Genomic DNA, 57,147 nt, shown 5'->3' on the forward strand with positions numbered 1-57,147 from the left:
AATCCTAAGACCTTCATCATACACGCGGCATGGCTGCGTCAGGCTTTCGCCCATTGCGCAAGATTCCCTACTGCTGCCTCCCGTAGGAGTCTGGGCCGTGTCTCAGTCCCAGTGTGGCTGATCATCCTCTCAGACCAGCTATGGATCGTAGGCTTGGTAGGCCTTTACCCCACCAACTACCTAATCCAACGCGGGCCGCTCCAATGGCGATAAATCTTTCCCCCGAAGGGCACATACGGTATTAGCTGAAGTTTCCCTCAGTTGTTCCGTACCAAAGGGCACGTTCCCACGCGTTACTCACCCGTCCGCCGCTCACCCGAAGGTGCGCTCGACTTGCATGTATTAGGCCTGCCGCCAGCGTTCGCTCTGAGCCAGGATCAAACTCTCAGGTTGAGTTGACGTTCTGACTTTCTGCGTCCCCGATCTACTAGAGATCGGCTGGCTATAGTCTGCGTAGTTCTTGACGAGTTCCCACAAATCGTGGCCGAACCGAAGTCCGACCATATTCATGGTGTCTTCAAGAGACCGCAGTCACAGTCAGCGTCGAGATAGTGTGGTTAGCACTATCGCCAGGACGCCGCCGCCTGCGTTTCTCTTTCCAATTCAACGATGTCAAAGACCCGACCGGTTCTCACCGGACCCCGCTGTTTTTCGCCGGCGGGTCGGCGGAGGCGGCTATCTAGTGACCGGCCTACCTCGTGTCAATCGGCCTTTTGAGGCTTTTGCGGGCCGTCCCGGTTGCCCAGGATTTTGGCCGCAAAAACCGCCGCGGGCTGCCGAGGGGCTTCCCTCACACGTCCGTAGCGATTCGATTGAGGCTCGGGAAAATACGCATCTGCGGGAGAAAATCAAGTGCCTTTCGGCGGCTCGTTTTTCATCTCGCATTCGCGCCCCGACCCGAGCGGGAGGCGGCTATCTAGTGGCCGTCCCTTCGCTCGTCAACCGCCTCTTTCGAGGAATTTTCGCCGCGCTCCAGAAGCTCCGGATACTGACGAAACCGCACCGTCACGAGGACTTCGAGGGTCACCCCTCTTGGGCCTGTTGGCGATGCCGGCTGATGCTCGTTGATATGGGCGTTCTTCTCGGACTTTCAAGGCCTTGCGGCCCAGTCAGTTGCTTCGAAGTTCGCCCCGCCCCCGAGCGGGAGGCGCTATCTATGAGGCCGTTCGATCCGAGTCAATCGCGCCGCACGAACTTTCTCAAAAACCGGCGTGCGACAGGATGGCTTGACCCCAAAATGAAAGAGGGCGGGGAAGGCCTGCTTCCCCGCCCTCGCCGGCTGGCGGCCGGCTTTCAGCCCGTCTGCGAGGACGGGGGATCTCGTAGGCGTCAACTCGCCGCGATGTAGGCCTTCAGGCCGTCGGCCTCGGCCTCGACCTCGCTGATCTTCGACTTCACGAGGTCGCCGATGGAGACGATGCCCACCAGCCGCTCGGACCTGCACACCGGCAAGTGGCGGATGCGCCGGTCGGTCATGCGGGCGAGCAAGGAGTCCACCGTCTCGCCGGGTTCGGCGTAGAGCACGTCCTTGGTCATGCAGGCCGAGACGGGCCGCTTCAGCGACTCCGGTCCGCCCTCGGCCACGATGCGCACGATGTCGCGCTCGGAGACGATGCCCGCCACGCGGTCGTTGTCGAGCACCACCAGGGCGCCCACCCGCCGCGTGTTGAGGAGGTTCGCCACGGCCTCGACCGTGTCCTGCGGCCCCACCGTGAACACCGTGTCGCCCTTGCTCCTGAGGATCTGCGAGACCAGCACCTTCGCCGTTCCTTCCCTCGTTCCGTCAGGAAACACCGTTCTCCTATCGGCGCGGGGAATCAATGCACGCGCGCGTGAAGCGCCCTCAGCGGCGTCCGGCCAGCCAGGCGAAGGGGCTGATCAGCAAGGCGCCCAGGACGAAGCCCGCGATGTGGGCCTCCCAGGCCACCCCTGCCCCGCCCGTTCCGGGGAGGATCTCGTTGCCGAGCTGGGCCAGCACGACAGCGATCAGCGCGTTCACCAGCACCCAGGCGGCGCCCATGGTGAGCACGAAGCGGGCGAAGACCGGCCCCAGGCGACCTCTGCCGGCCATCACCCGCGCGGCCGCCGCCATCAGGGCCGAGACCGCCCCCGACGCGCCGACGACCGCGATCTCGCTGCCCCAGTGGACCGCCGCGAACGCAAGGTTGGCGAGCACGCCGGTGAGCACATAGAAGCCGAGGAAGGCGAGCGCGCCACGCAGGCCCAGTCCCAGCATCCGCGCCACAGGTGTCCCGAACGCCAGCAGGAAAGCGGCGTTGAACAGGGCGTGCGTCCAGTTGCCGTGCAGGAAGACGGCGGTGAGCGCCGTCTCCCAGCGTCCGTGCAGCAGGTCGGCGGGCACGAAATAGAATGCGGCGACCAGTCCCGGGGGCAACCGCGACTGGAGGGCGTAGCCGCCGACGACCACCGCCACCATCAGGAGCACGTACCAGGCGCCGTTGTTGAACACCGGCTCGCGCGCCGGCCTGGGGGCCTCCCACTGCGGGTCCGGGCCGGCGTTCCACGGCCCCGGCCGGTCGGCGCGCTCTTCGAAGAAGCTGACGGACATCCCTTCCATTTAGGGACTAACGCACCCGGGCGCGAGGCGGGCGCCGCTTTCCCGCCTTGCAGGCGCCACGGGGCTCCTAGAAGGTGCGCTGCGACTGCATGGCCGATTTCCAGGACATCTAGATGATCCGTCTACAGCGCGTGGGGCCCGCCCTCGCCGCAGCGTTCTCCCTTGCGCTCACGAGCCTTGCGCCGACGGGCGCGCCCGCGCAGCCGGCGGCCGCCGCGCCGAAGCTCGCCAAGGGCCAGTGGCCGCAGGCCCTCTCCGACGTGAAGGCCGACCCAGACATCCGCTTCGGCGCCCTGCCCAACGGCATGCGCTACGCCATCCGCAAGCAGTCGATCCCCGCCGGCCAGGGCGCGATCAGGATGTGGTTCGACACCGGCTCCCTGATGGAGACCGACGCCGAGCAGGGCCTCGCCCACTTCCTCGAGCACATGGCGTTCAACGGCTCCTCGGCCGTGAAGGAAGGCGAGATGATCAAGATCCTGGAGCGGCTGGGCCTCTCGTTCGGCGCCGACACCAACGCGTCCACCGGCTTCGACCAGACCATCTACATGCTCGACCTGCCGAAGACGAACGCCGAGACGGTCGACACCTCGCTGATGCTGATGCGGGAAGCGGCCGGCAACCTCGCGATCGATCCCAAGGCCGTCGACCGGGAACGCGGCGTCGTCCTCTCAGAGGAGCGGACCCGCGACACCCCGGCCTACCGCGTGCTCAAGGAGCGGTTCGCCTTCCTGTTCCCCGGCCAGCGGGTGACGACGCGCTACCCCATCGGCCAGGTGGAGGTTCTGAAGACCGCGCCTGCCTCACGCATCGCCGAGTTCTACCGCCGCTGGTACCGGCCAGAGCGGGCGGTGCTGGTGGCCGTCGGCGACTTCGACGTCGACGCCATGGAGGCGAAGATCCGCGCCAAGTTCGGCGACTGGAAGGCGCAGGGACCCGGCGGCGTCGACCCTGACCTGGGCCGCATCAAGCCACGCGGAGCCGAAGCCAAGCTGGTGGTTGAGACCGGCGTGCCGCTGAGCATGCAGCTTGCCTGGGTCCGGCCGCCGGACCTCGACCCCGACACCGTCGCCGAGCGCAAGCGTGAGCTGGTGGAGGCCCTGGGCTTCGCGGTGCTCAACCGGCGCTACTCCACCATCGCGCGCCAGCCGCAGCCACCCTTCATCTATGCTGGGGCCAACTCTGGGGACCAAGTCCGCACGGCGGAGGTCACTTCCGTGGGCGTCAACGCTGAGCCTTCCCGCTGGCGCGAGGCGCTGGCCGCCGCCGAGCGCGAGCAGCGCCGCGCCGTGCAGTACGGCGTGCGCCAGGACGAGCTCGACCGCGAGATCGAGGAGTTCCGCGCCCAGCTAAAGGCCGCCGCCGCCGGCGCGGCCACCCGGCGCCCGCCGGCGCTCGCCAACGAGATCGTGGGCTCGCTCAAGGACGCGCGGGTGGTGACCAGCCCTGCCCAGGAGCTCGCCCTGTTCGAGGAGACGGTGAAGGGCCTGAAGGCCGAGCAGGTCTCGGCCGCCCTGAAGGCCGCCTTCCAGGGCGAAGGCCCGCTGCTCTTCGTCGCCTCGCCTCAGCCGATCGAGGGCGGCGAGAGGACCCTGCTGGCCGCCCTGGCGGAGTCGCAGAAGGTCGCCGTCACGCCGCCCGCGGCCTTGGCCCAGGTGAAGTGGCCCTACGAGAGCTTCGGCGCGCCCGGCAAGGTCGCCGAGCGCCGCGAGCTGACCGACCTGGGCGCCACCCTGGTTCGCTTCGAGAACGGCGTGCGCCTGACGGTGAAGCCCACGAAGTTCCGGGACGACGAGATCCTGGTCCGCGTCAACGTCGGCCACGGCATGCTGGACATCCCCAAGGACGGGCAGAACCTCGCCTGGCTCTCCGGCGCCTTCGTGGAGGGCGGCCTGAAGAGGATCACCAGCGAGGACATGGAGCGCGTCCTGTCCTCGAGGATCTATGACGCCAACTTCGGCTTCAACGAGGACGTCTTCGTGCTCGCCGGCCGCACCCGGCCCGCGGACCTGGCCGTGCAGATGCAGGTGCTGGCCGCCTATTACGCCGAGCCCGGCTGGCGTCCGGAGGCCTTCGACCGGCTGAAGGCGGCGGGCAAGACCATCCACGACCAGCTGGAGGCCACCACCGGCGGCGTGCTCGGGCGCGACCTGAACGCCCTGCTCCACCCCGGCGACCGGCGCTTCACCTTCCCGAGCCGCGAGGAGATCGCCAACGCCAGGCTTGAGCAGCTGAAGGGCCTGGTGGCGCCGCGCCTTGCGGACGGCCCCGTCGAGGTCGTGGTCGTCGGCGACACCACAGTCGAGAACGCCGTCGAGGCGGTCGCCCGCACCTTCGGCGCCCTGCCGGCGCCCAAGGTCGCCCCGCCGCCGCCCGCAAGCCAGCGACAGGTGGGCTTCCCGAAGGGCACGCCGGAGCCGGTGGTCCGCACCCACAAGGGCCGGGCCGACCAGGCGGTGGGCTTCATCGCCTGGAAGACCACCGACTATTGGGCCAACCCACAGCGGGCCCGCGAGACCGCGCTGCTAGGCGAGGTCATGCAGCTGCGCCTCACCGAGGAGCTACGCGAGACCCAAGGCGCTTCCTACAGCCCGAACGCCGGCGCCAACCACAGCCTGGTCTGGACCGACTGGGGCTATCTCTCGGCCAGCGTCGAGGTGCCGCCGGAGAAGCTGCCCGAGTTCTTCGCCGACGTGCAGAAGATCGCTGCGGACCTGCGGACCAGGGAGATCACCGCCGACGAGCTCGCCCGGGCCAAGAAGCCGCGGATCGAGAACCTGCAGCGGTCGCGGGTGACCAACCAGTACTGGGCCGCGCAGCTGTCCGGCGGGCAGGAGGATCCTCGTCGGTTCGAGATCATCAGGACTCAGATCCAGGGCCTGGAGCGGGTGACGCCGGCGGACATCAAGCGGGCGGCCGAGTCCTATCTGAGGGACGAATCTGCCTTCAAGCTGGTGGTCCGTCCCGAAAAGAGGTGAATCTGTCCCGGGCTGGCACAGGAGACGGCTGGCGCCGGATTTCCTGCAAGCGTCATGCGGCCGCCATTGGCCGCAAAGGACGGCGCTTATGTTCCATGCCAATACGGAACGGATGATCGACTACTGGATGAGCCGGGCCCAGCCCGGTGAGGCGCCCTCGCGCGCCGACATCCAGCCGGCCGACTTCCGCCAGCTCATGGCCCAGACCTTCATCCTGGGCCGCGAGATCAAGGGCTACTACCCGTACCGCCTGGCTGGCGGGTTCGTGGCCGACCTGCACCGGCGCGACCTGCGCGGGGCCAACGCCCTGCACCTGTGGGCCGACCGCGACCGCCTGCGCCTGCAGACGGCGCTGGAGGAGCTGCGCAACCGTCCCGAGCCGCTGGTCGCCACCGCCGAGGTGGTGACCGACGCCGGCATCCTGCCGATGGAGGTGCTGTTCGCGCCGCTGACCTCGCACGACGGCGCGCCGGACCGCTACCTCGGCCTCTACCAGCCGCTGTCGATGGTGGCCCGCCTGCAGGGCCGCCCGGCCACCACGCTGTCGCTGCGCAGCCTGCGCCGCCCCGGCGCGGCCAACGAGGAAGGCCCGCGCCTTCGCCTAGCCGCCGTGGACGGGAGGCTCGTCGCCTAACGACCCAAGAACACGCTCGTCATTCCCGGGCTCGACCCCGGGAAGCCATGGACCCGCGGACTCTCCAGTCGCCATCCGCCGTCCGTGGGCGGCCGGGGGTGAAACCCCGGCCGCGGCGCGTGTGAGGCGGCGCCGCGAGCTGATGCAAACGTGAAATAGCTCCGCTTGCTGATTATGCCCCCCTTCCCAGTTACCTGACCAAGCGACGCGCGCTGGCTGACCCAGCGCGCGTCTTCGCGTGGGGACGCGTCGAGAGGTGGATTTCCAGTGGCCGACTATTCGAGCCTGACCGTCACGGGTGGCGGATTTGACCTGGGCGCCGGCCCCGTGGTGGCGGCATCGGTCGCGGACGACGGCGATATCCTGGTGCTTCGCCAGGGCGCAGTCGGCAACAACCACTACCTCTACGCCCAGGCGTACAACGCTCAGGGCCAGGCGCTCCAGTCGCAGGTCGCCATCGACTACAACAGCTATTCCTACATGGGCTCGCCCGTGCCGGTGGACCTCGACCCCTTGGCGGGCGGTGGTTGGGTGCTGGCGTTCCGGGCTAACGCGGGGAACACAGGCGGGCCCGACAGCGAGGCCAACGTCGCGGTATTCGGAACCTCGGGCGAGCTGCTGAAGGTCATGCAGCTGGGCACGGCCTACGGGTGGCCGACCGTGTCGGTGGATCCGCTCGGGAATGGCGGGTTCGTCGCCGCCTGGGGCGTCGCCGGCAAGTACCAGTACGGCCAGAGCTATGTGCATACGTTCGATGCGGCAGGCAATTCGACGTCCGGCTCTGTACAGCTGTCCACCGCCACGAGCGTGTTCACAGCGGGCGTGGGCTCCGGCGGCGCGTACGTGGTCGGCTACGGCAGCCAGCTGCGCTACTTCGACGGCGCGTCATTCAAGACGGCCGTCGACATGCCCACCAACTTCCCGCTGCTCACGGGCGCCGCGCTCTCTGACGGCAAGGTGGTGCTGCTGTCGACGCGGCATGACGGCGTCGAGCACGACCTCTACGCGTTGACCTTCGATCCCGCGACCAACCTGCTCAGCGCGCCGCGGCTCATCCACAGCGACGAGGACGGCTTCAACCACCTGGAGGTGCTTCCCCAGGCCGGCGGCGGTTACGTCCTCAGCTGGCAGGATCCGGTGAACAGCGGCGGCGCGCGCACGGCGCTCGCGGTCGGCCCGTCGGGTGTGGAGAGCGAGCTCTTCACTCTGCAGGGGACCGTCGCCGGCGCCTTTGGCCCCGGTGAGGCCAGCGTCCTGACGGTGAACGTGGGCGGGTCCCAGGCCACGGCCCAGACCTATTCGGTGGGCCCGGGTGAGGCCCCGGCTCAGTCGCTGCGCGCCGACAACACCGCGGGCCAGAAGCTCGCCGGCGGGGCGGGCGACGACGTGTTCTACGCCGGCCAGAACTCGGCCGTGCTCACCGGCAACGGTGGCGGCGACCTGTTCGTCTTCGAAAACCTGCCGTGGAACTCCGGGAGGATCACCGACTTTGCCGTGGGGGCCGATCGGCTGGACTTCTCGCGCCTGTTCACGGCCGCCGGCTACACGGGCTCCGACCCGCAAGCCGACGGCCGCCTCTTCTTCCAGGCCGACGGCGCAGGGGGCACGAAGGTCTATTTCGACGCCGACGGCGCGGGCGCGCAGGGGCCGTTCCTGGTCACGACGCTGGAGGATGTCGCTACGGCCGAGGTGAGCTGGAGCCTGGTCGGCGGGACGTCGGCCGGCGAGCCGCCGCCTGCCCCGCCGCCGAACACCCAGGTCGCGCTGACCACCAACTCCATCATGCTGCAGGAGGGCAATTCGGGCGTCGCGCGCTACGTCTTCAACGTGACCCGAACGGGCGATGCGAGCGGCACGTCCTCGGTCGCCTGGACCGTCGCGTCTGGTGGCGGCGGCTCGCCCGTCGACGCGCAGGACTTCGCAGGCGGCACTATGCCCAGCGGCACGGTCACCTTCGCCCCCGGCGAGACCGGCAAGACCATCACCGTCAACGTCGCCGGCGACACGGTCGTGGAGTGGGAAGAGAGCTTCATCCTGTCACTGTCCAACCCGACAGGGGCGACCCTGGGCTCGGCCAGCGCCACGGGCTTCATCGGCAATGACGACAGCTCCTACCAGCCGCCGCCGCCTCGGTTCGAGATGCAGGCCTCGACCGTGACTAAGGCCGAGGGGAACACCGGTCTGACGCCGTTCACCTTCACTGTGACGCGGACCGGCGACAGCGGCGCGACCGCGAGCGTGGACTGGGTGGTCGGCGGCGCCGGCGCCAGCTCCAATCCCGCCAGCCCGTCCGACTTCGAGAACGGCGCCTATCCCAGCGGGCGGCTCACCTTCGCCCCGGGCGAGACGGCGAAGACCATAACCGTCCAGGTGGCCGGCGACACCGCGCTCGAAGCCGACGAGGTGTTCGTCGTCAACCTCACGAACGCAGTGGGCGCCGCCATAGGGGCGCAGACGGCTTCAGGCGTGATCAACAACGACGACAGCTCCGGCGACGGCGGACGGATCATCAACTCGCCCGGGCCGGGCTCGACGCTGACCGGCGGGGCCGGGAACGACACGCTGAACGCCAGCCAGGGCTCGGACGTGCTGACGGGCGGGGGCGGGGCCGACGCCTTCACCTGGGGCCGCGAGCCTTGGTCGCCGGCGCGCGTGACCGATTTCAAGTTGGGCGAGGACCGGCTGGACCTCTCGGCCCTGTTCCGCGGGGCCGGTTACACGGGCTCGGACCCCATCGCCGACAAATACGTCTGGCTGCTCGACGACGGCGCCGGCGGCACGAAGCTGCTGTTCGACCGGGACGGGATGGCCACCGGCCAGCAATGGCCGAACTACATCGTGCACCTTCAGAACGTGCCGACGGCGGGCCTCACCTGGGCGCAGCTCTCCACCGGGAGCGGCGGCTCGGAACCGCCGCCTCCGCCGCCGCCCACGGGACAACCCGGCGAGGTGCTGACCTCCGACCAGTACGGCGACACCCTGGTCGGCGGCGCGGGGGACGACACCTTGAACGCGGGCCAGGGGCCGGACCGGCTTACCGGCGCCGGCGGCGCCGACCACTTCGTCTATCGTGACCTGCCGTGGAACGCCGGCCGGATCAGCGACTTCGCCCCCGGGGTCGACAAGCTCGACCTTCGGGAGCTCTTCGACGGTGCGGGCTATGCGGGATCCGACCCGATCGCCGATCGCCGGCTGGAGTTCCGCGCCGACGGGGCCGGCAACACCCAGGTCTACTTCGACCGCGACGCACCCGGCGCAGGCGACTGGCCTTTCCTGATCACCACGCTCGAAGGCGTGACGCCCACCCAGATCAAGCCCGGCGACTGGCTGTTCGCCTGAGCAAGAACTCAGGCCGCCTTGCGGTCGTCGCCGGCCACTGGGACCTCCTCGGGTGCCAGGTAGGCGTTCCCGCGGATGGCGTCGGCGATCTTCTCGGCGATCATGATGGTGGGGGCGTTGGTGTTGCCGCCCACCAGCGTCGGCATGATTGAGGCGTCGACGACGCGCAGGCCGTGGAGGCCACGCACCTTCCCCTCCCCGTCGACGACGGCCATCGCGTCGCCGTCCGCGCCCATGCGGCAGGTGCCGACCGGGTGATAGATCGTCTCGGCGGTGCGGCGGATCCAGGCGTCGAGCTCGGCGTCGGTCTTCACCGCCTCGCCGGGCGAATACTCGGCCCCGCGATAGGGATCGAGCGCCGCCTGGGCCGCCACCTCGCGCATCATCTTCACGCCTTCGCGGATCGCGCGGCGGTCCTCCTCGGCGGAGAGGTAGTTGGCGAAGATGGCGGGATCGTCGAGCGGATCGGCGCTCTTCAGGCCCACGCGGCCTCGGCTCTCCGGCCGCAGCTGACAGACGTGGAAGGTGAAGCCGTCCTTGGCCACCGACACCTTGCCGTGGTCCTGCATGATGGCGAGCACGGTGTGGATCTGCAGGTCCGGCCGGTCGAGGTCGGGTCGCGAGCGCAGGAAGGCGCCGCTCTCGAGGAAGTTCTGCCGCCCGATCCCCTTGCGCCCGAACATGTAGGACAGGCCGACGCCCAGCGTCCGCACCAGCCCCTTGCGCAGGGAATAGACGGTGATCGGCTGCGGGCACTCCCAGGACAGGGTCACGTCCAGGTGGTCCTGCAGGTTCGCGCCCACGCCGGGCAGCGCATGAACCACCTCGACTCCGTGGCGCGTCAGCTCCTCGGGATCGCCGACGCCCGAGAGCTGCAGGATATGGGGCGACTGCACCGCGCCTGCGCACAGCAGCACCTCCACGTCGGCGTGGATGACGCGCTTGCCCTTTTTCTCGATCACCTCGACGCCTGTCGCGCGGCCGTTCTCGATCACGATGCGCGAGGTCCGCACGCCGGTGACCGTCGTCAGGTTCGGCCGCGACAGCGCGGGATGCAGGTAGCCCTTGGCGGCGCTCCAGCGCTCGCCGTCATGGATGGTGAGCTGGTAGGGGCCGAAGCCCTCCTGCTGGAAGCCGTTGAAGTCGGCGGTGAGCGGATAGCCCGCCTGGGCGCCGGCCTCGATGCTGGCCTTGTAGATCGGGTTCGGCGAGGCGGCCCTCGAGATCTTCATCGGGCCTTCGTGGCCGTGCCAGGGATCGGCGCCGCCCTCGAAGCATTCGGAGCGCTTGAAGTAGGGAAGCACGTCGGCGTAGCCCCAGCCGGTCAGCCCCATCTGCCGCCACTGGTCGTAGTCGCGCGCGTGGCCGCGGATGTAGACCATGCCGTTGATGGCCGAGGAGCCGCCCCAGCCCTTGCCGCGGGGCCACCACAGGCGGCGGTTCTCGAGGTGCGGCTCCGGCTCCGTCCAGAAGCCCCAGTTGAACGGCCCCTGCTTGCCGATCAGCTGGCCGACCCCGGCCGGCATGCGCACCAGCAGGGAGGCGTTCCTGCCGCCGGCCTCGATCAGCAGCACCCGCGCGGCCGGGTTCTCCGAAAGCCGGTTCGCCAGCACGCAGCCCGCCGAGCCGGCGCCCACGATGATGTAGTCGTAGCGCTCCATGCGGCGAAGGTGACGCCCCGTTCAACTTCTGGCAAGCGCGCCTACAGTCCGATGTAGGCCACCAACATCAGGAACAGCAGCGACACGATGCTGCAGAAGAACAGCAGCAGCCAGAGCCGCCACAGTGTCGAGAAGGTGCGAAGGCCGTAGGCGCCCTGCAGCTGGTAGTACATATGCGTTGGGACCAGGAACGGGAACAGCCCGCCTGCCAGGACGCCCAGCGGCTCGGCCACACTGCCCAGCACGGCCGTCGCCAGGATGTAGAGCGACACGAACGTCAGGGAGTAGAGGACGAACACCCCGTGGTCGTAGAGGGTGAAGCCCCGCTTCCAGACGAACAGCAGCGCCACGAAGGGGATCGACAGCGGCACCAGCAGGAAGCTGAACTTGTAGAAGCTGTTCTTGAGCTTATACCAGGCGAGCTCCGGGTTCTCGATGGCGTGGGCGAGCTTCTCGTCGAGCGCATGCCAGCCCGTGATGATCTGCATCTTGCGGCCGGTCTGCTTCTCCAGCGCCTTCTTCCAGTCCTGCTCGACGCCCGAAGCCTGGAGGGCCGTCAAGGTCTCCGCCTGGCGCTGCTTGCGCGCGAGGTCGTCGCGGGCCTCCGCCAGGTCGGCCTCGACGCTCGCGCGTTTGTCGGGCGGGGCGACCCCGAGCGCGGCCTCGAGCTTCTCGACCGCTGCGGCCTCCTCCTGCGCGCCGGCCGTCGCCTTGCCGATGGCGTCCTGCAGCGTGGCTTTGTCCTCCGCGCTCTTCGGAAGCAGGGAGAGCACCATGAAGGTGAGGAAGGCGGTGAACAGGAACATCGCCAGGGGCGAGACGTAGCGCGTGCGCTTACCGTGCACCCATTCGCGCGTCAGCCGGCCCGGCCGGAAGAGCAGCAGCGGCAGGGCGCGGAACACGCGCCCGTCGAAATGCATCACCCCGTGCAGCAGCTCCTCGCCAAGGTGGAGCAGGCTGCGGTGGGTGTGCGCCGGCTGGCCGCAGTCATGGCAGAACCGGCCCACCAGCGCAGCGCCGCAGTCCGGGCAGTGGCTGTGCGCCTCCCCCGCCTTGCCCGTGCGCTTCTCGATGGCGGCGCTCGCCAGCCCCGCCGTGGCCGCCGCGCCCGCCGTGTCCAGATCCATGGAAGCCCCCCGACCTCAGCGCCGGGACTGTGATCAAGTCAGGCTATCGGGACAAGCCTCGGCGGCGATCTGTCACCGGCCCTTCCACTGCGGCGCGCGCTTCTCGGCGAAGGCTCGCGGCCCCTCGATGAAGTCCTCGCTCTTGTAAAGGGCTGCGACCGCCGGATAGCGGTTCTGGCCTCGGATGGCGGCTTCCAGGCTGGGTTCGTCGAGCCCCTTCAGCACGGCTTCCTTGGAAGCGCGCACCGACATCGGCGACAGCTCGCAGATCCGCTGGGCCCACTCCCGCGCGGTGCGCATCAGGTCCTGCGGGGCGGTGACCTCGTTGACGAAGCCCAGCTCCAGGCCCTCGGCGGCGGAGACGCGGCGACCGGTGAGGATCATGCCCATGGCCCGCTTCGTCCCTATCGCCCGCGGCAGCCGGTGCAGGCCGCCGGCCAGCGCGGCCAGGCCCACCCGCGGCTCCGGCAGGGCGAAGGTCGCGGCTTCCGAGGCTATGATGATGTCGCAGGCCAGCGCGATCTCGAAGCCGCCGCCCATGGCCACTCCGTTGACCGCCGCGATCAGCGGCTTCGTCAGGTCGAAGCGGGAGGTGAGGCCGGCAAACCCCGAAGGCGGCGACTTCATTTCGCCGCCGCCGGCCTGGTGCTTCAGGTCATTGCCCGCGGAGAAGGCGCGCTCGCCGGCGCCGGTGACGATGCCCACCCACTGGTCCGGATCGGCCGCGAAGGCGTCGAAGGCCTCGTGCAGCTCGAAGTGCGCCGGCGAGTGCAGGGCGTTCATCACCTGCGGCCGGTTCAGCGTGAAGACGGTGACCGGCCCCTCGCGCTCCACCTGGATGAACTGGTAGGTCATCGGGCCCTCCGCTTTTTCCTGGGGAGCAGGCTCGTCAGGCGCCGCAGCGTTCGTCAAGGAGGCCGTACATGAGCGAAGGTTTCGACGAGGACGGCGGCGGCTACGACGTCGACGACTGGCAGAGGCTGGCGCCATTCACCGGCACGGTCGCGGTGCTCGACGACGTGCAGCGCGGCGCGGCCGTCTTCGCGCTCACGGACAGCGGCAATCCGCGGCCGCTGGAGATGGAGCTGCCGCAGCCGGTGATCTGGTGGGAGGAGGACGGCGAACAGGCCGCCGTCGCCGTCCAGGCCGAGGCGCACGACACGGCGGACGGCGAGACCATGGAGGTGCTGGGCCTGATCCTGCCGGACGGCACGGGCGTGGTGGCGTTGCTGGACGACGTGGACCTGGTCGACGACGCCGATCCGGTGTGGCGCAGGCTGGTCGCCGAGGCGGTGGGCGACGAGACGGGGGAGTAGGGGCGCTAATTTCCCCCCTTCTGGGGAGGGAATAAGGTCATGCTGGTCCCAGCTCCCGCCGGTACCGCTGCCAGTTCTCCACGTAGTGCGCAGCGCCCATCGCAACCATCGAGGCCTGTTCGGGCGTGAGCTCGCGGACAACCTTGCCCGGGGCGCCCATGACCAGGGAGTTATCGGGAATCTCCTTCCCTTCGGTGATCAGGCAGTTGGCGCCGATCAGGCAGTTCTTCCCGATCTTCGCGCCGTTCAGCACGATCGAGCCGATGCCCACCAGCGAGCCGTCGCCGATGGTGCAGCCATGAAGCATCACGAGATGACCCACGGTGACGTTGGCGCCGAGGATCAGAGGCGAGCCGGAATCGGTGTGCAGGACGGAGCCGTCCTGGACGTTGGAGTTCTCGCCCACGACGATTGGGTCGTTGTCCCCGCGAAGTGTCGCACCCCACCACACCGACGCGTTCTTCTTGAGAATCACTCTGCCAATAACGGCGGCGTTCGGCGCTATCCAGTATTCGTCGTCGTTCGGTAGCTCAGGTGTCACATCACCTAAACAATAGACGGCCATCCCCTCACCTCGATGCTTGCGGCAAACGGTCCGCTTAATCTCTCGGAAACCACGCTAGCATCATTCTAGTCAGGCGATTCGAAGGGGCGGTAGCCTCTTCGATCCCGCCGCGGGCCGAGCATCGGTCCCGTGTCTCGCGCTGGACGGAGTTGATGGCGCCGAGTTGGTCTTTCCTTCGGGCGGTTGCGCCCGGACCAGAGTTCGAAAGCGGGCCCGACGGTCCCGCGCGCCGCCGCTCCCCAACACCCAAGTCCACCCAAGGGCGCTCCCACGCGGGACGCCCTTTTTTCATGCCCCACTAGGAGGCCTGTGAATGAGCAAGCGAGCCCTGAAGCGACAGCTGCGCGAAGGCGCGTTCGACGCCGGACAGTTCGAGGGGGACGATAAGGTCCGCCGGCTGCCGGTGGATCGGGGCTGGTCGCCGCTCGCGCACAGTAATCACAACCACGCGCCGGGCGAGGACCGCGAGCAGGGCTACCTGAAGACCATCAAGGCCAAGTCCGAGGGCCAGGCGCGGCTGATCAAGGCCATCGACGAGAAGAACCTGGTCATGGCGCTGGGCCCGGCGGGCACCGGCAAGACCTACTTGGCCATCGCCAAGGCGGTGGAGGCCCTGGAGGCCGGCCGCGTCGGGCGCATCGTGCTCTCCCGCCCGGCCGTGGAGGCCGGCGAGTCCATCGGGTTCCTGCCGGGCGACGCGGAGGACAAGCTCGCACCCTACCTGCGCCCGCTCTACGACGCGCTGTCGGACCGGCTCTCCATGAAGCGCGTGCGCGCGCTGATGGCGGAGGGCGCCATCGAGATCGCGCCGGTGGGCTTCATGCGCGGCCGCACGCTGAACAACGCCTTCGTGGTGATCGACGAGGCCCAGAACTGCACCTACGTGCAGTTGAAGATGCTGCTCACCCGCCTGGGCTGGCACTCGACCATGGTGGTTACGGGCGATCCCAACCAGTCCGACCTGCTGCCGGAGATCTCGGGTCTGGCCAACGTCGCCGCCCGCCTGGAGGAGGTCGGCAACGTGTCGGTCGTGCGCCTCGAGGACCGCGACATCGTCCGCCACCCGCTGGTGGCCGAGATGCTGGGCGTGCTCTAGCGCCCAGCTCGTCTGAAAGACGGGGCCGCGGACTGGAAGGTCCGCGGCCCTTTTTCATTGCGCGGCGGTCGTCAGTCGCAGGGCGCGGCTTCGCCCGTGGTGAGGTCGATGCGGAAGCACTGGCGCTCGCCGGTCTCGCAGTCCTCCACGAACAGGGCGACCTCGTCGTCGGAGTCGGGCGCGGGGTGGCAATCCTCGATGTAGTGCAGGGCGGCGTCCTCGAAGCTCACGCCTTCGACCATGTGGCCGCGGCTGGGCGCCTCCTCGACCCCATGGACGGAGAACCGGCGCTGCAGGGTGGCCTCTGCGACTTGAACGGTCATTGGCGAGCCTCCTCTCCTTCGCCGTGTAACGCGCGAGACCCAGGAAGGATTCCTGGGTTTTTCAGGCGCGGTTCACCTTGGACGCGCGATCTTGTGCGCGAGGGACTGCTCCGGGGCTTCACGCGCCGATGGCCAGTTCCGATTCCGAGGCCTCCCGCACGCCCGACTGCTCCCCTGAAGACGAGGCGCGCCGCGCCGCCGACCGGCTGAAGGGGGAGATCGCCGCATTGCGCGCCAAGGTGCAATCCGCCCGCGCGCGCCTGTCCGCGCAGGCCGAGCAGCCGCGCAGCTTCGAGGATTGATGGGGCGCAACAACTGGGGAGAAAGATCGAAAGTTCCGGTACTTTAGGTTTGTTCTCGCAAATTTTCGGACGACCGACGCAGCTAAAGCGAAGCTGGTCGGCTTCTACAGCCGAGCTCAACCTTAGAGCTGCTCCGTAACGCCCGGATAGCGTTGCTGTACATTTCTGCAAAGCACTGTCGCACAATAAATTTTCCACCCCGCCCTTGCCATTTGAACTTGTCGTCGGGTTGCGAGTTTCTGGCGGGCTAACTCCGGAGCTGGTGGATGACCTATATCAACGCGCGTGGCCAACCCATGCCCGAAACCGAGACCGAACAGGGTCGGGTGTCGGGTACGTCGGCGGGCAACGAGACGATCAACGCGCCGAACGCACCGGGCTCGTCCCTGTCGGGCGAGGGCGGCGGCGACCTGCTCATCGGCAACAGCTACGGCAACCGCTTCTGGATCACCGACACGCGCGACCGCGTGCAGGAGCAGGCCAACGGCGGCATCGACACCATGATCGGCTGGACGAGCCTGAGGGCCGCGCCGAACATCGAGAACCTGCAGGTCAACGGCGCCTTCAACTACGCGTACGGCAACGAGCTGGGGAACCTGATCGTCGTCGACGACCAGAGCCACTGGATCTACGGCGCCGGCGGCGACGACGTGATGGTGGGCGCCAAGACGGCCAAGACCACCTTCGTCGTGAAGGCCGGCGAAGGCTCCGACGTCATCTACAACTGGCAGGGCAACGACCAGCTGCAGCTGTGGGGCTACGGCTTCAACAGCGCCGCCGACATCCGGGGCGCCATGACCCAGGTGGGCGGCGACGTGGTCCTGAAGCTCTCGACCACGGAGACCCTGACGTTCCGCGGGACGACGCTGGGCAGCTTCGTCGACCGCCAGTTCCTGCTGCCGCTCGACACCACAAAGCTGGGCGCCATCACCTTCGAGGACAATTTCAACGCCCTGTCGGTGTGGGACCCGAACACCGGCACGGGCCTGTGGAAGACCAACTACGGCGGCAACCTGAAGGATGAGTGGGCCTACACGCTCACCTCCAACGGCGAGCGGCAGGTCTATGTCCAGCCGGACTACTACGGGCAGGGCGAGCAGGCGGTGGGCTACCAGCCGCTGACCATCTCCAACGGCGTGCTGTCGATCACCGCCAAGCGCATCCCCGACGCCGAGCGCGAGGGCTCCTGGGGCCGCGAGTACTACTCCGGGATGGTCAATACGCTCGGAACCTTCGAGCAGCAGTACGGCTACTTCGAGATGAAGGCCCAGCTGCCGACGGCGCACGGCACCTGGCCGGCCTTCTGGCTGATGCCCACGCCCTATGTGGCGCAGGTGGAAGCCGACATCATGGAGGGCCTGGCGGCCACCCCCTACGTAGACTACCGGCGCGCCTGGGGCGGCGGCGACAACATCTACGACAACGCGCTGAAGATCGACCCGACCGGCTTCCACACCTACGGCATGCTCTGGACGCCGCAGACGGTGACCTTCTACTACGACGGCATAGCCGTCCTGCAGGCGCCGACGCCGGCCAACTGGACCGAGCCCATGGGCCTGATCGTCAACATGGCGGTCGGCGGCTGGGGCGGTGAGCCGAACTCCCTGCAGTTCCCGGACTCGATGAAGGTGGACTACGTCCGCGTCTACAACCTGGCGGACAATTCGGCGGTGATCCAGCGCGGCCAGCCCGAGCTGCCGGTCGCGACCCTGAAGCCCGACGGCGGCCAGACCAGCGGCACGCCGCAGCAGTCCCTGTTCTTCGACCAGGATGGCCAGGCGCTGTCGTCGGCCAAGATCGCCGTCTATGGCGCAAAGCCCGCGACCCTGCCGCCCGAGAAGACCTTCGTGATCTACGAGCAGGGCGGCGCAGTGTTCGGCGCAGTGTCGAACGGCGGCGTGCTGGGCCCGGCGACCCCGCTGATGGCCGGCAGCTCCAGCGTCTTCACCGGCTCCGGGACCTGGCTCACCGACGGCCGCGTCGTGGTCGGCTACATGAACCCGGCGATCACCGGCCAGTCGGCCTGGGCGATGATCTTCGACCCGTCGAAGGGGACCTTCACCAAGCACCAGCTCGGCAACTCCACCGGCGACATCGACTTCGTGGCCATGCCGCGCGGCAACTTCGCCGCCAGCTGGGACGCCACGGACGGCACGACGCATGCGCGCGTCTATGACGGCTGGGCCTACGGCGGGAAAGGCTGGTACGGCCCGGAGCGGCAACTCACCGGCGACCTCACGGGCTTGGCGCAGAACGGCGACCTGATCGCCCAGTCGGGCTCGGGCCAGCAGCTCTATTCCGTGAACAACCCGCCGCCGGGCGTCAGCGCCATCGTCTCGATCGGGCCGATGGCGGGGGTGGCCAAGCCGGAGGGCAACTCCGGCTCCACCGCCTTCACCTTCACCATCACCCGCGACTTCGACCTGTCGCAGAAGACCACGGTCGCCTGGTCGGTGCGCGGCCAGGGCGCTGCCCCCGCGGACGCGCTCGACTTCGTGGGCGGCGCGTTCCCCTCGGGCGTGGCCACCTTCGAGCCCAACCAGGCTAGCGCCACGATCACGGTGCTGGTGCAGGGCGACACCTACGTCGAAGGGACCGAGGAGTTCCTGGTCACCCTGCTGAACCCGGTCGGCGCCAAGCTCGGCCAGGCCACGGCCACCGGATTCATCCAGGCCGATGGCGACAACGGCGGCGCCCCGCCGCCGCCGCCCACCGGCGGGACCACCACGCTCGGATTCTCCACCGGCACGGTGACGCTGAACGAAGGCAACTCGGGCTCCACCGCCTTCACCTTTACGGTGACCCGCAGCGGCCCGACGACGGGCTCGTCGACGGTGAACTGGGCCGTCAGCGGCTCCGGCACGAACGCCGCCGCGGCGGGCGACTTCACCGGCGGGACCTTGCCGTTCGGCTCGCTCACCTTCGCGGCCGGCGAGACCTCCAAGACGATCACCGTGAACGTCGCAGGCGACACCACCGTCGAGCAGACCGAAGGCTTCACGGTCACGCTCTCGGGCGCGAGCGGCGCCGTTCTGGGCACGGCGACCGCGGCCGGCGTGATCACCAACGACGACCAGACCACCACCCCGCCGCCTTCCGGCTCGGGTCAGGTGTACAATTCGCCGGGCCCCGGCTCGACGGTCGTGGCCGGCTCCGGCGACGACACCATCAACGCCAGCCAGGGCTCTGACGTGCTGACCGGCGGCGCCGGGGCGGACAAGTTCGCCTGGGCCAAGGAGCCCTGGTCGCCGGCGCGCGTGACCGACTTCGCGGTCGGCACGGACAAGCTGGACCTGTCGGCGCTCTTCCAGGCGGCGGGCTACACCGGCACGGATCCGGTGGCCGACAAGTACATCTGGCTGATCAGCGACGACGCCGGCGGGACCAAGGTCCTGTTCGACCGCGACGGCGCGGCCACGGGCCAGCAGTGGCCGAGCTACATCATCCAGCTGCAGGGCGTCTCGCCCTCCACCAGCTGGGCGCAGCTCGCCGGCTCCGGCGGCACGACTCCGCCGCCGCCGCCACCCACCAGCCCGCAGGTTTCGCTCACCACCACGACGCTGAGCCTTGCGGAAGGCAACTCCGGCCTCACCGCGTTCAGCTACACGGTGACCCGCACCGGTTCGACCACCGGGACCTCGACGGTGAACTGGGCGGTCACCGGATCCGGGACGAACCCCGCCGCGGCGGCGGATTTCGCGGGCAATGCCCTGCCCGCCGGCACACTCACCTTCGCGGCCGGCGAGACCTCGAAGACGATCGTCGTCAACGTGGCGGGCGACACCAGCGTCGAGCAGAACGAGGGCTTCACGCTCATGCTCTCCGGCGCCTCTGGCGCGACCCTGGGCACGGCGAGCGCGACCGGCGTCATCACGAACGACGACAGCACCACCACCCCGCCGCCTTCCGGCTCGGGTCAGGTGTACAATTCGCCGGGCCCCGGCTCGACGGTGGTCGCCGGCTCCGGCGACGATACGATCAACGCCAGCCAGGGCTCCGACGTGCTCACCGGCGGTGCGGGGGCGGACAAGTTCGCCTGGGCCAAGGAGCCCTGGTCGCCGGCCCGTGTCACCGACTTCGCCGTCGGCACGGACAAGCTGGACCTGTCGGCCCTCTTCCAGGCGGCGGGCTACACCGGCACGGATCCGGTGGCCGACAAGTACATCTGGCTGATCAGCGACGACGCCGGCGGGACCAAGGTCCTGTTCGACCGCGACGGCGCCGCCACGGGACAGCAGTGGCCGAGCTACATCATCCAGCTGCAGGGTGTCTCGCCCTCCACCAGCTGGGCCCAGCTCGCCGGCTCCGGCGGCACGACACCGCCGCCGCCGCCGCCGCCATCGAGCCCCGTGCTCTCGTTCAGCGCTACCTCGGTGACCCTCGCCGAAGGCAATACCGGTCTCACGGCCTTCACCTACACGGTGACCCGCACCGGCTCCACGAGCGGGACGGCCAGCGTGGACTGGTCGGTGAGCGCCTCAGGCGCCAACCCGGCCTCCGGCGCCGACTTCCAGAACGGGACCCTGCCGCTCGGAAAGCTCAACTTCGCCGACGGCGAGGGGTCGAAGACCTTCACCGTCTACGTCACCGGGGACACCGCGGTGGAGGCGAACGAGACCTTCACCGTCCGGCTGACGGGCCCCACGGGCGCGACCCTGGGCACGGCGACGGCCACCGGCACGATCACCAACGACGACTCCGCGACCACCCCGCCGCCGGGCGGGACGCCGGGGCAGACGATCACCTCGCCCGGACCGGGCTCCACCCTGGTCGGCACGGCCAACAACGACACCCTGATCTCCAGCCAAGGCTCGGACGTGCTGACCGGCGGCGGTGGCGCCGACTATTTCGTATTCGGCAAGGAGAACTGGTCGCCGGCCAAGATCACCGACTTCGTGCACGGGACCGACAAGATCGACCTGCGCGCCCTATTCGACGCGGTGGGCTACACCGGCACGGACCCCTTCGCCGCCGGCTACATGCGGCTGATCGACGACGGGGCCGGCGGCACCAAGGTCCTGTTCGACCGCGACGCCGGCGGACCGAACCCGGAGTGGCCGAACTACGTCTTCCAGATCGAGCACGTGGCGCCGTCCGGCCTCACGCTCTCGGACTGGATCATCCAGTAGCGACCGGCCGCCGCGCGAGCCGTCCCGCCACGGTGCGGGCGATCTCGCGCGGCGCCTCCTCGGGCATCGGGAAGACCGAGCTCGCGTTGATCTCGCAGAGCACCCACGCGTCCTCGCTCTCGCCGTGGAAGAAGTCCGCGTCCCAGATCGCCGGCAACTGGTCGGCGTCGATCTGCAGCGCCCGGCACAGCGCCGGGACCCATTCGGCTTCCATGCGGCGGCGTAGTCCCTGGAAGCGGAGGTCGTCGGGTCCCGAATAGAGCCTGCGACCGGATAACGCCTCCGCGGGACCCAATGCCTTCACCCGCTGGCGGCCGAAGCCCGCGCAGCGGTTGCCGGACATGTAGCAGCGGACCATCCCCTCCCCGATGCGCGGCTGGAACGCTTGGTCCACCAGCCCGCCGGCCTCGCCGAAGTCCCGCGCGCAGGCCTTGAGAAGCGCCGCCATCGAGAGCGCCCGCGGCGTGGGATCGCCGTCGGCGGCCTGCACCTGCACCCTCCCGTCCGGCCCGGCCTCCACCTTCCACACGCCGTGGCCGCCGTTGCCGCGGTTCGGCTTGAGCACCCGTGGACCCGCCGCGACGCGGGCGGGGAAGTCGCGCGCGAAGGACTCCGGATCCTCGTGGAAATGGACGTCCGAGCCCCAGCCGATGTCCCGCGTGCGCCACAGCACCGCCTTCACGCCCAGCCTGTCGATCACGTCGGGATGGGCGCTCACCTGCACGCCCTTCGCGGCTGCCTCGCGCAGCAGCGCATCGAGCCCGTAGCGGCGGCGTCCGTCCTGCAGCGGGTTTACGAACACCAGAGCCGCCGCACAGCCGAGCAGCTGGGCGCGCACCGCGGCCTCCGCCTCCTCGGCGTAGATGCAGGGCTCCGGCGTGAGGCCGGCTTCAGCCAAGGCGTGGGCTATAGCGGCGAAGCGGCTGTCCACCAGCCGCACCTGGCCGCGCTCGCGCCCTTCGCCGCGCCAGACCAGCGCGACCTTCGTCGATGAAAGAGGGTCCATGACCACGCTCCTCGCCCTCTACGGGCTCTCAAGGAGCGGATGCTTGGACTTGCGTCTGACCGGGCGATCCGCGTCGGGCCCGGTTCGCAGAGACTAGGCTTACTCCGCCGCCAGCGCCAGCGGCCGGCCGGCGGTCAAAGCCACCTTCGCCGCCAGCTCGGCCTTGGCCTGCTCGTATTCCGCCGCTAGCCGGGCCACGAGCTCGCCGGCCGTGGGCACGTCCTTCACCGCCCCGATGCCCTGGCCGCAGCCCCAGATGTCGCGCCAGGCCTTGGCCTTGGAGTTGCCGCCCGAGCCGAAGTTCATCGCCGAGGCGTCCGACTGCGGCAGGTTGTCCGGGTCCAGGCCCGCCTTCTCGATCGAGGGGCGCAGGTAGTTGCCGTGCACGCCGGTGAAGAGGTTCGTGTAGACGATGTCCTCGCCGCTGCTCGCCACGATCATCTGCTTGTAGGCCGCGTCGGCGTTGGCCTCCTGGGTGGCGATGAAGGCCGAGCCGACATAGGCCAGGTCCGCGCCCATGGCCTGGGCGCCCAGCACCGCGTGGCCGTTGGCGATCGAGCCGGAGAGCGCCACCGGGCCGTCGAACCACTCGCGGATGGAATGGATCAGGGCGAAGGGCGAGAGCGTGCCGGCGTGGCCGCCGGCGCCGGCCGCCACCGGGATGAGGCCGTCGGCGCCCTTCTCCACCGCCTTGCGGGCAAAGCGGTCATTGATGACGTCGTGCAGCACCACGCCGCCGTAGGAGTGGACCGCGGCGTTCACGTCCTCCCGCGCGCCCAGGGAGGTGATGACGATGGGCGCCTTCCACCTGGTGGAGGCCTCCAGGTCGTGCTCGAGGCGGTCGTTGGTCTTGTGGACGATGTGGTTCACCGCGAAGGGGGCCGAGGGGGTCTCGGGGTGGTCGCGGTCCCAGGCGGCGAGCTCCTCGGTGATGCGGTGCAGCCACTCGTCGAGCAGGGAGGCGGGCCGGGCGTTCAGGGCCGGGAAGCTGCCGACAATGCCGGCCTTGCACTGGGCGATGACCAGGTCGGGGCCGGAGACGATGAACAGCGGGCTGCCGATGACCGGGAGGCGGAGGCGGTCGCGGAGGACGGGGGGCAGCGCCATCTAGAGGCTCCTGAAGGGACTATTGTTTACAACGTATACTACTGTAGGCGCCGCGCAAGCGTTGCAGTGGAACTCGCGCTGGAGTTGACTGGCTCCACAAGCTCAAGCTTGGGGGGAGCCGATGGCCTCAGTGCGCGTGTTCTTCGCCACCAACCGCAACCACCAGCCCAACAACAAGGTGCAGGTCTTCGGGCCGCGCTTCAATCCGGACGGGGTGGCGGCGCTGCGCTTCGGCTACGCCGACTTCAAGGCGGGGCAGGACGGCCCCGAGCTCGACAAGGTCACGGTCTACGCCGAGCGGCAGACCTCCACCACGATCAAGGGCGGCAGCGAGCGCTTCCTCGACGACCTGCGCGCGCTGATGGCCGGCGAGCGCAGCGACACGCTGGTGTTCATCCACGGCTACAACGTCACCTTCACCGGCGCCCTGCACGCCGGCGCCCTGCTGGCCCGCGACGTCAAGGTGCAGGGCCGGCCGGTCAATGTGGTGGTGTTCAGCTGGCCCTCCGACGGCGCCGCCGTGCCGCTGATGAGCTACTACTCCGACCGCGAGGACGCGCGCGCCTCGGGCCCGGCGCTGGCCCGCGCCTTCCTGAAGCTGCGCGACTACCTCGTCCAGTTGCCGGAGGCGGACTACTGCAACCGCTGCCTCCACCTGATGACCCACAGCATGGGGGCCTACGTCCTGCGCAACGGCCTGCAGGCGCTGATCGCCAAGGACCAGAATGCGCTCACCCGCGTCTTCGACCAGATCATGCTGGCCGCCCCCGACGAGGACGACGACGCCTTCGAGCACGACGCCAAGCTGAAGCACCTGCCCAGGCTGGGGCGCCAGGTGACGGTCTACTACAACCCCAACGACAAGGGCCTGATCATCTCGGACAAGACCAAGGCCAACCCGGACCGGCTGGGCTCGGACGGCCCCCGGCTGGTGGACCTGATCCCGAAGAAGATCGTGCTGGTGGACTGCCGCAACGTCGCCGGCCACGCCGACCCGTTCGTGGAGCACAGCTACTACATCCGCAGCCGCGCCATGGCCCAGGACCTGGCCCAGGTGCTGCGGGGGGATCCCCCGGAGACGATCCCCAACCGCGACTTCGTACTGACCCAGCGCACCTGGCGGATCGTCCGGGAGCTGGACGCCTAGGCCCCCTTACTCCCCCGACCGCGATGGGGGAGGTGATCAGACCCGCGGCGTGCGGGGCGGCGGGCGGACCTGGGGCCGGCGGACGGGGGTGGGCGGGCGCTTGGTCTCGGCCTCCTTCGTCCACTTCTCCAGCAGCCGGCCGGCGGTCTCGCGGCCGCCGAGGCCGAAGGCGATGGCGGCGGCCACGGCCGCGGCGCCCAGGATCAGGCCGAAGGCCAGGATGACGATCTCGTCGGCGATGCCCATGAACCGCAGGCCCATGGCGGTGGCCAGCGCAATGGTCGCCCACCGCACGATCTCGGAGGCGAAGCCCTCGGCGTTGTTGGTCGAGCGGTCGATCAGGGTGGCCAGGAAGTTGGCGATCAGCACGCCGATGACGATGATCACGCCGCCGAACAGGACGTGGCCGGCCAGCTCCAGCACCTCGGTGAGCATCACCGCCACCGCGGCGAAGGCCAGCAGGCGCGCGGCCTCCACCGCCGAGAACAGCATAATGCCGATCAGCGCCAGCCGGGCCACCACCTTCGAGGGGGTGACGCGCGGCGCGCTCGCGGGCGCCTCGCTGGCCGGGTCTGCGTCGTCGAGCACCGAGGGCCCGCCGATGCCGAAGGCCTGCAGGCTGCGGTCGAAGCCCAGCGAGGGCAGCAGCTGCTCGATCAGGCTCGCCACCCAGCGGCCGATCGCATAGGCGACCGCCAGGATGATCGCCGCCGCCAGCAGCCTGGGCAGCGACGACAGCACCGTCTCCAGCACGGCCGTGGCCGGCGCCGTCACCGGGTCCATGCCGAGCTGGTCCAGCGCCACGATGGTCACCGGGATCAGGATCAGCACGAACACCAGGGTGCCCACCGTGCGGGCGAGGCCCGAGGCGCCGGTCATCTTCGAGACGCCGGCCTTGTCCAGCCAGGCGTCCACCCGGGCGACGTTCAGGGCGGCCTCGACCACGCGGCGCACCACCGTGGCGATCACCAGGCCCACGAAGAAGATCACCGCCGCGCCGACGATCCTGGGCACGTAGGCGGCCACCGACACCAGGAAGGCGTTCAGCGGCTCCACCACCTCCTGCAGCTCCAGCACCGTCATGGCGCCCACGATGCCCGCCAGGATCACCAGCCAGTAGCCGAGCTGGCCCAGCTGGTAGCCGGCGGTCTCCTTGGGCGGGGCGCCTTCGTTGTGCTGTTTGATCCCCGGCAGCCGGTCGATCAGTTTCGCCAGCCCCCACCGCGCGGCCTGGGCCAGCAGATAGGCCAGGACCAGGATGGCGATCGCCGCCACGATCCTGGGGCCCCAGTGCATGGCGAGCGTCTGGGCCTGGTAGTAGTCGATGGTCGGCATGGGGTCCCTCGGCGTGGGTGGCTCGGAAGCTTAACTTTTGGGCCGGGGTGGAGGTTCAGTCGAGGGGGGCCGTTCGCGTCGGGTTCGGTGCGGCAGCTTTTGACTCGAAGCGAACATTCGAAAGGTCCGCTCCAGGGCGCGATTGAAGTCCGCTTCCGACCCATTGCAGATCTTCGTAGCGGCCGAGAACGGCCGCTGAGGCTTATCGACGGCGACGCGGAACTCCCGTCTGCCGGAGGCCACATTCAGCTGCTCGTGGGCAGGCGCCGCCCCCTGAAGCGACCGTAAGGAGTGACAACGCGCTCGGCCGCAATGAGTTCCAAGTCGAGTAAGTATTGCTTGTATTGAACCAAGTATCCCTTTGCTCTTCCGCTTTATTTCGCCCGCCAAAATATCTAAAACAAGCTGAACAATTAAGTCGACAAGCTTGTCAATGGGGGCTACAAGATAGTCATTCGCCAGATGAACCCTAGCGGCTGGCGACTGAAAGCGCTCCCTAATCGAAGGACTGCTTGCTCCCCCGGCCACGGGTTCGGCGCTCCACGTGCGTATCCGAGGCGTTCATGCTCAAAACCACTCTGCTGACCGTCCTCTTCCTGACGGCAGGCCACAGCGCGTTAGCCCAGCAGCCGCTGGGCGCCGGCGCGCAGGTCCGGCAGATCCCGCCTGCGCCGACCGCCCCCAAGGCCATCCCCGAAATCCGTATCGAGGGCCGCGAGGCCCCCGCCGCCGCGACGCCGGCCGGCGAGAAGATCCTCGTGAACGCCCTGAACATCACCGGCGAGACCCGGTTCTCGGAGGCCGAGCTGGTGGCCGCGGCCGGATTCCGCCCCGGCAGCCAGCTTGACCTTGCCGACCTGCGCGCGATGGCGTCGCGGATTTCCGCCTTCTACAACCAGCGCGGCTACTTCGTGGCCCAGGCCTATGTGCCCGCCCAGGACATCAAGGACGGCGCCGTCACCATCGCCGTGGTCGAAGGCCAGTACGGCGAGATCCAGCTGCGCAACCAGTCGCGCCTGTCGGACGGCCTGGCGAGGAGCGTGCTCGCCGGCCTGAAGCCTGGCGACATCGTCACCGCGGCGCCCCTGCAACGGCGCCTCCTGCTGCTCTCCGACATTCCAGGCGTGGCGGTGACGTCCACCCTCAGGCCCGGTGGGGCGGTGGGCACCTCCGACCTGGTGGTCGACGTGACCCCGGGCCGCTTCGTGACCGGCAGCCTCGAGGCCGACAACGGCGGCAACCACTACACCGGCGAGTGGCGGGGCGGCGGTACTGTGGCGCTGAACAACCTGACCGGCCACGGCGACGTCGCGAGCCTGCGCGGCCTGACCTCGGGCTCGGGCCTGAACTACATCCGCGCCGCGTATCAGGCGCAGGTCCAGAACCTCACGCTCGGCGCGGCCTACGAATACCTGCGCTACGAGCTCGGCGAGGAGTTCGAGCCGCTGGACGCCAGCGGCACGGCGAAAATCGCCAGCGTCTTCGCCAGCTATCCGGTGATCCGCTCGTACGACAACAACCTCTATGCGCTCGGGACCGCCGAGGCGAAGACCTTCCGCGACGAGATCGGCGCCACCTCGGGGGTCTCGGACAAGACGGCCCGCGTGTTCACCGCCGGCGTCGCCGGGGACCACCACGACCGCCTCTGGGGCGGGGGCTGGACCGTCTATTCGGCGGGCTGGAGCCTCGGCGATCTCGACATCGAGACCCCGGCGGTCCGCGCCATCGACGCGGCGACCGCCCGCACCAACGGCGGCTACCACAAGCTGGCCTTCGAGATCAGCCGCCTGCAGAACCTTCCCGGTCCCGTCTCGCTCTATGGATCGCTGCGGGGCCAGGTGGCCTCGAAGAACCTCGATCCGTCGGAGAAGATGGAGCTGGGCGGCCTCTACGGTGTGCGCGCCTATCCCGAAGGCGAGGCCTACGCCGACCAGGGCTTCATCGCCACCATCGAGGGCCGCATGGCGGCGCCAGGCTGGGCCGGACGCTTCCCGGGCCAGCTGCAGCTCGTCGGCTTCGTCGACGCCGGCTCGGTGACCATCAACAAGGACCCGTGGGCCCCGGGCGACAATACCCGCAGCCTCAGCGCCGCCGGCGTCGGCCTCACCTGGGCCGACCAGCACAACCTGCTCGTCAAGATCTCCTACGCCCATCGCCTCGGCGATGAGCCCGCCTTCTCCGCGCACGACCGCTCCGGCCGCGTGTGGGTGCAGGTCTCGAAACTCTTCTGATCAAACGCCGCCCCGACGCGGGCGCCCAGAGCCACCAAGGAACACCGCCATGGATCGCACGATCCGACTGACCCGCACCGCCACCCTCGGCCGCAAGGCCTGGCTCGCCGGGTCCACGGCCCTGGCGCTCGCCGTCGCGACCGGCGCCTACGCGCTCCCCACCGGCGGCGAGGTCGCAGCCGGGCAGGCCGGGGTCTCCACCGCCGGCGGCACGATGACCGTCAACCAGGCGACCCAGAACGTCGCCATCAACTGGCAGACCTTCGGCATCGGCCAGTCCGAGACCGTTCGTTTCGTCCAGCCCAACAGCCAGTCCGTGGCCCTGAACCGGGTCCTGGGCTCCGACCCTTCCAACATCCTGGGCGCGCTCAGCGCCAACGGCCGGGTGTTCCTGATCAATCCGAACGGCGTGCTGTTCGGCGCCGGCTCGCAGGTGAACGTCGGCGGCCTGGTGGCCTCGACCCTGAACATCACCGACGCGGACGTCATGGCCGGGCGCTACGTCTTCTCGGGCGCCGGCGGGACGGTCCTGAACCAGGGCGCGATCACCGCCGCGGACGGCGGCTTCGTCGCGCTGCTCGGCGGCGAGGTCTCCAACAACGGCGTCATCCAGGCGCGCCTGGGCTCGGTGGCGCTGGCCGCCGGCGCGGCCATGACCCTCGACTTCAAGGGCGACGGCCTGCTCAACGTCAGCATCGACCGTGGCGCCGCCGCCGCCCTGGTGCAGAACGGCGGCCTGATCCAAGCTGACGGTGGCAGCGTGCTGCTCACCGCCAAGGGCGCCGGCGGCCTGGTCCGCACCGCCGTCAACAACACCGGCGTCATCGAGGCCCGTACGCTGGAAAGCCGCGGCGGCCGCATCGTCCTGCTGGGCGACATGGCCACCGGCGACACCAATGTCGGCGGGGTGCTGGACGCGTCTGCGCCCGACGGCGGCGACGGCGGCTTCATCGAGACTTCGGCCGCCAGGGTCCACATCGCCGACGACGCCCGCGTGACCACGCTCGCCGCCGACGGCAAGACGGGCCTGTGGCTGCTCGACCCGTTCGACTACCTGATCGCCGCCGCCGGCGACGAGACCCCCGCCTCGGTCATCGCCAGCCTGCTGCTCTCCAACCGCCAGATCCAGGCCGACCACGACATCACCGTCGCCGACGCGATCACCTGGGGCACGCCCCGGACCCTCGAGCTCACCGCCGGCAACAACATCAACATCAATGCGGCCATCACGGCCACGGCCGCCGGCGCGCGCCTGGTGCTGAACGCCGGCAACAACGTGAACACCGGGGCCGCGATCACCGCGAGCGCGGCCGGGTCGCAGGTGCTGATGACCGCCGGCAACAATGTGAACATCGGCGCGGCGGTCACCGCCAGCGCCGCGAACACCCTGCTGCAGTTCCGCGCCAACAATAACGTGACGATCGGCGGGGCGCTCACCGCGACGGGCGGCGGCGCCCTCATCGATCTCAGCGCCGGGCTCAACGTCATCCAGTCCGCCGCGATCACCTCCAGCGGCGGCGGCGCGCTGCTGTTCACCGCGGACAACGACGGCACCGGCGGCGTCGGCGGCGGCACCGTCATCCTCAACGCCCCGGCCGCACTGACCAGCGACTCCCTGACCATCTTCTATTCGCCGGAGAACGGCTACGCGGCGCCGAACAACTACGCCGCCGTGACCCCTGGCGTCCCCGTCGTCGACGCCAACATGTGGGTGTTCGCAACGGCCGCCGACAAGATCTACGACGGCACCACGGCGGCGACCCTGGGCTTCGTGGGCGATCCCACCGTCGGCGGCTCGATCGATGTCGCCCTGGCGGGCGGCGCCCAGTTCTTCGACAGGAACGTCGGCCCGACCAAGGCGGTGAACATCGGCGGCGCGGCGCTCTCCGGCGCGGCGGCCAACCAGTTCGCCCTGTTCAGCGGCGGCGGCGGCGTCACCGCGGCGATCACCGCCGCACCGCTGACGGTCACCGCCGGCAGCACCGGCAAGACCTTCGGCCAGGTGCTGACCCTGCCCACCACCGCCTTCACCGCCACCGGCCTGGTGGCCGGCGAGACCATCGGCGGGGTGACCCTGGTGAGCGCGGGCCTGACGGCCGGCGCCACCGTCGCCGGCGGCCCCTACGCCATCACGCCCTCCAACGCGGTCGGCGGCAGCTTCAGCGCCGGCAACTACTCGATCACCTACATCAACGGCCTGCTCACCGTGGCCCCGCAGAGCCTGATCATCACCGCCAATGACCTCAGCAAGGTCTACGGCGAGCTGCTCACCTTGCCGTCGACCGGATTCACCGCGACGGGCCTCCTGAACGGCGACACGGTCGGGGGCGTGACCCTGGTGAGCGCGGGCGCCGCGCCCGGCGCCAGCGTCGGAGCGTCTCCCTATGCGATCACGCCGTCCAGCGCAGTCGGCGGCACCTTCGTCGCGTCCAACTACACCCTGGTCTACGTCAACGGCCTGCTCACCGTTGCGCCGGCCGTCGTCACGGTGACCGGGAACAGCGTGACCAAGGCCTACGGACAGAGCGTGGTCTTCAGCGGCCAGGAGTTCAGCGTCAGCGGGCTCAGGAACGGCGAAACCATCGGCGCCGTCGTCCTGGCCAGCAGTGGCGCCGCGCCGGGCGCCAACGTCGCGGCCGCTCCCTACGCAATCGCCACGTCGGGCGCTTCGGGCGGCACCTTCGCGGCTGCCAACTACACCCTCGTCTACGTGAACGGCGCGCTGACGGTCACTCCGGCGGTGCTGGTCGTGACACCGAACAGCGTCACCAAGCCCTATGGCCAGGCGGTGACCTTCACCGGACAGGAGTTCACCACCGCCGGCCTGCAGAACGGCCAGACCATCGGCGCGGTCACCCTCAGCAGCGCCGGCGCCGCGGCCACGGCCGCGGTCGCTGGGACGCCCTACGCGATCACGGCCGCCAACGCCGTCGGCGGGACCTACACGCCGGCGAACTACGTGATCACCTACGCCGCAGGCGCGATCACGGTGACGCCGGCGCCGCTGGTCATCACCGCCAACGACGTGAGCAAGCCGTTCCTGAGCCCGCTGACCTTCAACGGGACGGAATTCACCTCCGCCGGGCTGCGGAACGGCGAGACCATAGCCTCTGTCCTGCTCACCAGCGCCGGCGCCGCAGGCACGGCCCTCCCCACGAGCACGCCATACCCCATCACGCCCAGCAACGCGTCGGGGGGCACGTTCAGCGTCAGCAACTACGCGATCACCTACGTGGCCGGCGGGCTTTCGGTGAACGCACCCCAGGCCGCCGTGGATATCGGCGGCGCCACGGTCGCGCAGCTCGGCGGTAGGGACTTCGCCCCGGTCGGTCTCAGCAATGGGCCCAGCGTGACGTCGGCCACCGAGGTCAGCGAAGCCGAACGCCGCCGCAGGGCCGGGGACGAGAACGGGCTCGGCTTCGCCGCCCCGGTCGCAGGGCCGCAGGGCGTCCAGCTGGCGGTGATGGGCGACGGCGTGCGGATGCCCGCCTTCCAGGTCGCGGAGATCCAGCAGGCGCATTCCCTCGCCGAGCAGCAGGTCCAGCCGGCCGCGACTGAAACCGCGCCCGCCCAGACGCAGCCGGTCCGCGCGCCCAAGCAGGGGCGCAACTGATGCGGTCGAGCTTAGGCGCCGCATTCTCCTGCGCCTTGGTGGCTGCGGCGCTTTGGGCCGGTGCGGCGGGCGCTGCGCCCAAGCAGGCGCGGTTCCTCGGGGAGCCGGCTTCCGACGCGGCCAGGCAGGTCGCCGACTGGGTGGTGGGCGCCGGCGACAACGCCCGACTGCCCTTCGTCATCGTCGACAAGGTGCAGGCCCGGGTCTTCGTTTTCGACCCGTCGGGGCAGCTGCGGGGCGCGGCCCCGGCGCTGTTGGGGCTCGCCGTCGGTGACGAATCCGTCCCGGGGATCGGAGCGCGCAAGCTCTCCACCATCCGCCCGGAAGAGCGCACGACCCCGGCCGGCCGGTTCGTGGCCGCCCTGGGTCCCGAGCTCGGCCACAAGGACGTGGTCTGGATAGACTATGACGCGGCGGTCTCCCTCCACCCCGTGGTCACGGGCAACGCCAAGGAGCGCCGCCTGCAGCGCCTGGCGACCGCCTCACCGGCTGACAACCGGATTTCCTTTGGCTGCATCAACGTGCCGGCCGCGTTTTACGCCTCCGTTGTCACACCGACGTTCAAGGGCACAGAAGCCGTCGTCTACATCCTCCCCGAAACCCGGCCCCTGGGCGCGTTCTTCCCCGGGCTCCGGGCGCGGAACGAGGCGGCGTTTTCGGGGCCGTCGCAAACCCACCGGTAGGGCGCGGCGACCACCTGGAACCGGCCCTTCGTCGGTACGTCGGCTGACGACATGTCGCGCTGGCGCCCGACCTCCGTCGCTGGCGTCAGGGGCTGGGACGCGGGGTACTGGATCGCTTGCGCTCGTCTAGGGAACCTCGGCCTTAGGGGCGGATTGCTATGGGATGCGCCCACGGTCACGATCTGCTCGAACCGGGTATGGCTGGGCGGCCGCGGCGGCCGCGCTGCTGGTCGGGCTGGGCGCGGCGGCGCCGGCGATGGCGGACCCCTGCGAGGCGATACCCCGGCGCGGGCCGATGCCCGCCGCGCTGAAGCCCGGCGCGCGGTTCTCCGGGCCTGTGGTGTACGTGGGCGACGGGGACAGCCTGTGCGTGGCCATCGGCAAGGGCAAGGGTCCCGCGTCGTGGGTGGAGGTCCGGCTGCTGGACTACTCCGCCCCGGAGATCACCGACCTGGCCCGCAAGCCCTGGCCGGCCGGGATCGCGGCGCGCGCGGCGCTCGAACGCATGGCGAAGGGCAAGACGGTCCAGTGCGTGGCAGCCCAGCGGTCCTACGATCGCATTGGGGCGCTGTGCAAGCTCGACGGGGTCAGCCTGGGCGACCGCATGCGCGCGGCCGGGGTGGCCGAGGGTGGCTGGGGGCGGGTCGACTAGCGGTCCGCCAAGAATAGGCCGCACATTCCTCTTTGAGCGTGCTAATGTAGATGCGGTCTTCAGCAGCCTATTCACTGCTCAGCTCCAGATAGATACGCGCAGCGGATCTTTGGGGCCGACCGCGAAAGCTCAGTCATGAGCAAGATCTACGCAAAGACATTGGACCAGGAGGCTCGCGGTTACGGCCGCGACGGGCCGCAAGGCGACGAGGCCGAGGAGCGGTTGACGGAATACCTGTGCCCGACCGCGCACGGGGACGCCGCGGCCGAGGCGGCCGGCGCGGGGCCGGGCGGGCCGGCGCTCGCCCTTCGCGAGATCGAGGCCGCGGCGCCGCAGCCGGAATGGCTGCGCCAGCCCGGCCTGGTGGTCAGTTCGCCGGAGTGGGACAGGCTGATGGCGGCCCACGACATCCACGGCGACGACAGCGCCTGGGGAGATGACCTGTGAGCAAGGTGTTCCAAGGCCCCAGGCGCTCGACCTTCCGGGTGCTGGAGGACGCCGGCGGCTGGCGTGTGTCGCTGAACGACCAGCCCTATGGCGACTTCGCCACCCGGGGCGACGCGGTCCGGGCCGCGTGCCTGGGCGCGCGCAGCGCCGAGGGTCTGGGCGACAAGGCCCAGGTGCTGGCGGCGCCGGGCGACGAGCGCGTGCCGCACCACGAGCCGCACTTCGCCGAATGAGACGGCGCAGGCGGGGGCCCGCGCGGACACGGCAGGGATCGGCCCAGACCCATCATTTCCAGGAGGCGACCATGGCCAAGGGCCAGAAGAGAACCAACCGCGAGATCCGCAAGCCGAAGCAGGAGAAGGTGAAGCCGTCCGCCGCGACGCAGACCTTCCTGGGCGCCGCCACCGCGGCCGCCATCGGACCGCGACGCTGATGTTCGGCCTGTGGGCGCCGGAGCGGCCGACCGAGGCTGCGGTCAGGTCGGAGATCTGGTCGCTGGGCGCGCGGCACCAGGGCCGGCCGCTCGAAGGGGCGCTGGCGGAACTGGAGGCCGACGAGATCACCAGCGGGCGTGCGGCGCTGCTGCGGGCCTGTGTGGCGAAGCTTCGGCCTGCGAAGGTTCGGCGGTGAGCCGGCGGGCGGAGGGCGATCCCCTGGCGGACGCCATCGCGGGGTTCGTGGCGGACCACCCGCGGGCGTGCGTGGCGGCCGTCTGCGCCGGGGCGGTGCTGGCGCTTTGCCAGGTGTGGTCGGCGGGCTATGTGCTCGGCAGCGACATGGCCGCGGCCCGGAATAGTAAAACCGGTTCGATGAGCTCGCCCTTGGAAATATCCTCTGCCGCTCGCCATGTATATTTCTGAACAAGCGCAACTATTCGTAGGGTAGCGCTTTATACATTCGAAGAAGCGTGGCGGGCTCCCCGGGATTTCCCGACAAGCGCCAAGCGCCGGTTTCTTCGAGATCGGACAAACCTCCAAATGCGAGCCCTCCTGAATATTTCCTGCGCCGCCGCCTTCGGCCTGCTGGCCACCGGCTGCGTGACCCACTCGACGGCGCAGAGCGACGCCGCCACCGCCCTGGGCGGATCGTCCAGCGCGGCTGCCTCGGTCGCCACGTCCGGCGCCGGGATGGCGTCGGCCAGCGAGGGCGACCACTGGACCGCGGCGAACCTCTTCGAGCAGGCGGTGGTGGGCAACAACAGCCCCCGCAACCGCTTCAACCTGGCCACCGAGTACCAGAACACCGGCCGCCTCGATCAGGCCGCGGCGCTCTACGGCACGGTGATCGCCGACGGGCAGTACACGCAGGCCGCCACCAACACTTCGCGCGAGGACCGCAACGCCCGTAGCGTCGGGGTCAACCTGGCCGACGAGTCGCAACGCCGCCTGACCGAGATGCAGTCCAAGGCGCTGGCCGGCGCGGCTCCCTCGGCGGCCGACTTCGCGCACGGCGCCTCGGCCTCGGCCTCGGTGGGCGGCCCCACCAGCGGCCAGGTCACCGACGCCCGCGCGCTGAGGCTCGACCGGGCGGCCGACGACGCCGCCGGCGAATAGTCGCCTGCAGGTTAGCGGATCAGGCGCAGGCCCGGAGCTCAGGCTCCGGGCCTGTGTCGTTTTGCGCCGCGGCAGGGATCGGCACGGCGGCCGGAGCTTCACCTTAAGCTACAGAGATAATTATATTTTCCGGTTTGCCGGTCCAAACCTCGCGGCGCGCGTTTCAGCGCGATGCGAACCGCCGAAGACTGTCGCCGCAAGGCCGCCGAGATGAACGAGCTCGCGACGAAATCGCCGACGACGCGAAACGAATTCCTCGACCTGGCCGAAGGGTGGACGCGCATGGCGCAGGAGTCCGCACAGGCGGAAGGCGCCAGCGCGGATGAGCCGGTCCAGCCGCCGCCGGGCGGCTGATCGCCGCCGCCGCAGCGCGGTCGCTTCAGGCCACCTGCTGGTAGCCGTCGCCAGACCAGCCGGCGGGCCCGCGCGGTCCCTTGCCGGGCGCCTCGACCGCGCCCGTGATCACGCAGACGACGCCGGTGGGCGCGAAGTCGATGGCCGCCTCGCCGCCGAGCTCGGCCGCAAGGCTGCGCTCGATGAGCCGCGAGCCAAAGCCGCGCCGAAGCGGCGGGGCGACGAGCGGACCGTCCTTCTCCTCCCATCGCAGCCGGACGACGCGGGCCTCATGGGTCCAGACGATGCTGAGGCGGCCCAGCGGCGCGGAGAGGGCGCCATACTTGGCGGCGTTCGTCGCCAGCTCCTGCAGGGCCATGGCGATCGCCAGCGCCATCCTCGGCGGCAGGCGCAGGCTGGGCCCATGCGTGACGATCCGCGCCACGTCCGAGCCGAGATAGGGCGAGACGGCCAGGGCGACGATCTCGCTGAGCTCCGCCCCCTCCCAGCTCTCCCGCGTCAGAACGTCGTGGGCGCGGGACAGGGCGAGCAGCCGCTCCTCGAGCGCGGCGCGCCCCTGCTCGGCGGACGGGGCCGAACGCAGCGTCTGGGCGGCGATGGACTGGACCGTGGCCAGGGTGTTCTTGACCCGGTGGTTCAGCTCGTTGACGAGCAGGCTCTGTTTTTCATCGGAGGCGCGCTGGGCAGTGCGGTCGCGCAGGATCCTCAGGAACCCGATCAGCCGCCCGTCGTCCTTGCGCAGCGGCATCATCAGGGTGTGCGACCAGAAGGACGCGCCGTCCTTGCGCAGATGCCAGCGCTCCTCTTCCGCGCGGCCGCTCTCCAGGCAGAGCGCGCGTTCGCGCTCGTCCGCGCCGGCCGCGATGTCCTCGACGGTCCAGATGGCGGGGAAGGCCCGCCCAATCAGCTCGCTGGCCGGCCAGCCGAGGATCTGCTGGGCCCCCGCATTCCAGATCGTGACCTTCTCGTCCAGGTCGGTCGCCATGATGGCGTAGTCGCTCGCGCCCTCCAGGATGAGGCGGTAGCGCTCGTCGCTCTCGCGGTGCGCCGCCTCGACGGCCAGGACCGACCTGGCGTCGGCGACCTCGCGCGCCTGGGCGTAGGTCGCCGTCAGGTCGGTGAGCACGCCGCACAGGAGCCGTCCGTCGCGGGGATCCATCTTGGTGAGCGACAGCTGCGCCACGAAGGTCCCGGCGTCGCCTCGTCGGGCCAGCACGACCTCCGCCTTGCCGCCTTTCTGGAGCAGGCGCTGGAAGTCCTGGGCGGACTCCGGCGCCACGAAGGCGCCGAAGCCTTTGCCGATCAGTCGGCCGGTGGTGGTCCGCAGCATGTCCGCCAGGGCGCGGTTGCCGTAGAGCACCGCGCCGTCGCGGTCGATCATCAGCGCGCCGTCGGTCATCTGCTCGATGAGCAGCCGGTAGGAGCGGTCCGCAGTTTCGAGGGTGTAGACCTGCCGGTTGTGGTCGCCGCCCACGACGAGCGCGTCGACCTCGCCATTGCGGATGGCGTCGAGCGTCTCGAGCGCCTCGGCCAGCTGCAGCCGAAGCTCCGAAAGCTCGTCGCTGCGGGGCGCCGCGGCGGGGCTGAGGGCGAGGCTAGTCTGCGATGTCATTGCCTGACCGCTCCCTGACCGGCAGGTCCAGGCCGCGCAGCACCCGCTCGGTGTCGGAGAGGTCGCCGATGATGCGCCGCACCGGCGCGGGCTCCAGCTTGATGAGCGTCGGCGCAGCCAGGATCTGGTGCTCGGCGGCCGCCTCGGGGTGCTCGTAGACGTCAACGACTTCGAGATCGTAGCTGTCCGGCAGCTCGCTCTCGAGCACCCGGCGCAGGTTGTCGATGGCGCGGGTGGAGCGCAGCGTGGAGCCGGTGACGTAGAGCCTCAGGACGTGCTTGGGCTCGGTGGGATCGCGCTCCTCGCGGCCGGTCACGTGGCGGGCCTGCTGTAGTCCAGGCCGATCAGGAACCTCTCCGGGTCGGATAGCGTGCCGATCATGCGCTTCAGCGGCGGCGGCAGGCTGCGCACGAGGGTGGGAATGGCCATGATCTGGTCCTGCGCGGCCAGTTCGGGGTTGAGGACGAGGTCGAGCACCTCGATGCGGTGGCGGCCCGGCAGGTGGGTGTCGCAGAGCGTGGTCAGGTTCTCGATGGCCGCCATGGACTTCGGCGTCTGGCCCGCGACGTAGAGGCGGAAGTGGTAGACGCCGTCTGCCCCGACGGCGGCGTTGCCCAAGGATTCCGCCGTGGCGGCCGCGACCTTCATCGCCTTCCGCGCCGGGCTCATGTTCTGGCCCCTCGACGTGTGGCGGCGGCGAAACGGCCTGCGGCGAGGATCTCCTCGCGACGCTGGTCGACGGTGTCGAGGGCGAGGAGCTCGGCCTCCTCGCGGGCGAGCGCCTCGCGCGTCTCGGCGATCTGGCGCTCCGCGGACTTGCGCTTCTCGCCGAACTCGCGCTGGCGGCGGTTGACCTCGTCGCGGCGTTCCTGGGCGGCGGCCTCCTCCTGCGCCTCCTGGACGATCCGGGCGCTGCCGGTCAGGACGCCGTGCTGGCCGATGTAGGGCTCGATCAGCGTGACGCCGTCCGGACCCAGCTGGTACTCGCGGATCTGGTTGGAGTGACTCATGCCGCGCGCTTTGAGCACGAACAGCCCACGGTTGCGCTCGCCATTGGCCTCCAGGTCATGGAGACCGATCCAGACGTCCATCAGCGAGGAGAGACTCTGCTCGTTCTTGTCGTTCTGCTCGCCGTTCACAAGGTTGTTGAACACCACGGTGATGCCCTTGACCTTCAGATAGTCGACCAGCCTGAGCAGGGTGGCGTGGATCTCGCTCTCCGAGCCGCGGAAGGCCGAGATCGGGTCGACCACCACCACGGACGGGGCGAACTCGTCGATCTGGCGGATCATCAACACCAGATGCATCTCCAGCCCGAACAGGCTGGGCCGGGCGGACTCGAACCGCAGCAGCCCGTTCTTGACGTGCGCCCCCAGATCCAGGCCCACCGACTGCATGTTCCGCACGATCTGCTCGGGCGACTCCTCGAACGAGAAGTAGATCGCCCGCTGCCCGGCCACGCAGGCGGCGTTGACGAACCGCGACCCGAAGGTGGTCTTGCCGGTGCCCGAGGGCCCGGAGAGCAGGATGCTGGACCCCTTGTAGTAGCCGCCGATGCCGAGCATGGCGTCGATGCCGGGGATCCCGCTGGAGACGACCTCGTCCGAGATCGAGTGCGACAGGCCCGCCGAGGTCACCGGCAGGACGCTGATGCCGCCGGCGTCGATCAGGAACGGGTACTCGTTGGTGCCGTGGGCGGAGCCGCGGTACTTCAGGACCCGCAGCCGCCGGGTGGTGATCTGCTCGTCCACGCGGTTGTCGAGGGCGATGACGCAGTCGGAGACGTACTCCTCCAGCCCGTGGCGGGTGAGCTGGCCTTCGCTGCCGCGCTCGGCGGTGATCACGGCGGAGACGCCGCGGTCCTTCAGCCATTGGAACAGCCGCCGCAGCTCTGCGCGCAGCACGGGGCCGTCGCCTAGCCCCGAGAACAGCGACTCCAGGGTGTCGAGCACGACGCGCTTGGCGCCGATCTTGTCGATGGCGTAGCCCAGCCGGACGAACAGGCCCTCGAGGTCGTACTCGCCGCTCTGCTCGATCTCGCTGCGCTCGACGCGCACGTAGTCGATGATCAGCTTGTCTTCGGCGATGAGCCTCGGCAGGTCGTAGCCCAGGGAGCTCACATTCGCGATCAGGTCGCCGGCGCGCTCCTCGAAGCTCATCAGGACGCCCGGCTCGTCGTAGACCGTGGCGCCCTTCACCAGGAAGGTCAGGCCGAAGAGGGTCTTGCCGCACCCGGCAGCCCCGGCGATCAGGGTCGGACGGCCCGTCGGCAGGCCGCCGAACGTGATCTCGTCCAGCCCGGCGATCCCGCTCGGCGCCTTGCTCAGCGATTCAGCCGTGGTCTTCGTGTGGATTGTCATCGCACCAGCCCTGGCGGGAACCGCACAAAGAAAGCCTACAGGATTGCGAGCGCGACGTCCCAATATATAAACATATGTCAATCAGTATTCCGGACCGCGGCTAGTGGCCATCTCCACCGGAATTTCTGACTTTTTCTAAGGCTCGACAGCCCGTGTGCACACCCTCGGGTAGAAACCGGCGGTCTTCGCAGACCCGAATTCCGAAGATGGCGCCTTGGGTCAGCGCGCCGGCGGCGACTTGTTCGCGCTCGTGCTGCGCCTCGCCTTGCCGCGGCTGGCCTTGCGCGTAGCGGCGGCGCCGGTGGGGGCCTCGGCGACGGGCGGCTGGGCGGCGGAGGCGGACTGGTGGCGGCCGACGTAGCGGGCGTCGCACCAGACCGAGACTTCGCGCGCTTCGGGATGGGCGGCCGCGACGCTCTGGGCGTGCGCCAAGGCCGCGGCGTCGTCTTCGCACATGGCCTCGACGACCACGAGGGCGGTTCCCTGCGGGTAGAAGGCATAGGCCGGCATGTGACGCCCCTCGGCTCCTGCGCTGTTCCAACCGACAGCCGGGCGAGCATAGTTCGCCGAAGCTGACTTGGCCGTAAAGCGAATGGCGGTGGGGCAGCTTGACGCCCCCGCGCTTCCCGGCCCATCAACCGGGCCATGGCCGACGTCAGCGCCCTGAGTTCCGAGTTCCCGCCCGCGGAGGCGGAGGCGTGGCGCGCGCTGGTCGCCAAGACCCTGGGGGAGAAGCCCTACGAGAGCCTGCGCCGGCAGACCGCCGAGGGGCTGGGGATCGAGCCGCTCTATGCGGCGGGCGGGGCGCCGGCGGCCTTTCCCGTGCGGCCGTTCGCGGCGGACCGGCCATGGGAGGTCGCAGGGCTGACGGCGCATCCGGAGCCGTCGCGGGCCAATGCGGAGATCCTGGCCGACCTTTCCGGCGGGGCGGCGGGCGCGGTGGTGCGGATCGATCCGCGCGGCGAGCGTGGCGTCGCGGTGGGCTCGGCGGACGGGCTGGCCCGCGTGCTGGACGGCGTGATCCTGGAGCTGGCGCCGGTGGCGCTGGACGCGGGGTTCTTCGGGCCGAAGGCGGCCGACTGGCTGGGGAGCGTGGCGAAGGCCTCGCCGGCGGCCAAGCTGCGCTTCCACATGGACCCCTTGTCGGCGTTTGCGGAAGCCGGCGGGAGCCCCGGGCCGATCGAGAGCCACCTGGTCAGCGCCGCCACGGTGGGCGCGCGGCTGGCCGACACCTATCCGGAGGCGCAGCTGTTCCTGGCGTCTGGGCGCGCAGCCCACGAGGCGGGCGGCGGCGAGGCGCTGGAGGTGGCCGTGGCGGCGGCTGCGGCGGTGGCGTACGCCAAGGCGTTGGTGCGGGCCGGCATGGGGATCAAGGATTCGCTTTCGCGGATCACGCTGGGGCTGGCGGCTGACGCCGACTACTTCCTGACCATCGCCAAGCTGAGGGCCGCTCGCGTGGTCTGGGCGCGGATCGCCGACGCCTGCGGGGCCGATGAGCAGGCGCGGGTCGAAGCGCGCTCGTCGGGGCGGATGCTGGCGGCCAAGGACGCCTGGACCAACATGATCCGGCTGACCGCGGCGGGCTTCGGCGCGGCGGTGGGCGGGGCGGACACGGTGGTGCTGGGCAATTTCACCGACGCGCTGGGCCTGCCCACAGCGTTCGCGCGCCGGCAGAGCCGCAACACCCAGCTGGTGCTGATGGAGGAGGCGCACGTCGGCCGCGTCACCGACCCGGCGGCCGGCGCGGGCTACGTCGAGGCGCTGACCGACCAGATCGCACGCGCGGCGTGGGCGAAGTTCCAGGCCATCGAGGGCGAGGGCGGGCTGGCGGCGGCGCTGGCCTCGGGCGCGGTGGCGCGCGACGCAGCGGCGGCGAACGCGGGCCGCGGCGAGCTGAAGATCGTGGGCGTGACCGCCTTCCCGCCCGCTTCCGAGACACCGGTGGAGGTGGAGCGGGTGGAGCCTCGGGCGGCGGAGGCGCCGTCCGTCCAGCTGCCGGGGCCGGACTCGCGTTGCGAGCCTCTCAAGCCCCTGCGGCTGAGCGAAGCCTACGAGGCCCAGGCATGACCGCCGTCCCCGACTTTACTCAGGTCCCGTTCGAGCGGCAGCACACGCCGGGCCCGGCGCCGGCCGGGATGCCGTGGGAGACGCCGGAGGGGATCGCGGTGAAGCCGGCCTATTCTGAGGCCGACACAGCCACGCTGGACACGCTGGCGGCCTATCCGGGGCTAGCGCCGTTCCAGCGGGGCCCCTACCCCACCATGTACCTGACCAACCCGTGGACGATCCGGCAGTACGCGGGGTTCTCGACGGCGGAGGACAGCAACGCCTTCTACCGGCGCAACCTGGCGGCGGGGCAGATGGGGCTCTCCATCGCCTTCGACCTGGCGACGCATCGCGGCTACGACTCAGACCACCCGCGTGTGAAGGGCGACGTCGGCATGGCGGGGGTCGCGATCGATTCCATCCTCGACATGCGCCAGCTGTTCGACGGCATCCCGCTCGACAAGATGAGCGTGTCGATGACGATGAACGGCGCCGTGCTGCCGATCATGGCGCTCTACATCGTGGCCGGCGAAGAGCAGGGCGTGGCGCACAAGGCGCTCAGCGGCACGATCCAGAACGACATCCTGAAGGAGTTCCTGGTCCGGAACACCTACATCTATCCGCCCGGCCCCTCGATGCGGATCGTGTCGGACATCTTCGGCTACACGAGCCGCGAGATGCCGCGGTTCAACTCGATCTCGATTAGCGGCTACCACATGCAGGAGGCGGGCGCGACGCTCGACCTGGAGCTCGCCTACACCCTGGCCGACGGGATCGAATATGTGCGGGCCGGGGTGGCGGCGGGACTGCCGGTGGACAGCTTCGCGCCGCGGCTGTCGTTCTTCTGGAACGCCGGGATGAACGCCTTCATGGAGATCGCCAAGCAGCGGGCGGCGCGCCTGTTGTGGGCGAAGCTGATGAAGGCCGAGTTCGACCCGAAGGACGCGCGCTCTCTGTCCCTCCGGGCCCACACCCAGACGAGCGGCTGGAGCCTGGCGGCGTCGGACGTCTTCAACAATGTGGCGCGGACGGCGATCGAGGCCATGGCGGCGGTGGGCGGCCAGACCCAGAGCCTGCACACCAACTCGCTCGACGAGGCGCTGGCCCTGCCGACCGACTTCTCGGCGCGGATCAGCCGCAACACCCAGCTGTTCCTGCAGCTGGAGAGCGGCCAGACGCGGGTGATCGACCCGTGGGGCGGCAGCTACTACGTAGAGCGGCTGACGGCGGACCTGGCCGCGCGGGCCCTGGAGCACATCGCCGAGGTTGAGGCGTTGGGCGGCATGGCCAAGGCCATCGAGGACGGCCTGCCGAAGCGGCGCATCGAGGAGGCCTCGGCGCGGACACAGGCGCGGATCGACGCGGGCCTGCAGAGCGTGGTGGGCGTCAACCGCTACCGCCCGGAAGGCGCCGACGAGATCCCGGTGCTGAAGGTCGACAACACGGCCGTGCGCGAGCAGCAGCTCGCCAAGCTGAAGCGGCTGAAGGCCGAGCGCGATCCCGCCGCGGTCGAGGCGGCGCTGACGGCGCTGTCCAACGGCGCGGCGGGCGGGGCGAACCTGCTGGAGCTGTCGGTGGAGGCCGCGCGGGCCAAGGCCACGGTGGGCGAGATCTCCGACGCCCTGGAGCGGGTGTTCAACCGCCACAAGGCCGCCGCCGACGCCGTGAAGGGCGTCTATCTGCGGGAGTCCGGCGAGACGCCGGCCGCGGCGCGGGCCAAGGAGATGGCGTCGGCCTTCGCCGCGGCCGACGGGCGCAAGCCCAAGATCCTGGTGGCCAAGATGGGCCAGGACGGCCACGACCGCGGCCAGAAGGTGATCGCCTCCGGGTTCGCGGACCTGGGCTTCGACGTGGCCATCGGCGACCTCTTCCAGACGCCGGCGGAGACGGCGGCGCAGGCCGTCGCCGACGGGGTGCATGCGGTGGGCGCGAGCTCGCTGGCGGCCGGCCACCTGACGCTGGTGCCGGAGCTGAAGGACGAGCTGAAGAAGCTCGGCCGCCCGGACATCCTGGTGGTGGTCGGCGGCGTGATCCCGCCGGAGGACTTCAAGGCGCTGGAGGAGATGGGGGTCGCCGCCGTCTTCACGCCGGGCACGGTGATCCCCGAAGCGGCCGTGACGGTGCTGGAGCGCCTGAACGAGCTGCTCGGCTACGCTCAGGAGCAGGCGGCGCAGTAGGCTCAGCCGGCGGCGTAGCCCTGGGCGGCCGCCAGCGGCAGCTCCTCGGTGATCACCTTGAAGCCGGTGAGCTCGGCGGCGCCGAAGGTGGTCATCATCGGCACGTCGGCGGCGTCGCGGCCGATCGCCATCAGGATGCGCCCGATGCGCGGCTTGTTGTGGCGGGCATCGAGGGTGCGCCAGGCGCCGCCCAGCCACACCTGGAACCAGGCCGAGAAATCCATCTCGTCGCGCGAGCCCGGCACGCCGATGTCGCCCAGGTAGCCGGTGCAGTAGCGGGCCGGGATGTTCATGCAGCGGCACAGGGTGACCGCCAGGTGGGCGTAGTCGCGGCAGACGCCGAGCCGCTCCTCGTGGGCCTCAGAGGCGGTGCGGGTGGCCCGCGCATGCTGGTAGCCGAACGCCACCCGCTCGTGGGCGTAGGCGACGATCGCCTTGGCCCGCGCCCAGCCGGCCGGCACGTCCCCGAACAGCTTCCAGGCGGTGTCGCTGAGCTGCTGGGTGTCGCAGTAGCGCGAGCCCAGCAGGTAGACGAGCGTCTCGTCCGGCAGGTCCTGCACCAACGCCTGCTCGGCGTCCGGGAACTCGGGGTCCGGCTCGCCCGAGTCCTCGATCACGAAGTCGGCGCTGAAGGTCACCTGGCCGGCCGGCGCGAGCACCCGGCTGACGGTGTTGCCGTAGAGGTCGCGGTACTGGCGGATTTCGAGGCGCGGATCGGTGTGGATCGCGTCGGGGCTCTCCAGGTCCGGCTCGCGCTCCGGCCGCACGTTCAGCATGAGCAGCATCGGCGTCTGGCCCCGGCACTGGTAGGTGATCTCGTAGCCGGCTCTGATGCGCATCGCGCCCCCTGGGGACTATCTTCCCTGGGCAACTCTCAAATGAGAAGCCGGTTGCAGGATGGACTCCTCTTCCGGCCGGATGTCCACCTCCACGTCCATGCCGATGAAATCGGAGGCGTCGCCTGACCAGGTCCCGTGCAGCGGCAGCGCCTGGCGCGGGTCGGCGACGGCGGCTACGCGGATCAGGTCCACTCCGCCGATCAGGCCGTTGGTGGGGTCGAAGTCGGTCCAGCCGGCGCCGGGCAGATAGACCCGCACCCAGGCGTGGGTGTGGCCGCCGCCCTTACGTCCGGACTTCGACGAGCTCGAGTAGACGTAGCCGGAGACGAACCGCGCCGCGAGGCCGAGGCTGCGCGCGGCGTCCATCATCAGCACGGCGAAGTCGCGGCAGCTGCCGGTGCGGCTTTCGAGGGTGACGGCCGGCGCCTGAGGGCCGCCCTCCAGCCGCAGGCGGTAGGCGAAGCCCTCCCGGATGGCGTGGGTCATGTCGGCCAGCAGGCCGGAGACGCGCGTGGAGCCGTCGGCGCGGACGAACCGCCGGGCCCAGGCGTCGACCTCGCCGGGCGCATGCTGGCGCGCGATGGAGCGGGCGAGCTCCGGCGCCTCGACGGGATCGTACTCGAAGGGGATCGCGCCCAGCCGGACGCGGGCGTCGGCCAGGTCCAGCAGGTTCTCGGGCCGATGGTCGACCACCGCGCGGCTGTCGAACACCAGGCGCTCGGCGGTCCCGCCGAAGCGGGCCACGCCCACCGTCGCGCCGCTGACGTCGCTCACCTGGCGCAGCAGCGACGGCTCGGGAGAGACCTCCACCTCGCAGGAGATCAGCCGCTGATCGTGGCCCTCCAGCGGGCGCAGCATCATGCGGTGTTCGCCGAAGCCGACCGGCTTGGCGTAGCGGTAGGTCGTCAGATGTCGGATCGAGACAACCGGCATGGCAGCAATGAGCGGCCGATTCCGATAAACGGTCCATGAACACGCCAAGGCGTCGCAGGACCCTCGATGATTGTGCAGAATCCAGGCGCCGGGTCCCCCTTCCTGCTGCTGGGAGATCACGCCGGCCGGGCGATCCCGCCCGAACTGGGCGACCTGGGCGTGCCGGCCGCCGAGATGGACCGCCACATCGCCTGGGACATCGGCGTGGCGGGGCTCGGCGCGCGGCTGGCCGAGGCGCTGGACGCCACCTTCATCTCGCAGACGGTTTCCCGCCTGGTCATCGACTGCAACCGCGACCCGGCCCGCGCCGATGCGATCTGCGAGGTGAGCGACGGCACGGCCGTCCCGGGGAACGCCGGGCTGTCCCCCGCCGAGCGCCTGCGCCGCATCGAGACGGTGTTCGCGCCCTACCATGCGGCGATCGCCGCCGAGCTCGACGCCCGCGCCGGCCGGCCGACGGTGGTGGTGGCCCTGCATTCGTTCACGCCGGCCATGGGGGGGCAGGCGCGGCCCTGGCGGTTCGGCGTGCTGCACATGGGCAATTCGGCGTTTTCCGACGCCATGCTCGCCCGGCTGCGGGCCGAGCCGGACGCGGGGCCGGTCGGCGACAACGAGCCCTACCGGATGGATACGGTGGACTTCACCGTCCCGCACCACGCCATGCGCCGGGGGCTCGACTACCTGGAGCTGGAGGTGCGGCAGGACCTGATCGCCGAGGCGGCTGGGCAGGGCGAGGTCGCCGAACGCCTGGCCCGCCTGCTGCCGCTCGCGCTCGCCGACGTCACAGGTCAGGCCGGCTCGAAGCGTTCCTGAGCGACGACGCGGGAGCCGCGGTCCTCGATCACCAGGCGCACGGCCTTTCCGGCCCGCGACAGGACGCGGGCGAGCGCGCGGGCGCTGCGTTCGGCGCGGCCGCCGGAGAGGAACATCAAGGGCTCCAGGCCGTCCGAGGATTCGATCTTCCAACCACCCTCCGCGGGGCGGACGCTCAGTTCCACCTGGTCCATTTTCTCGATGCTTTTCCGTAGCTTGGCCGGAGCCCCCTGCCCCGGCGAGGTGTCCAACGGGCGAGACGGGCCCGCGGTTCGACCGCTTCACAATTGCATATGGGGACGATGCTTTCGTGACAAAGCCGCCAGCAGGCCGGCATCGCGCCTGTAGGGATCGCGGCGGAACTCGACGCCGGCCGGCGTGAGCCCGACGGTGAGATAGGTGATGTAGACGGGCACGGGCTCGGGGAGGTCCACGCGCTCGTCGGGCGCGCCGCTTGGCGGGGCCGCGGCGTCGGCCAGCAGCCAGCGGGCCAGGCGCTCGGCGTCCTGCAGCCGGATGCAGCCGGAGCTCAGCATCCGGGTCTCGCCGGCGAAGGCCCATTTCTCCGGGGTGTCGTGCAGGTAGATGCCCAGGCGGTTGGGCAGCATCAGCTTCACCCGGCCCATGGTGTTGCCCGGGCCCGGACGCTGGCGCAGGCGGAGCTTCTGCCGGCCCTGGCGGACCGCCAGCCAGTCCACCGTCTCGAGCGGGACCAGGGAGGCGTCCTGGCTCCAGCCGGACATCGCCTCCATCTCCAGCTCGTCGAGCGCGGAGACGCCGCCCGCCAGCACCTTGGGCGCATAGGTGTAGCGCGCCAGGTCCGGAGGGATGTTCCAGTAGGGATTGTAGACGACGAAGCGGATGACGCCGGCCATCTGCGGGGTCTCGGCGGTCTCCTTGCCGATCACCACGGGCATGACGTCCACGACCTCGCCGTCCTGGTAGGCCCACAGGGTCTGGGCCGCGGCGTCCACCCACACGAAGCGGCGGCCGAGTTCCTTCGGCAGCGCGCGGGCGCGGTCGAGGTTGGCGAGGATCAGGGCTTCCCGCGCCTTGTCGCCACCCTGCGTCCGCCAGGCGGCGAGCGCATCCCTCACCTGGGCGTAGATCGGATTGGACGGCCGCACCGTCTCGAGGTGGGCGGCGAGCGAAGGGGCGTTGGCGGCTGCTTCGAGCGCCTCACGGCTCCTGGAGAGCCGGCCCGGCAAGGCCGGATCGATGTAGTCGAGCTGCGCGGCCTGCGGCGGCGTCTGGACATCGACGGCATAGGCGGCGAAGGCGGACGAGAGCGCCAGCTCCAGCTCCGCCAGCGCCGCAGGACCACGTACGTGTCTGAGCGCCTGCTGCAGCTGATCTGCGTCATAACGGGCCGGGTCCAACCCCTCCTCCGCGGCCGCAGCCAGCAGCGCGGCCGCCCTGTGCGCCTCGGGGCGCACGGCCTGCCCCGTCGTCCACAGCGGACGGTAGTTGCGGCTGGCGTAGAACGCCGTGACCTCGTCGGACGGCGCGCGGCGCGCCGCCGCCGCCCGCAGCGCGTCGGCCACGGGCGCTTCCCGGATCTCGGCCGCCCTGGAGGAGGCCATCCGGGCAGCCGGCGGAGCGAAGGTTGCAAACGCCGCGAAGCAGCTGGCCAGGAACACCGCCCCGACCAGCTGCTCTATGCGTCTCTCCCGCGGGGTGCGGGAGCGTTCGGGTTTGTGGCTCAGCCGCGTTCGCCCGCCATGGCCACGTCCGTGCCGGCCGCGCCGGCGTCAGCCGCGCCGCCCGTGGCCCCGCCCTGGGCCGCGTCGGAGCCGAAGGCGCCCGCACCCGTCGCGCCGCCCGTGGCGCCCGCGCCCGTCGAGCCGCCGCCCGTGGTGTTCATGTTGGAGCCGCCAGCCGCGCCGCCGGCGCTCATCGACGAGCCGCCCGCGCCCGCGCCGATCGCGCCGGTCTGGCCACCCGAAGCGCCGCCGCTCGTCTGGGCGACGGCGACGGTGCCGAGCAGCAGAGCCGAAGCCGCGCCGAGTGCAATGATCTTCCTGTTCATATTGGGTCTCCCTGACCACCTGTTTCAACGGGACCCCAATCCATGGGAAATAGAGCCGTTCCTCTTTCCTGCATTCAGCAAAGCGGTTGCTTGCCTTTGGTGAATCCGGCTCCACGGCTTGACCATGAAGCAAAGAAAAAGGGCCCCGGATCGCTCCGGGGCCCTCTTCCAATCTGTAGCTCAGCCTAAGTGAGCGGCGTGTTCTCGTTCGGGCCGTTCTGGGCCTCGGACCCGCGGCGGCGCTGCGGCAGCATGGACTGGGCGGCCTTCATCTCCGCCACGTCCAGGGCGCCGTCCTTGTTGGCGTCGATGCGCTCGTAGAAGGGCGCGATCATCTTGGCCATCTGGCCGCGCAACTCCGCCTTCTGCAGCTTGCCGTCGAGGTTGTCGTCCATCATGCCGAACATGCGGTAGTTGGCGAAGCGGGCGTCGTTGTCGATCTGCTTGGCGGCCGTCTCGTCCAGCCAGCGGAAGCTGACCGACGTGAACAGCATCTCCTCGTGGCTCTGCTCGCCCCAGGTGACCTTGATCTTCGGGTCGGGGTTCGACGGGTTCCGCTTGGAGTTGTCGTAGACGTAGTTGGCGATCAGCTTCGAGCCTGCTGGGATCTTGATCGGCTCGGCGAAGGTGTAGGCGCGCTGCCAGTTGAAGTCGTAGCGCGGCAGGCTGAGCAGCAGCTTCTTCTTGCCGTCGGGCGTCTGCAGCCACAGGTCGTTCGAGTAGGCCCGGTAGTGGGCGTGCGGGAAGGCCGAGTAGAGCAGCGCGTCCTTCTCGAAGTAGACGTAGGCCGTCTCCTTGTGGCGCGCGGTGTTCGGCTGCAGCTCGATGCTGGAGTCGATCACCACGACGCTCCGCATGATGTACTTCGGCGCATCCTTGCGGAAGTAGACCCCGATCTGCGAGTTGTCGGTCGTCTCCTTGCCGTAGGGCGTGTAGTGCATCTGGTAGCCCACCGCCCCGCCGGCCGGCAGGAAGGTGCCGACGTCGCCGCCGAACACGTTGGACTCAGCGCCCACCGCATAGCCGCCCACCGACCCGCGCCAGCGGGTCTCGGACGAGGTTTGGCCGGAGCCCGGCACGTCCTTCATCCAGCCGGTCAGCACGTGGTGCACGGCCTTGCGGTCGCCCGGCTTCACAGTCGTGGCGCGGATCCACTTGCCTTCGGTCAGCGGGTTGACCGTGTAGGGCCTCTGATAATCGACGATACCCGAGGCCGGCACCTTGTAGGACGGGATGTTCAGGACGAGGTCCGGCTTGCCCAGCGGCCATTCCGGAGCCACGTGCTTGGCCACGGCCAGCGGGTCGGCGCCCTCGCCGCGCGGCGCCCCGGCCTCGATCCAGTGGACCAGCGTCTTGATCTCGGCCGCGGTCATGTTCTTGTTGTCGGAGAACTTACCGACGTGCGGGTCGGCGTTGTACGGCGGCATCCGGTCGGTGCGGATGGTCTCGCGGATCATGGGCGCGAAGCCCTTGACCATGTCGTAGCTCGACATGGCGAACGGACCGATCCCGCCCTGGCTGTGGCAGGCAACGCAGTTCCGCTCGAGGATCGGGGCCACGTCGCGGGCGTAGGAGATCTTGGCGAACTCCGCGCGCTTCGCACGCTCCGGGAAGGCGATGGCCGAGCCGTTGGAGGCCGTGACCCTGTAGGTCTTGCCCGCCAAGACGGCGTCGAGCGCCGGGCCGGCTTCCGCCGCCGCGCCGCGGTAGGCCACGCCCCAGGTCTTCGGATTGACGATGATCACCTCGGCGGCGCGGGTGACGCCGAGCGCCTCGCCCACCAGCTGGTAGCGGTCCAGGAGCACCGGGATCTTCACGCCCGCGGCGCCGGCGTCCGCCGCGACCGTGTCGAAGTTGTCCTTCAGGCTGGAGTTCAGCATCCGGAACTCGACATCCGGGTGCTTGGCGGCCAGCGCGTTCAGCGCGGGCGCCAGGCGGCGCAGCTCCGCGTCGCCGCTGGCGTGGGTGACCAGCACCACCGCCTTGGCGTCGGCCAGGCGGTAGAGCTCGTGGGCCTCCATGTTCTGGTCGACCAGCATGAAGTTGTCGACGGTGGCCGAGGTGGTCGCGGCGACGTCGCCGGCGGTCGCCACATTGACCGAAATCGTGTCGCTCGCGCAGCTGCCCAGCAGCGCCGCGCCGGCCATCAAGGCCATCAGTCGAGCCGTCCTCATCGCGTTTCCTCTATCCCCATCGGCGCAGGGATCGTCGCGAGTGGCGGTCCCTCTTCGGCGCTTATCGACTTACTAGGTTACACCAATATTGCGCCGCGCGCGCGTACCGAGTGCTCAAGGGCGGTGGGCAGCGCCTTCTTGCGGCCCGGGTCCCCCGCCGTCGGTTGGACGCTGCGCGCCAACCGCCACCTCCCCCCTGCGGCGAGAGGATCTTTGTGGGAGCTCGGCCGAAGCGAGCGCCTAGCGCCGCGTCACCGTCCGGGCCAGCTCGGCGGCCAGGCCAACGTAGTCCCTGGGCGCCATGGCCTTCAGGCGAGCCCGGTCGTCCTCGGGGATGTCTAGCTCGGCCAGCATCTGGGCGAAGGAGGCTTCCGAGAACTCGCGGTTCTGGGTGGCGGCCTTCAGCCGTTCGTAGGCGTCGTGGTGGCCGGCCTTGCGCAGCACGGTCTGCACCGCCTCGCCCAGCACGGCCCACTCGCCGTCGAGGTCCTCGGCCAGGCGGGCGGGGTTGGCCTCCACCTTGCGCGTGCCGGCCAGCGCCGAGCGCACCGCCAGCAGGGCATAGCCCACGCCGACGCCGACGTTCCGCAAGGCGGAGGAGTCGGTCAGGTCGCGCTGCATGCGCGAGATGGGCAGCTTGCCGGCCAGGTGGTTCAGCACGGCGTTGGCGAGGCCCGCGTTGGCCTCGGAGTTCTCGAAGTCGATCGGGTTGACCTTGTGCGGCATGGTCGAGGAGCCGACCTCGCCCGGCAGCAGCTTCTGCGAGAAGTAGCCGTGGGAGATGTAGCTCCACATGTCCTGGTCGTAGGAGATCAGCAGGGTGTTGAACCGCGCCAGCGCGTGGAACACCTCGGCCATGTAGTCGTGGCTCTCGATCTGGGTGGTGAGCACGTTCTGGGTGAGGCCGAAGCCCTCGATGAACCGCTTGGCGAAGGCCGGCCAGTCGAGGTCGGCGTAGGCCGCCAGGTGGGCGTTGTAGTTGCCCACCGCGCCGGAGAACTTGGCCAGGTATTCCGCGCCGGCCACCTGGCGCAGCTGCCGCTCCAGGCGGTGGACGAAGATGGCCAGCTCCTTGCCCAGGGTGGTTGGCGATGCCGGCTGGCCGTGCGTGTGGGCCAGCATCGGCAGGTCCTCGGTGGCCGTGGCGCGGGCGCGGATCTCCTCGACCAGTTCCTGGGCCGCCGGCAGCCAGACGTCCGCCAGGCCGTCGCGCAGCATCAGCGCATGGCTGATGTTGTTGATGTCCTCGCTGGTGCAGCCGAAGTGGACGAAGGGGACGAGGTCGGCCCGGCCCAGCTTCTCCACCTGGTCGCGCAGCTCGTATTCCACCGCCTTCACGTCATGACGGGTGACCGCCTCGCGGGCCTTCACCGAGCGGGCGTCCTCGACCGAGAGGTCCTCGACCCAGCGGCGGAGCGCCTGGGCCTCGCCGTCGGCCAGCGGCCGGCACTCGCCGATGGCGGGCTCGGCGCCCAGGGCCACCAGCCACTCCACCTCCACCTTCAGCCGATAGCGGATCAGCGCGAATTCGGAGAAGTAGCGGCGGAGCGCCTGGGTCTGGACCGCATAGCGGCCGTCGAGGGGCGAGACCGCGGTGAGCGGGTCGGGCGAAAGGCTGGCCTGCGCCTCGCTCTCGGTCTTGCCCATCTTCATGCCTTCAACCCTCCCCCAACGGCTTGGTGCGGACGGTGGGAGTCGAACCCACACTCCCTTGCGGGATGCAGATTTTAAGTCTGCTGCGTCTACCAGTTCCGCCACGTCCACGCGACCGCGGCCTCTCTAGCGCAATTCGCGGCGCAAGCGGACCCTTCCTGCCGAATCGCAACATACCGGCAATTCGAAGGAGACGAATTGGGGCTTAGGTATCGGCCTTGAGTTGACGTAGGGACGCCGCGCCACATAGGTCTGCGCTGCGGTGACAAGAAGACGCCAAGCCGCGGGGAGGATTTCCGCTTGCTCAACGATTTTTTCGACTGGCTCCAGAATAGCTGGGGCGCGCAGACGCCGGGGGACGGGACGTCCTACAGCCAGCTGCTGCTAAGCTCGCTCAACTTCTGGGGCCTGCTGGAAGGCACCCACCTGCTGATGCTGATGCTGTTCTTCGGCACCATCCTGCTGGTGGACCTGCGGATGCTCGGCATCGGCTTCCGCGAGTACCGGATCTCCGTGCTCTCGAACCGCGTCCTCCCGCTTACGGTCGTGGCCTTCCTCTTCATGGTCGTGACCGGGCTCCTGCTGTTCTTCGCCAAGCCGGAGATCTACTGGCACAACCTCTGGTTCCGGCTGAAGCTGGTGCTGCTGGTCGTCGCGGTGATCAACATCGTGGTCTTCCACTACATGGTGCAGAAGAACCAGGCCGCCTGGGACGAGCTGCCAAGGCCGCCGCCCAAGGTCAGGATGTCGGCCCTGATCTCGCTGACCTCCTGGATCCTGATCATCGCGTTCGGGCGGTTCATCGCCTACAACTGGTTCGAGTGCGGAAAGCCGCAGCCGGACTGGGTCAACTCCGTCCAGGAATGCGCCGCGTCCAGCAAGGGAGCCCAGAACCTGGCGGGGCTCTCCACCGGCGGTGGGGAGCACTGAGCCATGGCGATCATCCCTGACAACTTCAAACAGATCATCCCCTCCATCGAGGGCTGGATTGAAAGCCTGGCCACCCAACCGTTCCCGGTGGCGCTGCAGAGCTGGTTCGCCGTCATCGAGGTGTTCCACATCCTCGGGCTGTTCTGCCTCGCCGCGGCGGCGATCCTCGTCGGCCTGCGGCTGCTCGGCGTCGGCTTCGTCGAGGCGACACCGTCGTCCATCTACCGGAACACGCGGCTCTGGCTGCACCTGGGCGTCGTGCTGGCGATCGTCAGCGGCATCCTGATGGGGCTGTCGAACGCCTCCAAGCTCTATGACAACTCCGCCTTCCTCTGGAAGATGATCGCCCTCGTGGCGGGGGTGATCTTCACCTATGCGGTGCTGGTCCCCACGGCCAAGCGCGAGGGTGAAGTGAGCGGCGGAGCAAGGATCGGCCTGATCCTGGGGCTGCTCGTCTGGGTCCTGGCGCTGGTGGTCATGATCTCGAAGAAGGGCGGCAACGTCGCGATCTTCCACGTCATGTTCGCCTGCGCCCTGATCTCGATCTTCGCGCTCTATGGCGCTCTGCGCTGGATCATGCTGATCGGGCTCGTCGTCCTGGTGGTCGGGCTGCAGATCGCCACCCACGGCGTCGTCGGAGATCCGTTCACCGAGACCTGGATGACGGTCAACAAGGCCTGGATGTGGATCGCCGGCGTGTTCGTCTTCGGCCTCGCCGCCCTGAACATCTTCGGCCGCAGCGCCAGGCCGGGGACCACGACGCTCAGCCGGCTGGTGGGCTACGCCGCCATCCTGATCTGGGTGACGGTGGGTGCGGGCGGCCGCTGGATCGGCCTCACCTGACCTACGACTACGTCATCGCAGGGGCCGGTTCGGCGGGCTGCGTGCTCGCCAACCGGCTCTCGGCCGATCCCAAGGTCCGCGTGCTGGTCCTGGAGGCCGGCGGCAAGGACGACTGGATCTGGTTCCACATCCCCGTCGGCTACCTGTTCGCCATCGGCAACCCGCGCGCGGACTGGATGTTCACCACCGCCGAGGAGCCGGGGCTGGGCGGCCGGGCGCTCGCCTATCCGCGCGGCAAGGTGATCGGCGGCTCGTCGGCCATCAACGCGATGATCTACATGCGCGGCCAGGCGGCGGACTACGACGGCTGGCGCCAGCTGGGACTGGCCGGCTGGGGCTGGGACGACGTCCTGCCCCATTTCCTGAAGCACGAGGACCACATCGACGGGACGAGCCCCTTCCACGCGTCCGGCGGCGAATGGCGCGTGGAGCACCCGCGCGTGCGCTGGGAGATCCTCGACGCGGTGCGTGACGCCGCCGAGGCGGTCGGCGTGCCCAAGGTCTCCGACTTCAACACCGGCGACAACGAGGGCTCCTCCTACTTCCAGGTGAACCAGAAGGCCGGCCGCCGCTGGAGCGCCGCGCGCGGCTTCCTCAAGCCCGTCCTGCACCGCAAGAACCTGACGCTGGTCACCGGGGCGGAGATCGAGCGGGTGCTGTTCGAGGGCCGCAGAGCCGTCGGCCTCGCCTATCGCAAGGACGGCCAGCGACTGGAGGCGCGCTGCACCGGCGAGGTGCTGCTCTCCACGGGCGCGGTGGTCTCGCCCAAGCTCCTGGAGCTCTCCGGCGTCGGCGACGGCGAGCGGCTGCGCGGGCTGGGGATCGAGGTGGTGCATCACGCGCCGGGCGTCGGCGAGAACCTGCAGGACCACCTGCAGCTGCGGCCGATCTACAAGGTCTCGGGCGTGAAAACGCTCAACACCGAGTACCGCAACCTCTTCAAGCGCGCCTGGATGGGCATGGAGTACGCCCTGCGGGGCCGGGGACCGCTGACCATGGCGCCGAGCCAGGTGGGGGCGTTCGCGAAGTCCTCGCCGCGCTACGCCACCGCCAACCTGGAGTTCCACTTCCAGCCGCTAAGCCTGGACAAATGGGGCGACGGCCTGCACCCGTTCGGCGCCTTCACGGCCAGCGTCTGCAACGTGCGGCCGACCAGCCGGGGCTCGGTGCACGCCACGAGCCCCGATCCGGGCGCAGCGCCCAGGATCTCGCCCAACTACCTGTCGACGGAAGAGGACCTGCAGGTGGCCTCCGACGCCATCCGGCTGGCCCGGCGCATCGTCGCCGCCCCGCCGTTGGCGAAGTACCGGCCGCAGGAACACCGCCCCGGCCCGCAGCTCACGTCCGAAGCCGACCTGCGCCGCGCCGCCGGCGAGATCGGCACCACCATCTTCCACCCCGCGGGGACGGCGGCCATGGGTCCAGAGGGCGATCCCATGGCCGTGCTCGACGAGCGGCTGCGGGTGCGGGGCGTCCACGGCCTGCGCGTGGTCGACGCCTCGGCCATGCCGCGGATCGTCTCGGGCAACACCAACTCGCCCACCATCATGATCGCCGAGAAGGCCGCCGCCATGGTGCTGGAGGACCGGCGTCAGGCCGCAGGCTAGCCGCGCCAGAATCGCCCTAGCCTCTTCGCATGAAGCGGCTGGTCTTCGATCTCGACGGGACCATCACCCACGACGACGCCTCGGCGCCCTATGCCGAGCGCCGGCCGAACTTGGCCGTCGTGGAGAAGCTGCGCGCCTACAAGGCTGAAGGCTTCGAGATCGTCATCTGCTCGGCGCGGAACATGCGCACCTACGCGGGCGACATCGGCAAGATCAACGCCAACACCCTGCCGGTCATCCTCGACTGGCTGGCCCGGCACGACATCCCCTACGACGAGGTGCACGTGGGCAAGCCCTGGTGCGGGACCGAGGGCTTCTACGTCGACGACAAGGCGATCCGGCCGTCGGAATTCCTGAAGCTGGGCCACGAGGAGATCCACGCCCTGCTCGCCCGCGAGGCCGTGTGACCGTCCGGCTGATCATGTCGGGGGCCGTGGTGGGCCAGGAGCTCGCCGCCGAGTTCGGCCCCCTGCCGCCGGCCTTCCTGCCGGTGGGCGTCCAGCGTCTTTACGAGCTGCAGCTGAAGAGCCTGGAGGGCGCAGGCCCCGTCCACCTGGTGCTGCCGGAGACCTTCGCGGTCCCGGAGCACGACGCAACCCGGCTGGCCGAGCTCGGCGTCGAGGTCGTCCCGATCCCAGAGGGCCTGAAGCTCGGCGAGGCGGTGGTCTATGCCCTGAACGCCATCGGCGCCGGCGACGTCCCCGTTCACCTGCTGCACGGCGACACCCTGATCCCGGGCCCGCCGAAGGACCGCCACGACGTGATTGTCGGCGCCCCGCGCGCCAGCGAATACGCGTGGGCGGAGATGGAGACGGACGCGGCCGGCCGGGTCGTCTCGCTGGTCACCACCCCGGCGGGCGAGGACGGGCACGAGGACTGGCCGCTGGCCGCCGGCTACTTCGCCTTCGGCTCCGGGCTCGACCTGCTGCGCTCCCTGACCCGTCTGCGCGGGGACTTCATCGGCGGGGTGAACCACTACCTGCAGGGCCGCCCGGTACGGCTGGTCGAAGCCGCCGACTGGCTGGACTTCGGACACCTGACCACCTTCTTCCGGTCGCGCCTGGCGGTGACCACGGCGCGGGCCTTCAACACCGTGCGCATCGACGGGCTGACGGCGCGCAAGTCGTCGCATGACACCGCCAAGATGCGGGCCGAGGCCCACTGGCTGCAGGCGGCGCCCCCGCCTGTGCAGATCTACACCGCGCGCCTGCTCGGCTTCGGCCTGGAGCAGGGCCGGGCCTTCTACGAGACGGAGTACGAGTTCCTGCCGGTGCTGTCGGAGCTGGTCGTGCACGGCGACCTGCCGCGCAAGCCATGGCTGCGGATCATGGGATCGCTGGAAGACCTCCTCGCCGCCCTCGCCCGGGTCCGCGGCGAGGGCTCCGGGGACGCGGCGCTGCGGCGGCTGGCGGCCGAGAAGACGCTGGAGCGGCTGGACGCCTTCGAACGCGCGACGGGACAATCTGTGAGCGCCCCGATGCGCTACGCCGGCCGCCCCTGCCCTTCGCTGGTGGACATCGCCGAAGCCCTGGCGCCTGCCATGGACCTGGCCAGCGGACGGTTCGAATGCGCCATGCACGGGGACCTGTGCTTCTCCAACGTCCTGTGGGACAGCCGGGTGCGGCGCATCAAGGTCATCGACCCCCGCGGCGCCGTGCGCGAGTCCCCGTCGCTGTTCGGCGACCTGCGCTACGACCTCGCCAAGCTCGCCCACTCAGTGGTCGGCCGCTACGACCAGATCATCGCCGGCCGCTATCGCCTGGATCGCCACGGCGGCGACTACGCCCTGCAGTTCGAGCCGGTCGCCTGCCAAGCCTGGCTCGAGGGCGCGCTGGCGGACATGACGGTCGACGGCGTCGGCGGCCTCTCCGAGCCGGTGCGCGCGGTGATGGCCAGCCTGTTCCTGTCGATGCTGCCCCTGCACGCGGACCGCCCCGACCGGCAGCAGGCCTTCA

At 69.8% G+C, this 57,147-nt stretch carries 48 protein-coding genes, 1 tRNA gene and 1 rRNA gene (1 of these 50 only partly in view); 26 read left to right on the forward strand and 24 right to left on the reverse strand.

What is annotated here, in order from left to right:
- The 3 genes from VIL76_RS03260 to VIL76_RS03270 form a co-directional block, all read right to left on the reverse strand.
- Positions 1 to 393 (reverse strand): 16S ribosomal RNA (locus VIL76_RS03260); the annotation flags it as partial.
- 936 nt (positions 394 to 1,329) lie between these two features.
- Positions 1,330 to 1,758: a CBS domain-containing protein gene (locus VIL76_RS03265; RefSeq protein WP_332043558.1), complete on the reverse strand. Its 429-nt coding sequence runs from the start codon at positions 1,756 to 1,758 to the stop codon at positions 1,330 to 1,332.
- A gap of 85 nt (positions 1,759 to 1,843) precedes the next feature.
- Positions 1,844 to 2,569: a rhomboid family intramembrane serine protease gene (locus VIL76_RS03270; RefSeq protein WP_332043559.1), complete on the reverse strand. Its 726-nt coding sequence runs from the start codon at positions 2,567 to 2,569 to the stop codon at positions 1,844 to 1,846.
- 122 nt (positions 2,570 to 2,691) lie between these two features.
- On the opposite strand from VIL76_RS03270, the gene VIL76_RS03275 reads away from it, so the two are divergent.
- The 3 genes from VIL76_RS03275 to VIL76_RS03285 all read left to right on the forward strand — a co-directional run bounded on the left by VIL76_RS03275 (position 2,692) and on the right by VIL76_RS03285 (position 9,529).
- Positions 2,692 to 5,556, forward strand: a complete 2,865-nt coding sequence (locus VIL76_RS03275; protein ID WP_332043560.1) for a M16 family metallopeptidase — start codon at positions 2,692 to 2,694, stop codon at positions 5,554 to 5,556.
- Between the two features lie 88 nt (positions 5,557 to 5,644).
- Positions 5,645 to 6,190 carry a PAS domain-containing protein gene (locus tag VIL76_RS03280; protein WP_332043561.1) on the forward strand — a complete coding sequence of 182 codons (546 nt, stop codon included), beginning with the start codon at positions 5,645 to 5,647 and terminating at the stop codon, positions 6,188 to 6,190.
- Between the two features lie 267 nt (positions 6,191 to 6,457).
- Positions 6,458 to 9,529 (forward strand): Calx-beta domain-containing protein, encoded by a 3,072-nt coding sequence (locus VIL76_RS03285; protein WP_332043562.1) that lies wholly within the window; start codon positions 6,458 to 6,460, stop codon positions 9,527 to 9,529.
- A gap of 8 nt (positions 9,530 to 9,537) precedes the next feature.
- Here the strand turns inward: VIL76_RS03285 and VIL76_RS03290 are convergent, their stop codons facing one another.
- From VIL76_RS03290 to VIL76_RS03300, 3 genes are all read right to left on the reverse strand, one after another.
- Positions 9,538 to 11,190 (reverse strand): choline dehydrogenase, encoded by a 1,653-nt coding sequence (locus tag VIL76_RS03290; RefSeq protein WP_332043563.1) that lies wholly within the window; start codon positions 11,188 to 11,190, stop codon positions 9,538 to 9,540.
- A gap of 41 nt (positions 11,191 to 11,231) precedes the next feature.
- Entirely contained in the window at positions 11,232 to 12,317 is a 1,086-nt protein-coding gene (locus tag VIL76_RS03295; protein WP_332043564.1) for a DUF3667 domain-containing protein, read from the reverse strand.
- A 72-nt stretch (positions 12,318 to 12,389) separates the two neighbouring features.
- Positions 12,390 to 13,172, reverse strand: a complete 783-nt coding sequence (locus tag VIL76_RS03300; RefSeq protein ID WP_332043565.1) for an enoyl-CoA hydratase-related protein — start codon at positions 13,170 to 13,172, stop codon at positions 12,390 to 12,392.
- A gap of 68 nt (positions 13,173 to 13,240) precedes the next feature.
- Between VIL76_RS03300 and VIL76_RS03305 the strand changes: the two genes are divergently transcribed.
- Entirely contained in the window at positions 13,241 to 13,633 is a 393-nt protein-coding gene (locus VIL76_RS03305; RefSeq protein ID WP_332043566.1) for a hypothetical protein, read from the forward strand.
- Positions 13,634 to 13,670: 37 nt separating this feature from the next.
- Here the strand turns inward: VIL76_RS03305 and VIL76_RS03310 are convergent, their stop codons facing one another.
- Entirely contained in the window at positions 13,671 to 14,198 is a 528-nt protein-coding gene (locus VIL76_RS03310) for a gamma carbonic anhydrase family protein (protein WP_332043567.1), read from the reverse strand.
- Positions 14,199 to 14,511: 313 nt separating this feature from the next.
- Here VIL76_RS03310 and VIL76_RS03315 point away from each other — a divergent pair, with 313 nt between their 5' ends.
- Entirely contained in the window at positions 14,512 to 15,294 is a 783-nt protein-coding gene (locus VIL76_RS03315; protein WP_332043568.1) for a PhoH family protein, read from the forward strand.
- 71 nt (positions 15,295 to 15,365) lie between these two features.
- On the opposite strand, the gene VIL76_RS03320 is transcribed toward VIL76_RS03315, so the two are convergent.
- Entirely contained in the window at positions 15,366 to 15,617 is a 252-nt protein-coding gene (locus tag VIL76_RS03320) for a DUF5961 family protein (RefSeq protein WP_332043569.1), read from the reverse strand.
- 128 nt (positions 15,618 to 15,745) lie between these two features.
- Between VIL76_RS03320 and VIL76_RS03325 the strand changes: the two genes are divergently transcribed.
- Both VIL76_RS03325 and VIL76_RS03330 read left to right on the forward strand, forming a co-directional pair.
- Positions 15,746 to 15,919 (forward strand): hypothetical protein, encoded by a 174-nt coding sequence (locus VIL76_RS03325; RefSeq protein WP_332043570.1) that lies wholly within the window; start codon positions 15,746 to 15,748, stop codon positions 15,917 to 15,919.
- Positions 15,920 to 16,185: 266 nt separating this feature from the next.
- The gene (locus VIL76_RS03330; protein ID WP_332043571.1) at positions 16,186 to 21,048 is read left to right on the forward strand and encodes a Calx-beta domain-containing protein; all 4,863 of its coding nucleotides are present in this window, start codon (positions 16,186 to 16,188) and stop codon (positions 21,046 to 21,048) included.
- Here the strand turns inward: VIL76_RS03330 and VIL76_RS03335 are convergent.
- Complete coding sequence (locus VIL76_RS03335; protein ID WP_332043572.1) at positions 21,038 to 22,054, reverse strand: Cj0069 family protein; 1,017 nt, start codon at positions 22,052 to 22,054, stop codon at positions 21,038 to 21,040. The two genes, VIL76_RS03330 and VIL76_RS03335, sit on opposite strands and share 11 nt — an antisense overlap.
- 99 nt (positions 22,055 to 22,153) lie before the next feature.
- The gene (locus VIL76_RS03340; protein ID WP_332043573.1) at positions 22,154 to 23,161 is read right to left on the reverse strand and encodes a nitronate monooxygenase family protein; all 1,008 of its coding nucleotides are present in this window, start codon (positions 23,159 to 23,161) and stop codon (positions 22,154 to 22,156) included.
- 121 nt (positions 23,162 to 23,282) lie between these two features.
- Here VIL76_RS03340 and VIL76_RS03345 point away from each other — a divergent pair, with 121 nt between their 5' ends.
- Positions 23,283 to 24,308, forward strand: coding sequence for an alpha/beta hydrolase (locus VIL76_RS03345; RefSeq protein ID WP_332043574.1), 1,026 nt, complete (start codon positions 23,283 to 23,285; stop codon positions 24,306 to 24,308).
- Positions 24,309 to 24,344: 36 nt separating this feature from the next.
- Here VIL76_RS03345 and VIL76_RS03350 read toward each other — a convergent pair whose 3' ends face one another.
- Positions 24,345 to 25,643, reverse strand: coding sequence for a mechanosensitive ion channel (locus tag VIL76_RS03350; RefSeq protein ID WP_332043575.1), 1,299 nt, complete (start codon positions 25,641 to 25,643; stop codon positions 24,345 to 24,347).
- A gap of 563 nt (positions 25,644 to 26,206) precedes the next feature.
- On the opposite strand from VIL76_RS03350, the gene VIL76_RS03355 reads away from it, so the two are divergent.
- From VIL76_RS03355 to VIL76_RS03400, 10 genes are all read left to right on the forward strand, one after another.
- Complete coding sequence (locus VIL76_RS03355) at positions 26,207 to 27,874, forward strand: ShlB/FhaC/HecB family hemolysin secretion/activation protein (protein WP_332043576.1); 1,668 nt, start codon at positions 26,207 to 26,209, stop codon at positions 27,872 to 27,874.
- Between the two features lie 49 nt (positions 27,875 to 27,923).
- Complete coding sequence (locus tag VIL76_RS03360) at positions 27,924 to 31,487, forward strand: MBG domain-containing protein (RefSeq protein WP_332043577.1); 3,564 nt, start codon at positions 27,924 to 27,926, stop codon at positions 31,485 to 31,487.
- Positions 31,487 to 32,170 carry a L,D-transpeptidase gene (locus VIL76_RS03365; protein WP_332043578.1) on the forward strand — a complete coding sequence of 228 codons (684 nt, stop codon included), beginning with the start codon at positions 31,487 to 31,489 and terminating at the stop codon, positions 32,168 to 32,170. Before VIL76_RS03360 ends, VIL76_RS03365 begins: the two co-directional genes overlap by 1 nt.
- Before the next feature lie 163 nt (positions 32,171 to 32,333).
- On the forward strand, positions 32,334 to 32,822 hold the full coding sequence (locus VIL76_RS03370; RefSeq protein ID WP_332043579.1) for a nuclease: 489 nt from the start codon (positions 32,334 to 32,336) through the stop codon (positions 32,820 to 32,822).
- A 135-nt stretch (positions 32,823 to 32,957) separates the two neighbouring features.
- The gene (locus tag VIL76_RS03375) at positions 32,958 to 33,269 is read left to right on the forward strand and encodes a hypothetical protein (RefSeq protein ID WP_332043580.1); all 312 of its coding nucleotides are present in this window, start codon (positions 32,958 to 32,960) and stop codon (positions 33,267 to 33,269) included.
- Positions 33,266 to 33,502 carry a hypothetical protein gene (locus VIL76_RS03380; protein ID WP_332043581.1) on the forward strand — a complete coding sequence of 79 codons (237 nt, stop codon included), beginning with the start codon at positions 33,266 to 33,268 and terminating at the stop codon, positions 33,500 to 33,502. The genes VIL76_RS03375 and VIL76_RS03380 overlap by 4 nt, the downstream gene beginning before the upstream one ends.
- Positions 33,503 to 33,573: 71 nt before the next feature.
- Positions 33,574 to 33,702, forward strand: coding sequence for a hypothetical protein (locus VIL76_RS03385; RefSeq protein WP_332043582.1), 129 nt, complete (start codon positions 33,574 to 33,576; stop codon positions 33,700 to 33,702).
- A complete protein-coding gene (locus tag VIL76_RS03390; RefSeq protein WP_332043583.1) occupies positions 33,702 to 33,899 on the forward strand; it encodes a hypothetical protein in 198 nt (65 codons plus the stop codon). Before VIL76_RS03385 ends, VIL76_RS03390 begins: the two co-directional genes overlap by 1 nt.
- 347 nt (positions 33,900 to 34,246) lie before the next feature.
- Positions 34,247 to 34,822, forward strand: coding sequence for a hypothetical protein (locus tag VIL76_RS03395; RefSeq protein WP_332043584.1), 576 nt, complete (start codon positions 34,247 to 34,249; stop codon positions 34,820 to 34,822).
- A gap of 210 nt (positions 34,823 to 35,032) precedes the next feature.
- A complete protein-coding gene (locus VIL76_RS03400; RefSeq protein WP_332043585.1) occupies positions 35,033 to 35,176 on the forward strand; it encodes a hypothetical protein in 144 nt (47 codons plus the stop codon).
- A 25-nt stretch (positions 35,177 to 35,201) separates the two neighbouring features.
- Here VIL76_RS03400 and VIL76_RS03405 read toward each other — a convergent pair whose 3' ends face one another.
- The 5 genes from VIL76_RS03405 to VIL76_RS03425 all read right to left on the reverse strand — a co-directional run bounded on the left by VIL76_RS03405 (position 35,202) and on the right by VIL76_RS03425 (position 39,658).
- Positions 35,202 to 36,788 (reverse strand): sensor histidine kinase, encoded by a 1,587-nt coding sequence (locus tag VIL76_RS03405; RefSeq protein WP_332043586.1) that lies wholly within the window; start codon positions 36,786 to 36,788, stop codon positions 35,202 to 35,204.
- A complete protein-coding gene (locus tag VIL76_RS03410; RefSeq protein WP_332043587.1) occupies positions 36,772 to 37,104 on the reverse strand; it encodes a circadian clock KaiB family protein in 333 nt (110 codons plus the stop codon). Before VIL76_RS03410 ends, VIL76_RS03405 begins: the two co-directional genes overlap by 17 nt.
- On the reverse strand, positions 37,101 to 37,457 hold the full coding sequence (locus VIL76_RS03415) for a circadian clock KaiB family protein (RefSeq protein WP_332043588.1): 357 nt from the start codon (positions 37,455 to 37,457) through the stop codon (positions 37,101 to 37,103). Before VIL76_RS03415 ends, VIL76_RS03410 begins: the two co-directional genes overlap by 4 nt.
- The gene (gene kaiC, locus VIL76_RS03420; RefSeq protein WP_332043589.1) at positions 37,454 to 39,148 is read right to left on the reverse strand and encodes a circadian clock protein KaiC; all 1,695 of its coding nucleotides are present in this window, start codon (positions 39,146 to 39,148) and stop codon (positions 37,454 to 37,456) included. The genes VIL76_RS03415 and kaiC overlap by 4 nt, the downstream gene beginning before the upstream one ends.
- 219 nt (positions 39,149 to 39,367) lie before the next feature.
- Positions 39,368 to 39,658 carry a hypothetical protein gene (locus VIL76_RS03425; RefSeq protein WP_332043590.1) on the reverse strand — a complete coding sequence of 97 codons (291 nt, stop codon included), beginning with the start codon at positions 39,656 to 39,658 and terminating at the stop codon, positions 39,368 to 39,370.
- A gap of 135 nt (positions 39,659 to 39,793) precedes the next feature.
- Here VIL76_RS03425 and VIL76_RS03430 point away from each other — a divergent pair, with 135 nt between their 5' ends.
- The gene (locus tag VIL76_RS03430) at positions 39,794 to 41,215 is read left to right on the forward strand and encodes a methylmalonyl-CoA mutase family protein (protein WP_332043591.1); all 1,422 of its coding nucleotides are present in this window, start codon (positions 39,794 to 39,796) and stop codon (positions 41,213 to 41,215) included.
- Entirely contained in the window at positions 41,212 to 43,371 is a 2,160-nt protein-coding gene (gene scpA / locus VIL76_RS03435; RefSeq protein ID WP_332043592.1) for a methylmalonyl-CoA mutase, read from the forward strand. The genes VIL76_RS03430 and scpA overlap by 4 nt, the downstream gene beginning before the upstream one ends.
- A 2-nt stretch (positions 43,372 to 43,373) precedes the next feature.
- On the opposite strand, the gene VIL76_RS03440 is transcribed toward scpA, so the two are convergent.
- Together VIL76_RS03440 and VIL76_RS03445 are read right to left on the reverse strand one after the other, a co-directional pair.
- Positions 43,374 to 44,210 (reverse strand): transglutaminase family protein, encoded by an 837-nt coding sequence (locus VIL76_RS03440; RefSeq protein ID WP_332043593.1) that lies wholly within the window; start codon positions 44,208 to 44,210, stop codon positions 43,374 to 43,376.
- Between the two features lie 15 nt (positions 44,211 to 44,225).
- A complete protein-coding gene (locus VIL76_RS03445; protein ID WP_332043594.1) occupies positions 44,226 to 45,143 on the reverse strand; it encodes a transglutaminase family protein in 918 nt (305 codons plus the stop codon).
- A 66-nt stretch (positions 45,144 to 45,209) separates the two neighbouring features.
- Here VIL76_RS03445 and VIL76_RS03450 point away from each other — a divergent pair, with 66 nt between their 5' ends.
- A complete protein-coding gene (locus VIL76_RS03450; RefSeq protein WP_332043595.1) occupies positions 45,210 to 45,956 on the forward strand; it encodes an N-formylglutamate amidohydrolase in 747 nt (248 codons plus the stop codon).
- Here VIL76_RS03450 and VIL76_RS03455 read toward each other — a convergent pair.
- From VIL76_RS03455 to VIL76_RS03480, 6 genes are all read right to left on the reverse strand, one after another.
- Positions 45,932 to 46,150, reverse strand: a complete 219-nt coding sequence (locus tag VIL76_RS03455; RefSeq protein WP_332043596.1) for a hypothetical protein — start codon at positions 46,148 to 46,150, stop codon at positions 45,932 to 45,934. The two genes, VIL76_RS03450 and VIL76_RS03455, sit on opposite strands and share 25 nt — an antisense overlap.
- An 87-nt stretch (positions 46,151 to 46,237) precedes the next feature.
- Complete coding sequence (locus VIL76_RS03460; RefSeq protein WP_332043597.1) at positions 46,238 to 47,500, reverse strand: L,D-transpeptidase family protein; 1,263 nt, start codon at positions 47,498 to 47,500, stop codon at positions 46,238 to 46,240.
- Positions 47,501 to 47,658: 158 nt separating this feature from the next.
- Positions 47,659 to 47,985, reverse strand: coding sequence for a hypothetical protein (locus VIL76_RS03465; protein WP_332043598.1), 327 nt, complete (start codon positions 47,983 to 47,985; stop codon positions 47,659 to 47,661).
- Between the two features lie 185 nt (positions 47,986 to 48,170).
- On the reverse strand, positions 48,171 to 50,159 hold the full coding sequence (locus VIL76_RS03470; RefSeq protein WP_332043599.1) for a hypothetical protein: 1,989 nt from the start codon (positions 50,157 to 50,159) through the stop codon (positions 48,171 to 48,173).
- Positions 50,160 to 50,399: 240 nt separating this feature from the next.
- Positions 50,400 to 51,812, reverse strand: coding sequence for an adenylosuccinate lyase (purB, locus tag VIL76_RS03475; protein WP_332043600.1), 1,413 nt, complete (start codon positions 51,810 to 51,812; stop codon positions 50,400 to 50,402).
- A gap of 24 nt (positions 51,813 to 51,836) precedes the next feature.
- A tRNA-Leu gene (locus tag VIL76_RS03480) sits at positions 51,837 to 51,923 on the reverse strand.
- Between the two features lie 189 nt (positions 51,924 to 52,112).
- On the opposite strand from VIL76_RS03480, the gene VIL76_RS03485 reads away from it, so the two are divergent.
- The 5 genes in view from VIL76_RS03485 to VIL76_RS03505 are tightly spaced (at most 29 nt apart) and all read left to right on the forward strand, a layout consistent with a single transcriptional unit that may run on beyond the window.
- A complete protein-coding gene (locus tag VIL76_RS03485) occupies positions 52,113 to 52,742 on the forward strand; it encodes a DUF6644 family protein (RefSeq protein WP_332043601.1) in 630 nt (209 codons plus the stop codon).
- 3 nt (positions 52,743 to 52,745) lie between these two features.
- Positions 52,746 to 53,585 carry a DUF6644 family protein gene (locus VIL76_RS03490; protein WP_332043602.1) on the forward strand — a complete coding sequence of 280 codons (840 nt, stop codon included), beginning with the start codon at positions 52,746 to 52,748 and terminating at the stop codon, positions 53,583 to 53,585.
- 14 nt (positions 53,586 to 53,599) lie between these two features.
- Positions 53,600 to 55,192 (forward strand): GMC family oxidoreductase, encoded by a 1,593-nt coding sequence (locus VIL76_RS03495; RefSeq protein WP_332043834.1) that lies wholly within the window; start codon positions 53,600 to 53,602, stop codon positions 55,190 to 55,192.
- Between the two features lie 29 nt (positions 55,193 to 55,221).
- Positions 55,222 to 55,599, forward strand: coding sequence for an HAD-IIIC family phosphatase (locus VIL76_RS03500; RefSeq protein ID WP_332043603.1), 378 nt, complete (start codon positions 55,222 to 55,224; stop codon positions 55,597 to 55,599).
- A protein-coding gene (locus tag VIL76_RS03505; RefSeq protein WP_332043604.1) for a phosphotransferase crosses the window boundary here: on the forward strand, positions 55,596 to 57,147 show its 5' portion. Its footprint extends 59 nt past the window's final position; the window shows 1,552 of its 1,611 coding nt (coding positions 1–1,552); it begins with the start codon at positions 55,596 to 55,598; its stop codon lies off the right edge, out of view. Before VIL76_RS03500 ends, VIL76_RS03505 begins: the two co-directional genes overlap by 4 nt.

Source organism: Phenylobacterium sp., assembly GCF_036563285.1.
Taxonomy (GTDB): domain Bacteria; phylum Pseudomonadota; class Alphaproteobacteria; order Caulobacterales; family Caulobacteraceae; genus Phenylobacterium.

Coding starts and splice junctions, on each gene's coding strand:
- VIL76_RS03490 (WP_332043602.1), top strand. CDS start 52,746: ATGGCGATCATCCCTGACAACTTCAAACAGATCATCCCCTCCATCGAG.
- VIL76_RS03500 (WP_332043603.1), top strand. CDS start 55,222: ATGAAGCGGCTGGTCTTCGATCTCGACGGGACCATCACCCACGACGAC.
- VIL76_RS03350 (WP_332043575.1), bottom strand. CDS start 25,643: ATGCCGACCATCGACTACTACCAGGCCCAGACGCTCGCCATGCACTGG.
- VIL76_RS03305 (WP_332043566.1), top strand. CDS start 13,241: ATGAGCGAAGGTTTCGACGAGGACGGCGGCGGCTACGACGTCGACGAC.
- VIL76_RS03330 (WP_332043571.1), top strand. CDS start 16,186: ATGACCTATATCAACGCGCGTGGCCAACCCATGCCCGAAACCGAGACC.
- VIL76_RS03295 (WP_332043564.1), bottom strand. CDS start 12,317: ATGGATCTGGACACGGCGGGCGCGGCGGCCACGGCGGGGCTGGCGAGC.
- VIL76_RS03395 (WP_332043584.1), top strand. CDS start 34,247: ATGCGAGCCCTCCTGAATATTTCCTGCGCCGCCGCCTTCGGCCTGCTG.
- VIL76_RS03445 (WP_332043594.1), bottom strand. CDS start 45,143: ATGCCGGTTGTCTCGATCCGACATCTGACGACCTACCGCTACGCCAAG.
- VIL76_RS03465 (WP_332043598.1), bottom strand. CDS start 47,985: ATGAACAGGAAGATCATTGCACTCGGCGCGGCTTCGGCTCTGCTGCTC.
- VIL76_RS03430 (WP_332043591.1), top strand. CDS start 39,794: ATGGCCGACGTCAGCGCCCTGAGTTCCGAGTTCCCGCCCGCGGAGGCG.
- VIL76_RS03315 (WP_332043568.1), top strand. CDS start 14,512: ATGAGCAAGCGAGCCCTGAAGCGACAGCTGCGCGAAGGCGCGTTCGAC.
- VIL76_RS03450 (WP_332043595.1), top strand. CDS start 45,210: ATGATTGTGCAGAATCCAGGCGCCGGGTCCCCCTTCCTGCTGCTGGGA.
- kaiC (WP_332043589.1), bottom strand. CDS start 39,148: ATGACAATCCACACGAAGACCACGGCTGAATCGCTGAGCAAGGCGCCG.
- VIL76_RS03300 (WP_332043565.1), bottom strand. CDS start 13,172: ATGACCTACCAGTTCATCCAGGTGGAGCGCGAGGGGCCGGTCACCGTC.
- VIL76_RS03470 (WP_332043599.1), bottom strand. CDS start 50,159: ATGAGGACGGCTCGACTGATGGCCTTGATGGCCGGCGCGGCGCTGCTG.
- VIL76_RS03370 (WP_332043579.1), top strand. CDS start 32,334: ATGCGCCCACGGTCACGATCTGCTCGAACCGGGTATGGCTGGGCGGCC.
- VIL76_RS03400 (WP_332043585.1), top strand. CDS start 35,033: ATGAACGAGCTCGCGACGAAATCGCCGACGACGCGAAACGAATTCCTC.
- VIL76_RS03275 (WP_332043560.1), top strand. CDS start 2,692: ATGATCCGTCTACAGCGCGTGGGGCCCGCCCTCGCCGCAGCGTTCTCC.
- VIL76_RS03405 (WP_332043586.1), bottom strand. CDS start 36,788: ATGACATCGCAGACTAGCCTCGCCCTCAGCCCCGCCGCGGCGCCCCGC.
- VIL76_RS03270 (WP_332043559.1), bottom strand. CDS start 2,569: ATGTCCGTCAGCTTCTTCGAAGAGCGCGCCGACCGGCCGGGGCCGTGG.
- VIL76_RS03320 (WP_332043569.1), bottom strand. CDS start 15,617: ATGACCGTTCAAGTCGCAGAGGCCACCCTGCAGCGCCGGTTCTCCGTC.
- VIL76_RS03365 (WP_332043578.1), top strand. CDS start 31,487: ATGCGGTCGAGCTTAGGCGCCGCATTCTCCTGCGCCTTGGTGGCTGCG.
- VIL76_RS03440 (WP_332043593.1), bottom strand. CDS start 44,210: ATGCGCATCAGAGCCGGCTACGAGATCACCTACCAGTGCCGGGGCCAG.
- purB (WP_332043600.1), bottom strand. CDS start 51,812: ATGAAGATGGGCAAGACCGAGAGCGAGGCGCAGGCCAGCCTTTCGCCC.
- VIL76_RS03340 (WP_332043573.1), bottom strand. CDS start 23,161: ATGGCGCTGCCCCCCGTCCTCCGCGACCGCCTCCGCCTCCCGGTCATC.
- VIL76_RS03415 (WP_332043588.1), bottom strand. CDS start 37,457: ATGAGCCCGGCGCGGAAGGCGATGAAGGTCGCGGCCGCCACGGCGGAA.
- VIL76_RS03385 (WP_332043582.1), top strand. CDS start 33,574: ATGGCCAAGGGCCAGAAGAGAACCAACCGCGAGATCCGCAAGCCGAAG.
- VIL76_RS03355 (WP_332043576.1), top strand. CDS start 26,207: ATGCTCAAAACCACTCTGCTGACCGTCCTCTTCCTGACGGCAGGCCAC.
- VIL76_RS03375 (WP_332043580.1), top strand. CDS start 32,958: ATGAGCAAGATCTACGCAAAGACATTGGACCAGGAGGCTCGCGGTTAC.
- scpA (WP_332043592.1), top strand. CDS start 41,212: ATGACCGCCGTCCCCGACTTTACTCAGGTCCCGTTCGAGCGGCAGCAC.
- VIL76_RS03390 (WP_332043583.1), top strand. CDS start 33,702: ATGTTCGGCCTGTGGGCGCCGGAGCGGCCGACCGAGGCTGCGGTCAGG.
- VIL76_RS03425 (WP_332043590.1), bottom strand. CDS start 39,658: ATGCCGGCCTATGCCTTCTACCCGCAGGGAACCGCCCTCGTGGTCGTC.
- VIL76_RS03345 (WP_332043574.1), top strand. CDS start 23,283: ATGGCCTCAGTGCGCGTGTTCTTCGCCACCAACCGCAACCACCAGCCC.
- VIL76_RS03290 (WP_332043563.1), bottom strand. CDS start 11,190: ATGGAGCGCTACGACTACATCATCGTGGGCGCCGGCTCGGCGGGCTGC.
- VIL76_RS03335 (WP_332043572.1), bottom strand. CDS start 22,054: ATGGACCCTCTTTCATCGACGAAGGTCGCGCTGGTCTGGCGCGGCGAA.
- VIL76_RS03280 (WP_332043561.1), top strand. CDS start 5,645: ATGTTCCATGCCAATACGGAACGGATGATCGACTACTGGATGAGCCGG.
- VIL76_RS03360 (WP_332043577.1), top strand. CDS start 27,924: ATGGATCGCACGATCCGACTGACCCGCACCGCCACCCTCGGCCGCAAG.
- VIL76_RS03310 (WP_332043567.1), bottom strand. CDS start 14,198: ATGGCCGTCTATTGTTTAGGTGATGTGACACCTGAGCTACCGAACGAC.
- VIL76_RS03325 (WP_332043570.1), top strand. CDS start 15,746: ATGGCCAGTTCCGATTCCGAGGCCTCCCGCACGCCCGACTGCTCCCCT.
- VIL76_RS03455 (WP_332043596.1), bottom strand. CDS start 46,150: ATGGACCAGGTGGAACTGAGCGTCCGCCCCGCGGAGGGTGGTTGGAAG.